The organism is Nocardia sp. FBN12, from assembly GCF_054031145.1.
Window position 1 is genome coordinate 958,977 of sequence record NZ_CM132926.1, and the last position, 57,671, is coordinate 1,016,647.

General features: G+C 67.0%; 45 protein-coding genes, 3 rRNA genes, 1 pseudogene and 1 riboswitch (2 of these 50 cut by a window edge). Of the genes and pseudogenes, 29 read left to right on the forward strand and 20 right to left on the reverse strand.

The features are described 5' to 3' along the window. From ACWZHB_RS04835 to ACWZHB_RS04845, 3 genes are all read left to right on the forward strand, one after another. Nucleotides 1–328: the 3' portion of an NADPH-dependent F420 reductase gene (locus ACWZHB_RS04835; protein WP_427906718.1), read on the forward strand. Its footprint begins 296 nt before the window's first position; the window shows 328 of its 624 coding nt (coding positions 297–624); its start codon lies beyond the left edge, outside the window; its stop codon occupies nt 326–328. Between the two features lie 94 nt (nt 329–422). Beyond that, nucleotides 423–1,358 carry an SDR family oxidoreductase gene (locus tag ACWZHB_RS04840; protein ID WP_427906719.1) on the forward strand — a complete coding sequence of 312 codons (936 nt, stop codon included), beginning with the start codon at nt 423–425 and terminating at the stop codon, nt 1,356–1,358. A gap of 90 nt (nt 1,359–1,448) precedes the next feature. Next, nucleotides 1,449–2,426 carry an NAD(P)-dependent alcohol dehydrogenase gene (locus ACWZHB_RS04845; RefSeq protein WP_427906720.1) on the forward strand — a complete coding sequence of 326 codons (978 nt, stop codon included), beginning with the start codon at nt 1,449–1,451 and terminating at the stop codon, nt 2,424–2,426. Nucleotides 2,427–2,540: 114 nt separating this feature from the next. On the opposite strand, the gene ACWZHB_RS04850 is transcribed toward ACWZHB_RS04845, so the two are convergent. From ACWZHB_RS04850 to ACWZHB_RS04885, 8 genes are all read right to left on the reverse strand, one after another. Continuing rightward, nucleotides 2,541–3,224 carry an LON peptidase substrate-binding domain-containing protein gene (locus tag ACWZHB_RS04850; protein ID WP_427906721.1) on the reverse strand — a complete coding sequence of 228 codons (684 nt, stop codon included), beginning with the start codon at nt 3,222–3,224 and terminating at the stop codon, nt 2,541–2,543. 111 nt (nt 3,225–3,335) lie between these two features. Continuing rightward, nucleotides 3,336–5,240 (reverse strand): acetate--CoA ligase, encoded by a 1,905-nt coding sequence (gene acs / locus ACWZHB_RS04855; RefSeq protein WP_427906722.1) that lies wholly within the window; start codon nt 5,238–5,240, stop codon nt 3,336–3,338. A 76-nt stretch (nt 5,241–5,316) separates the two neighbouring features. After that, entirely contained in the window at nt 5,317–6,954 is a 1,638-nt protein-coding gene (locus ACWZHB_RS04860) for a solute symporter family protein (RefSeq protein WP_427906723.1), read from the reverse strand. Then, entirely contained in the window at nt 6,951–7,304 is a 354-nt protein-coding gene (locus ACWZHB_RS04865; protein ID WP_427906724.1) for a DUF485 domain-containing protein, read from the reverse strand. The genes ACWZHB_RS04860 and ACWZHB_RS04865 overlap by 4 nt, the downstream gene beginning before the upstream one ends. 152 nt (nt 7,305–7,456) lie before the next feature. Beyond that, nucleotides 7,457–9,211 carry a sodium/solute symporter gene (locus ACWZHB_RS04870; RefSeq protein WP_427906725.1) on the reverse strand — a complete coding sequence of 585 codons (1,755 nt, stop codon included), beginning with the start codon at nt 9,209–9,211 and terminating at the stop codon, nt 7,457–7,459. A gap of 29 nt (nt 9,212–9,240) precedes the next feature. After that, nucleotides 9,241–9,606: a hypothetical protein gene (locus tag ACWZHB_RS04875; protein WP_427906726.1), complete on the reverse strand. Its 366-nt coding sequence runs from the start codon at nt 9,604–9,606 to the stop codon at nt 9,241–9,243. Beyond that, complete coding sequence (locus ACWZHB_RS04880) at nt 9,603–10,400, reverse strand: LytR/AlgR family response regulator transcription factor (protein WP_427906727.1); 798 nt, start codon at nt 10,398–10,400, stop codon at nt 9,603–9,605. The genes ACWZHB_RS04875 and ACWZHB_RS04880 overlap by 4 nt, the downstream gene beginning before the upstream one ends. Before the next feature lie 61 nt (nt 10,401–10,461). Further along, nucleotides 10,462–11,640 carry a sensor histidine kinase gene (locus tag ACWZHB_RS04885; protein ID WP_427906728.1) on the reverse strand — a complete coding sequence of 393 codons (1,179 nt, stop codon included), beginning with the start codon at nt 11,638–11,640 and terminating at the stop codon, nt 10,462–10,464. Between the two features lie 210 nt (nt 11,641–11,850). Between ACWZHB_RS04885 and dnaE the strand changes: the two genes are divergently transcribed. Further along, a complete protein-coding gene (gene dnaE, locus ACWZHB_RS04890; RefSeq protein WP_427906729.1) occupies nt 11,851–15,414 on the forward strand; it encodes a DNA polymerase III subunit alpha in 3,564 nt (1,187 codons plus the stop codon). Between the two features lie 16 nt (nt 15,415–15,430). On the opposite strand, the gene ACWZHB_RS04895 is transcribed toward dnaE, so the two are convergent. Then, nucleotides 15,431–16,627: a Cmx/CmrA family chloramphenicol efflux MFS transporter gene (locus tag ACWZHB_RS04895; protein WP_427906730.1), complete on the reverse strand. Its 1,197-nt coding sequence runs from the start codon at nt 16,625–16,627 to the stop codon at nt 15,431–15,433. A 76-nt stretch (nt 16,628–16,703) separates the two neighbouring features. Continuing rightward, nucleotides 16,704–17,276, reverse strand: coding sequence for a TetR/AcrR family transcriptional regulator (locus tag ACWZHB_RS04900; protein ID WP_427906731.1), 573 nt, complete (start codon nt 17,274–17,276; stop codon nt 16,704–16,706). A 129-nt stretch (nt 17,277–17,405) separates the two neighbouring features. On the opposite strand from ACWZHB_RS04900, the gene ACWZHB_RS04905 reads away from it, so the two are divergent. From ACWZHB_RS04905 to ACWZHB_RS04915, 3 genes are all read left to right on the forward strand, one after another. Next, nucleotides 17,406–19,268, forward strand: coding sequence for a hypothetical protein (locus tag ACWZHB_RS04905; RefSeq protein ID WP_427906732.1), 1,863 nt, complete (start codon nt 17,406–17,408; stop codon nt 19,266–19,268). A 45-nt stretch (nt 19,269–19,313) separates the two neighbouring features. Beyond that, a complete protein-coding gene (gene treZ, locus ACWZHB_RS04910; RefSeq protein ID WP_427906733.1) occupies nt 19,314–21,065 on the forward strand; it encodes a malto-oligosyltrehalose trehalohydrolase in 1,752 nt (583 codons plus the stop codon). Nucleotides 21,066–21,141: 76 nt separating this feature from the next. Beyond that, entirely contained in the window at nt 21,142–22,392 is a 1,251-nt protein-coding gene (locus ACWZHB_RS04915) for a serine hydrolase domain-containing protein (protein WP_427906734.1), read from the forward strand. Between the two features lie 16 nt (nt 22,393–22,408). Here the strand turns inward: ACWZHB_RS04915 and ilvA are convergent, their stop codons facing one another. Continuing rightward, the gene (gene ilvA / locus ACWZHB_RS04920) at nt 22,409–23,761 is read right to left on the reverse strand and encodes a threonine ammonia-lyase IlvA (RefSeq protein WP_427906735.1); all 1,353 of its coding nucleotides are present in this window, start codon (nt 23,759–23,761) and stop codon (nt 22,409–22,411) included. An 89-nt stretch (nt 23,762–23,850) separates the two neighbouring features. Then, nucleotides 23,851–24,285: a nitroreductase family deazaflavin-dependent oxidoreductase gene (locus tag ACWZHB_RS04925; protein WP_427906736.1), complete on the reverse strand. Its 435-nt coding sequence runs from the start codon at nt 24,283–24,285 to the stop codon at nt 23,851–23,853. A 97-nt stretch (nt 24,286–24,382) separates the two neighbouring features. On the opposite strand from ACWZHB_RS04925, the gene ACWZHB_RS04930 reads away from it, so the two are divergent. Further along, a complete protein-coding gene (locus ACWZHB_RS04930) occupies nt 24,383–24,598 on the forward strand; it encodes a hypothetical protein (RefSeq protein ID WP_427906737.1) in 216 nt (71 codons plus the stop codon). A 37-nt stretch (nt 24,599–24,635) separates the two neighbouring features. Here ACWZHB_RS04930 and ACWZHB_RS04935 read toward each other — a convergent pair whose 3' ends face one another. Further along, nucleotides 24,636–27,467 (reverse strand): helix-turn-helix transcriptional regulator, encoded by a 2,832-nt coding sequence (locus ACWZHB_RS04935; RefSeq protein ID WP_427906738.1) that lies wholly within the window; start codon nt 27,465–27,467, stop codon nt 24,636–24,638. A 158-nt stretch (nt 27,468–27,625) separates the two neighbouring features. Between ACWZHB_RS04935 and ACWZHB_RS04940 the strand changes: the two genes are divergently transcribed. Further along, a complete protein-coding gene (locus ACWZHB_RS04940) occupies nt 27,626–27,982 on the forward strand; it encodes a nuclear transport factor 2 family protein (protein WP_266299647.1) in 357 nt (118 codons plus the stop codon). Nucleotides 27,983–28,008: 26 nt separating this feature from the next. Further along, nucleotides 28,009–28,425, forward strand: a complete 417-nt coding sequence (locus ACWZHB_RS04945; RefSeq protein ID WP_427906739.1) for a hypothetical protein — start codon at nt 28,009–28,011, stop codon at nt 28,423–28,425. 77 nt (nt 28,426–28,502) lie between these two features. Here the strand turns inward: ACWZHB_RS04945 and treY are convergent, their stop codons facing one another. The 3 genes from treY to ACWZHB_RS04960 all read right to left on the reverse strand — a co-directional run bounded on the left by treY (nt 28,503) and on the right by ACWZHB_RS04960 (nt 33,654). After that, nucleotides 28,503–30,890 (reverse strand): malto-oligosyltrehalose synthase, encoded by a 2,388-nt coding sequence (gene treY / locus ACWZHB_RS04950; protein WP_427909085.1) that lies wholly within the window; start codon nt 30,888–30,890, stop codon nt 28,503–28,505. Between the two features lie 48 nt (nt 30,891–30,938). Then, on the reverse strand, nt 30,939–33,041 hold the full coding sequence (glgX, locus tag ACWZHB_RS04955) for a glycogen debranching protein GlgX (protein WP_427906740.1): 2,103 nt from the start codon (nt 33,039–33,041) through the stop codon (nt 30,939–30,941). A 67-nt stretch (nt 33,042–33,108) separates the two neighbouring features. Next, complete coding sequence (locus ACWZHB_RS04960; protein ID WP_427906741.1) at nt 33,109–33,654, reverse strand: cupin domain-containing protein; 546 nt, start codon at nt 33,652–33,654, stop codon at nt 33,109–33,111. A 35-nt stretch (nt 33,655–33,689) separates the two neighbouring features. On the opposite strand from ACWZHB_RS04960, the gene ACWZHB_RS04965 reads away from it, so the two are divergent. The 12 genes from ACWZHB_RS04965 to ACWZHB_RS05020 all read left to right on the forward strand — a co-directional run bounded on the left by ACWZHB_RS04965 (nt 33,690) and on the right by ACWZHB_RS05020 (nt 47,979). Next, nucleotides 33,690–34,130, forward strand: coding sequence for a MarR family winged helix-turn-helix transcriptional regulator (locus ACWZHB_RS04965; RefSeq protein ID WP_427906742.1), 441 nt, complete (start codon nt 33,690–33,692; stop codon nt 34,128–34,130). Between the two features lie 81 nt (nt 34,131–34,211). Then, nucleotides 34,212–35,489 carry an adenosylmethionine--8-amino-7-oxononanoate transaminase gene (locus ACWZHB_RS04970; protein ID WP_427906743.1) on the forward strand — a complete coding sequence of 426 codons (1,278 nt, stop codon included), beginning with the start codon at nt 34,212–34,214 and terminating at the stop codon, nt 35,487–35,489. Then, entirely contained in the window at nt 35,486–36,685 is a 1,200-nt protein-coding gene (locus tag ACWZHB_RS04975; protein ID WP_427906744.1) for an 8-amino-7-oxononanoate synthase, read from the forward strand. Before ACWZHB_RS04970 ends, ACWZHB_RS04975 begins: the two co-directional genes overlap by 4 nt. After that, the gene (gene bioD / locus ACWZHB_RS04980; protein WP_427906745.1) at nt 36,682–37,362 is read left to right on the forward strand and encodes a dethiobiotin synthase; all 681 of its coding nucleotides are present in this window, start codon (nt 36,682–36,684) and stop codon (nt 37,360–37,362) included. Before ACWZHB_RS04975 ends, bioD begins: the two co-directional genes overlap by 4 nt. Nucleotides 37,363–37,798: 436 nt before the next feature. Beyond that, nucleotides 37,799–39,315: ribosomal RNA gene (locus ACWZHB_RS04985) — 16S ribosomal RNA — on the forward strand. 326 nt (nt 39,316–39,641) lie between these two features. Beyond that, nucleotides 39,642–42,776: ribosomal RNA gene (locus ACWZHB_RS04990) — 23S ribosomal RNA — on the forward strand. A 111-nt stretch (nt 42,777–42,887) separates the two neighbouring features. Beyond that, a 5S ribosomal RNA gene (gene rrf / locus ACWZHB_RS04995) occupies nt 42,888–43,004 on the forward strand. Together the 16S, 23S and 5S rRNA genes form the textbook arrangement of a ribosomal RNA operon. 149 nt (nt 43,005–43,153) lie before the next feature. Further along, nucleotides 43,154–44,236, forward strand: a complete 1,083-nt coding sequence (locus ACWZHB_RS05000) for a sugar ABC transporter substrate-binding protein (protein WP_427906746.1) — start codon at nt 43,154–43,156, stop codon at nt 44,234–44,236. Beyond that, nucleotides 44,236–45,000 carry an ATP-binding cassette domain-containing protein gene (locus ACWZHB_RS05005; RefSeq protein ID WP_427906747.1) on the forward strand — a complete coding sequence of 255 codons (765 nt, stop codon included), beginning with the start codon at nt 44,236–44,238 and terminating at the stop codon, nt 44,998–45,000. The genes ACWZHB_RS05000 and ACWZHB_RS05005 overlap by 1 nt, the downstream gene beginning before the upstream one ends. Further along, nucleotides 44,997–46,238 (forward strand): sugar ABC transporter permease, encoded by a 1,242-nt coding sequence (locus ACWZHB_RS05010; RefSeq protein WP_427906748.1) that lies wholly within the window; start codon nt 44,997–44,999, stop codon nt 46,236–46,238. The genes ACWZHB_RS05005 and ACWZHB_RS05010 overlap by 4 nt, the downstream gene beginning before the upstream one ends. A gap of 25 nt (nt 46,239–46,263) precedes the next feature. Then, a complete protein-coding gene (locus tag ACWZHB_RS05015) occupies nt 46,264–47,460 on the forward strand; it encodes an ROK family protein (protein WP_427906749.1) in 1,197 nt (398 codons plus the stop codon). Nucleotides 47,461–47,496: 36 nt separating this feature from the next. Next, nucleotides 47,497–47,979 (forward strand): SRPBCC domain-containing protein, encoded by a 483-nt coding sequence (locus ACWZHB_RS05020; protein ID WP_427906750.1) that lies wholly within the window; start codon nt 47,497–47,499, stop codon nt 47,977–47,979. 53 nt (nt 47,980–48,032) lie between these two features. Here the strand turns inward: ACWZHB_RS05020 and ACWZHB_RS05025 are convergent, their stop codons facing one another. The 3 genes and pseudogenes from ACWZHB_RS05025 to ACWZHB_RS05035 all read right to left on the reverse strand — a co-directional run bounded on the left by ACWZHB_RS05025 (nt 48,033) and on the right by ACWZHB_RS05035 (nt 51,069). Continuing rightward, complete coding sequence (locus ACWZHB_RS05025) at nt 48,033–49,064, reverse strand: ABC transporter substrate-binding protein (protein ID WP_427909086.1); 1,032 nt, start codon at nt 49,062–49,064, stop codon at nt 48,033–48,035. Then, nucleotides 49,064–49,771 (reverse strand): annotated as a pseudogene (locus ACWZHB_RS05030) (ABC transporter ATP-binding protein); the annotation flags it as partial. The gene ACWZHB_RS05025 and the pseudogene ACWZHB_RS05030, both read right to left, overlap by 1 nt. 266 nt (nt 49,772–50,037) lie before the next feature. After that, on the reverse strand, nt 50,038–51,069 hold the full coding sequence (locus ACWZHB_RS05035; RefSeq protein WP_427906751.1) for a FecCD family ABC transporter permease: 1,032 nt from the start codon (nt 51,067–51,069) through the stop codon (nt 50,038–50,040). A 17-nt stretch (nt 51,070–51,086) separates the two neighbouring features. Continuing rightward, nucleotides 51,087–51,233: riboswitch (cobalamin riboswitch) on the reverse strand. A 98-nt stretch (nt 51,234–51,331) separates the two neighbouring features. Between ACWZHB_RS05035 and ACWZHB_RS05040 the strand changes: the two genes are divergently transcribed. Genes ACWZHB_RS05040 through ACWZHB_RS05060 form a run of 5 tightly spaced genes read left to right on the forward strand, consistent with a single transcriptional unit; the run spans nt 51,332 to nt 56,624 of the window. After that, the gene (locus ACWZHB_RS05040; protein ID WP_427906752.1) at nt 51,332–52,423 is read left to right on the forward strand and encodes an ABC transporter substrate-binding protein; all 1,092 of its coding nucleotides are present in this window, start codon (nt 51,332–51,334) and stop codon (nt 52,421–52,423) included. Further along, the gene (locus ACWZHB_RS05045) at nt 52,423–53,283 is read left to right on the forward strand and encodes an ABC transporter permease (RefSeq protein ID WP_427906753.1); all 861 of its coding nucleotides are present in this window, start codon (nt 52,423–52,425) and stop codon (nt 53,281–53,283) included. The genes ACWZHB_RS05040 and ACWZHB_RS05045 overlap by 1 nt, the downstream gene beginning before the upstream one ends. After that, complete coding sequence (locus ACWZHB_RS05050) at nt 53,259–54,023, forward strand: ABC transporter ATP-binding protein (RefSeq protein ID WP_427906754.1); 765 nt, start codon at nt 53,259–53,261, stop codon at nt 54,021–54,023. Before ACWZHB_RS05045 ends, ACWZHB_RS05050 begins: the two co-directional genes overlap by 25 nt. Continuing rightward, entirely contained in the window at nt 54,020–55,369 is a 1,350-nt protein-coding gene (locus ACWZHB_RS05055; RefSeq protein WP_427906755.1) for an LLM class flavin-dependent oxidoreductase, read from the forward strand. Before ACWZHB_RS05050 ends, ACWZHB_RS05055 begins: the two co-directional genes overlap by 4 nt. A 55-nt stretch (nt 55,370–55,424) precedes the next feature. Then, nucleotides 55,425–56,624 carry an MFS transporter gene (locus ACWZHB_RS05060; protein WP_427906756.1) on the forward strand — a complete coding sequence of 400 codons (1,200 nt, stop codon included), beginning with the start codon at nt 55,425–55,427 and terminating at the stop codon, nt 56,622–56,624. Between the two features lie 55 nt (nt 56,625–56,679). On the opposite strand, the gene ACWZHB_RS05065 is transcribed toward ACWZHB_RS05060, so the two are convergent. Next, nucleotides 56,680–56,937, reverse strand: a complete 258-nt coding sequence (locus ACWZHB_RS05065) for a DinB family protein (RefSeq protein WP_427906757.1) — start codon at nt 56,935–56,937, stop codon at nt 56,680–56,682. Between the two features lie 41 nt (nt 56,938–56,978). Here ACWZHB_RS05065 and ACWZHB_RS05070 point away from each other — a divergent pair, with 41 nt between their 5' ends. Both ACWZHB_RS05070 and ACWZHB_RS05075 read left to right on the forward strand, forming a co-directional pair. Continuing rightward, nucleotides 56,979–57,155 (forward strand): helix-turn-helix domain-containing protein, encoded by a 177-nt coding sequence (locus ACWZHB_RS05070; RefSeq protein WP_427906758.1) that lies wholly within the window; start codon nt 56,979–56,981, stop codon nt 57,153–57,155. A gap of 82 nt (nt 57,156–57,237) precedes the next feature. Further along, nucleotides 57,238–57,671: the 5' end (the start) of an alpha/beta fold hydrolase gene (locus ACWZHB_RS05075; protein ID WP_427906759.1), read on the forward strand. Its footprint extends 712 nt past the window's final position; the window shows 434 of its 1,146 coding nt (coding positions 1–434); the start codon lies at nt 57,238–57,240; its stop codon lies off the right edge, out of view.

A 57,671-nucleotide genomic window follows, 5' to 3' on the forward strand; every position in this document is an offset into this window, starting at 1 on the left:
GGGGCTGGTCACCCCTGACGGCACTTCCGGCGCGCAGGAGATCGCCGATGCGGTCCCGGCGAGCGCGAATGTCGTGAAGGCGTTCAACACCGTCTTCGGCCACATCCTGGCCCAGGGCGGCCCGCTGGACGTGCTCTTCGCCGGCGACGACGCGCGGGCGAAGGCGAGCGTGTCGGCGTTCATCGAGAGCCTCGGCTTGCGCCCGCTGGATGTCGGCGGCCTGGAGATGGCGCGCTGGCTGGAAGGGGTGGGTGTGCTGATGATCAGCCTGGCCCGTAATGGCGTGGGGGACTTCAACTTCTCTCTCGGCGTCAACCTTCGCGGCTGAGCGCACCCGCACCACCACTTCTCGCGTGCCATCACGTCAGTCGATCTACGGCACGAGAAATGCCGCCCGCCACCATCCTCAGAAGGACAGCAGCATGCGCGTTTTCGTCACCGGCGGGACCGGCCACTCCGGTTCGTACATCATCCCCGAGCTCATCACCGCCGGGCACGAGGTCACCGGCCTGGCCCGGTCGGACATGGCCGCGGCGGCCTTGTCCGCGCTCGGCGCGAAGGTGCGTCGCGGCGACCTCGAGGATCTCGACGGGCTCGCGAAGGCAGCCGCAGACTCCGACGGCGTCATCCACGTCGCGCACAGGCAAGACCTGCTTCCGGTCGGCGGGATCGACGCCGTGGCCGCCGCGGAACTCCCGATCGTCCTCGCGTACGGCGAGGCACTCGCGGGGACCGGAAAGCCGCTGGTCGCAGCGGGGAGCATCGGCTCAGCCGGGAGCCTGGGCCGGCCGGCCACCGAGGAGGACCCGGCCCTTCCCGGCGGCGATGAGTACAAGGGCACCCTGCGGGTTCGCAATGTCGTGGAAACCGCCGTAGTCGGCCTCGCCGAGCGGGGAGTGCGGTCTTCGGTCGTGCGGTTCGCCAACATCGCACACAGCACGACCGATCCTGCAGGCTTCCTCGTGCAGCTGATCGCGCTCGCGAAGGAGAAGGGCTTCGTCGGCTACCCCGGAGACGGCGCGAACCTGTGGAACGCCGTGCACGTCCGCGATGTCGCCTCCGTGTTCCGCTTGGCCCTGGAGAAGGGGCAGGCCGGCAAATATTGGCACGCGGTGGGGGACGGGGCCATCCCACTCCGCGAGATCGCCGAGGCCATCGGCAGCCGTCTCGGCCTGCCCGCAGTGAGCATTCCCGCGGACGAACTGATGGTGCCGGGATACTTCGGTTTCCTCGCGAACATCGTCACGCAGAGCTACCCGGCGTCCAACCTCATCACTCGCCGAACCCTCGGCTGGGAACCCACTCAGCCCGGCCTGCTCGCCGATCTGGACAACGGCCATTACTTCTCCGCCGGCTGATCGAAACGAACCGCGACGGGCTGAATCTCCGCCGAGCATCGGGGGATTCCCTGATGTGGGCGGGTGGTCGGGGCGCCTAGCGTTGTCGGTGTGAGGGCGATTGTGCAGCAGGTTTACGGGTCATCGGCGATGTTGTCGGTGGCGGAGGTCGAGCGGCCGCGGGCGGGAGCGGGGGAGGTGCTGGTTCGGGTGCACGCCGCGTCGGTGAATGCGCGGGATTGGCATGTGATGCGGGGCGATCCGAAGATCGCGCGGTGGATGGATCGGTCGGTCTTCGGCCGGCGGGGACCGGCGAACCCGGTGCCGGGCGGTGATTTCGCGGGGACGGTCGAGGAGGTGGGGGACGGCGTCAACGATCTGGCTGCCGGTGACGAGGTTTTCGGGGAGGCGGTCAGCGGCGCGTTCGCGGAGTACCTCGCGGTGCCGCGGGCATTGCTCGACCGGAAGCCGGCGAATCTGAGTTTCGAGGAAGCGGCGGCGGTGCCGTTGGCCGCCAATACCGCCCTCACCTGTCTGCGTGATGTCGGTGAGCGGGTGCTGATCATCGGTGCCTCCGGCGGGGTCGGCACCTTCGCGGTCCAGATCGCTTGGGCCGAGGGCGCGCAAGTCAGCGCGGTGTGCAGTACCCGCAACGTCGAGGCGGCCAGGTCGCTCGGCGCGGAGCACGTCTTCGACTACACCCGCGATACCGTGACCGGCCGCTACGACACCGTCCTCGACCTCGCCGGAACCCGGACCCTGCGCGCACTGCTTCGCCTCGTCGAACCCACCGGGACGCTGGTCATGTCCGGCGGCGGCAACTTCGACGGTGGCAGCTGGTTCGGCCCGGTCGGCTTGCTCGCGCGCGGGCAGCTGGCCCGTCCGTTCGTGAAACCGGCCATCCGTGCTCCCCTCGCGGAGCAGACTCCGGAGTCCCTGACCGAGCTCCGCGGACTGATCGAATCGGGCAAGCTCCGCCCGGCCGTCGACCGGACCTATCCGCTCGCCGAAACGCCTGCCGCTATCGAGTACATGGAGACCGAACATGCTCGGGCCAAGATCGTGATCACCATCGCCGCACCGGACTGACCGGAGAGTCGCCGATCTGCGATCATCGCCGAATCTGCTGCGGCCCTTCGCTTATCAGTCCTCGGCCCTGGACTCGCGTGGTGCATTTCCGGTGCGGCTTCGCGTCGGACTACATCACAGCAGGCGGAACTCCATCATCGCGATCGCGTCGTCGACCGCGGTGGACAGCGCCACGAGCCGACTGTGGGGGTCCGGGGCGGACAGCGCCGCCTGGCGGTCGGTCGGGCCGATCGGCAGGCGAGCGGCGAGCTCGTAGGAGCGAGTGGTCGGATCGTCGGACAGCTCGTCGAGCGAGGCCGACGGCGGCGGGCGACGGATGCCGTTGCGGCGGGCGAACTGTGCGGTCAGCGCGTGCAGGCGGGCCGCGCGCTCGCGGAGACCAGACAGCAACTCGCCGTCGCCGTCGGTGGGCCCGTCGGGCCAGACCTGCGCCAGAGCCTGGGGATAGGGCGCGTCATCGAGCCACTGCTCGATACGGAGACGCTCGGTTCCCTTGCAGCGCAGCCGGTACCGAGACCCGGGCAGCTCGATCACCTCAGTGATCCGGGCGACGGTGCCCACCTCCGTGCGCACCTCACCACCACCCACCTCGTGCCCACGCGCGATCAGCACGACACCGAATTCCGGCTCTCGCCGACCGTCCATGCAGTCCTCGACCAGCGCCACGTACCGCGGCTCGAAGATCTGTAATGACAGCGATTCGCCGGGTAGCAGCACCGCACCCAGCGGGAACATTGGTATCTCCACCGTCCCAGCATGCCCGGTACCGCGCGGGCTACGTCCATCCGGCGCGCTCACGCTGTGTCCTTTCGGCGGATTCGGGTCCGCGCGCCCGCGCCGCGGGACGGCCGGTCCCGCGCCATCGGACGTCCGTCGTGACGCGGGCCGCTACGTCGCGGCACCGATCCGTCACGCAGTGGCGATCGACTCGAACACCGTCGGGTCGACCAGTGTCGAGGTGTCGCCGAGTTCGCGGCCCTCGGCGACATCGCGCAGCAGTCGGCGCATGATCTTGCCGCTGCGTGTCTTGGGCAGCTCGGGCACGATGTGGATCTCGCGCGGCCGCGCGATCGGGCTGATCTCCAGCGAGACCGCCGCCTTCAGCTCGGCGACGAGCTCCTCGGCCGCGGCGGCCGAGCCCGTGAGGATGACGAACGCGACGATCCCCTGACCGGTGGTCTCGTCCGACGCGCCGACCACGGCGGCCTCCGCGACAGCGGGATGCCCGACGAGCGCGGATTCCACCTCGGCGGTGGAGATGCGGTGCCCGGACACATTCATCACGTCGTCGACGCGCCCCAGGATCCACAGATCGCCGTCGGCATCGAGCTTGGCCCCGTCGCCGGCGAAGTACCAGCCTTCGGAAGCGAAACGCTGCCAATAGGTTTCGCGGTAGCGGTCCATGTCGTTCCAGATGCCGCGCAGCATCGACGGCCACGGTTGATCGAGGACGAGCAGCCCGGATTCGTCGGAAGCCAGCGGCGTGCCCTCGTCATCGACGACCTTGGCGGAGATCCCCGGCAGGGGGCCCATCGCGGCGCCGGGCTTGGTGGCGGTGACGCCCGGCAGCGGCGCGATCATGATGGCGCCGGTCTCGGTCTGCCACCAGGTGTCGACGATCGGAGTCGCGTTTGCGCCGAACACTTCTCGGTACCAGCGCCAGGCTTCGGGGTTGATCGGTTCGCCGACGGAGCCGAGCAGCCGCAGGGTGCTCAGGTCGTGGGCGTCGGGGATCTCGCGGCCCCATTTCATGAAGGTCCGAATCAGCGTGGGCGCGGTGTAATAGATAGTGACGCCGTACTTCTCGATGATCTCGAAATGACGATTCTCGTCGGGGAAGTTCGGAGTGCCCTCGTACACCACCTGAGTCGCGCGGTTGGCGAGCGGCCCGTAGACGATGTAGCTGTGCCCGGTCACCCAGCCGATATCGGCGGTGCACCAGTACACGTCCTGTCCCGCTTTGTGATCGAAGACGTTGTGATGGGTGTAGGCGGTCTGGGTGAGGTATCCACCGGTCGTGTGCAGAATCCCCTTGGGCTTTCCGGTGGTGCCGGAGGTGTAGAGGATGAACAGCGGGTGCTCGGCGGGGAAGGCCTGTGCCTCGTGCGAAGGCGAAGCGACAGCGACGGTTTCGTCCCACCACAGATCGCGCACCTCGGTCCACGGGACGTCGAGGCCGACCCGGCGCACCACCAGCACGTGCTCGACGCTGGACGGATCCGAACCCAGCGCCTCGTCGACGGCGTACTTCAGCGCGGCGGGCTTCCCGCGCCGCCACTGCCCGTCGGTGGTCACGATCAGCCGGGCTTCGGCGTCGTCGACCCGCTGACGCAAGGCGGTGGGGGAGAACCCGGCGAACACCACCGAGTGGGTGAGCCCGAGCCGCGCGCACGCCAGCATCGTCACAATGGCTTCGGGCACCATCGGCATGTAGATCGCGACCCGATCACCGGCGACGAGGCCGAGCGTAGTGAAAGTATTTGCCGCCCTGCACACTTCATCGAGCAGTTCCGAGTAGGTGATGGCCCGGGAATCGCCAGGCTCGCCCTCCCAGTGGATGGCCACCTGGTCGCCGTGCCCGTCGAGCACGTGGCGGTCGAGGCAGTTGTAGGCGACGTTGAGTTCGCCGTCGCCGAACCAGCGCGCGACCGGCGCGTCGGACCAGTCGAGCACCTCGGTGAAGGGCTTGTGCCAGTGCAACCGGTTGGCCTGCTCGGCCCAGAAACCGTCGCGATCGGTGCGCGCCTGCTCGTACAGCGCGGCATCGGCATTGGCCTGCTCGACGAAACCCTGGGCGGGCGGGTAACTGGTCACAAGAAACTCTCCTTCGAAAACGTGGGGGAACAACCCGTGCCGGTGGGGCGAACCACCGGCACGGGCAGGGGTGGCGCTAGTGCGAGATCGCCTTCTCCGCACCGACGCCGGTCAGGGACCGGACTTCCATCTCCGCGGCCTTGGCCTGATCGACCTGCTCGCCACGGCCACCCAGGTAGGTGCCGAGCACGCCGAGTGCGAACGCCAGCGGAATGGACACAATGCCCGGGTTGGCCAGGGGGAAGTAGTCGAAATCGGCACCCTTGATCATCGCGGTCTTGTTGCCCGACACCGCGGGCGAGAACACGATGAGCACGATGGTCGAGATCAGGCCGCCGTACATCGACCACAGCGCGCCGGTGGTGTTGAAGCGCTTCCAGAACAGCGAGTACAGGATCGTCGGCAGGTTCGCCGCCGCCGCCACCGCGAAGGCGAGCGCCACCAGGAACGCGATGTTCTGGCCGTTGGCGAGGATGCCGAGACCGATCGCGAGCACGCCGATCACCACCGCGGTGATCCGCGAGACCCGCACCTGCTTGACCTCGTCGACGTTGCCCTTCTTGAGCACGCTGGCGTAGATGTCGTGCGCGAACGAGGCCGAGGCGGTGATGGTGAGTCCGGCTACGACCGCGAGGATCGTCGCGAACGCGACCGCCGAGATCACCCCGAGCAGGATCACGCCACCCAGTTCGAACGCCAGCAGCGGCGCCGCCGAGTTCTGGCCACCCGCCGCGGCGAGGATCTTGTCCGGGCCGACGATGGCCGCCGCGCCGTAACCGAGCACCAGGGTGAACAGGTAGAAGGCACCGATCAGGCCGATCGCCCACACCACCGAGCGCCGAGCCTCTTTCGCGGTCGGCACCGTGTAGAAGCGCATCAGCACGTGCGGCAGACCCGCGGTGCCGAGTACCAGTGCCAGGCCGAGCGACAGGAAGTTCAGCTTGGACATCTCACTGCCGCCGTACTGCGCGCCGGGCGCGAGCACATCGCGGGCGGCGACCGCCTTGCTGGTGGACTCGCTCACCGATTCCTGTGCGGCACCGAGGATGTCGGAGAAGTTGAAGCCGAACTTGGCCAGCACCATCACCGTCATCAGCGCGGCGCCCGCGATCAGCAGCACCGCCTTGATGATCTGCACCCATGTGGTGCCCTTCATGCCGCCGACCAGCACGTACACGATCATCAGCACGCCAACGGCGGCGATCACGACGGATTGTCCCGCGCGACTGGAGATATCGAGCAGCAGCGCGACCAGGCCGCCGGCGCCCGCCATCTGCGCGAGCAGATAGAACAGCGACACGGTGAGGGTGGTCAGCGCGGCCGCGGTGCGCACCGGGCCTTCCTTGAGCCGGAAGCTGAGCACATCGGCCATGGTGAATTTGCCGGTGTTGCGCAGCATCTCGGCCACCAGCAGCAGCGCGACGAGCCAGGCGACGAGGAACCCGATCGAATACAGGAACCCGTCGTAGCCGTAGACGGCGATCGCGCCCGCGATGCCGAGGAAGCTCGCGGCCGACAGGTAGTCACCGGCGATGGCGACGCCGTTCTGCGGACCGGAGAAGCCGCGCCCGCCGGTGAAATAGTCCGCGGCACTGGCGTTGTTGCGGCTGGCCCGGATCACCACGACCATGGTGACCGCGACGAACAGCAGGAAGATGGCGATATTGGCGATGGGATTGCCCACCGTCGAAGACGCGGCAAGGGTGACGCTCATGCCTGGCCCCCTTCGAGTTCTTCGCGGATGGCCGCGGCACGCGGGTCCAGTTCACGGTTGGCGAAACGGACGTAGAGCCCGGTGATGAGGAATGTGGAGACGAACTGCCCGAGTCCGAGCAGCAGGCCCACATTGATGTTGCCGAAGACCTTCTGTGCCATGAAGTCGTGCGCGTAGGCGCCGAGCAACACGTAGCTCAGGTACCACACCAGAAACAGCGCGGTCATCGGGAAGATGAAGCGGCGCAGACGGTTTCGCAGCTCTTGGAACTGCGGACTCGCCTGTACCGCGAGCCATTCGTCGGCACTCGGCGTGCGCGGATCTGGCGCCTCGGTGTCGGTTTGGGTCATGCCGGTCGTCCTAGCGTGAAGGGGGGTCGTGCGTGGAGATGACGGTAGGTCCCCGGAGGCGGGTGCATGATGGTGTGGCGTGGGTCACTCGGTGAAGGTGGCCGCCCGTGCGGTGAGCGGTCGATGTGGTGCGACGAACGGTCGGCCCGAGATCACCGGTGAGTGGCGTTTTCGGGGTCGCGATCGGCGCTCATCCCGAGTCGTTCGGGCGCGTGCATGCGCAGGAAGACCCCGGCGACCGTCCGCGGATCCTGGCCGGTGGTGGCGAGGCTGACCAGGATGGTGACGGCGAAGGCCAGTGGCACGCTGACCGCGCCCGGATAGTCGACGATCGCGGCGGGCCAGCCGTTCGCCAGGTCGGGGGAGACGCCACCGAGCACTGCCAGCACGGTCGCGCCGCCCGCGGTGATGCCGCCGGTGAGCATGCCAGCGGCCGCGCCGGTCGCGGTGAGTCCGCGCCACCAGATGCCGAGCACGAGCAGCGGACACAGCGTCGACGCGGCCACCGAGAAGGCGAGGGCGACGGTGCGCGACAGATCGAGGGACGCGACGGTCACCGCGAGCGTCAGCGGGACCAGGCCCGCGACCAGGGCGGCGAGCCGGAAGTCCCGGATCCGCCCGCGCAGCACGTCGGTACTGAGCACGCCCGCCAGACTGACCAGCAGCCCCGACGAGGTGGACAGGAACGCCGCGATCGCCCCGGCCGCCGCCAACGCGGCCAGCAGTTGTCCGCCGAGGCCGCCGAGAACCGCGCCGGGCAGCAGTACGACCGCCGCGTCGGAGGCGCCGGTGATCAGCAGTTGCGGCACGTAGAGCCGGGCGAAGACGCCGAGCAGGATCGGGAACAGGTAGAAGACGCCGACCAGCCCGATCACGGTCAGCGCGGTCCGGCGCGCCGACGGTCCGTCGCGGTTGGTGTAGAAGCGCACGAGCACGTGTGGCAGTCCCATGGTGCCGAGGAAGGTCGCCACGATCAGCGAGAACACCTGGTACTGGGGATGTTCCCCGCCGAAGCCGCCGCCGGGAGCCACCCAGCTCGCGCCGTCGGCCGGTGCGCCGGCCACCACCGGGACGGCCGAACCCGGCGCGAGGATCAATTCGGTGCCCGAGGCGAGGGTGTGATCGCCCGGTGTCAGCACGACCGGCCCCTCGACCGCGTGCCCGTCGAGCGTCCCGGTGATCGTGACCCGCTGTGAAACATCCAGGTGCACCACCACATCGGTGGAGATATCGACGGCGGTTCGTTCGTCGACGGTCGGTGGCACGGGCGTGGCGACCGGTCGTTCATCGGCCAGGAAATGCATCCCGAGCACCAGCGCGGGCACCGCCACCGCGGTCAATTTCAGCCAGTATTGGAATGCCTGCACCAGCGTCACCGACCGCATACCGCCGCCGATCACATTCACCAAGACGATCGCGCCGACGGCGACCGCACCCACCCACGCAGGCACCCCGAGCAGAATGTGCAGGGTCAGTCCGGCGCCCTGGAACTGGGGGATCAGATAGACCGCGCACACCAGTACAACGAGACCAGCCGCCATGCGCCGCAACCGAATAGATCCCAATCGGAATTCGGCGAAGTCCGGCACGGTGTACGCGCCGGATCGGCGCAGCGGCGCCGCCACGAACATCAGCAGACCCAGATAGCCCGCGGTGAAACCCACCGGATACCACAGGGCGTCCGCGCCGTACTTGGCGATCAATCCGGCGACGCCGAGAAAAGAAGCGGCGGAGAGGTATTCACCGGAGATCGCGGCCGCGTTCCACCGCGAACCCACTGTGCGTGAGGCGACCAGGAAGTCGGAAGTCGTGCGGGACAGGCGCACTCCATAGAATCCGATGCCGACAGTGGCAAGCGCCGCCAGCAGCAGGGCGGCGACCGTGAGCGCGGGATTGTCGGGGCTCATGGGGTCGGCGTCTGGTCGCAGGGCATGTGTCAGTCCCCGGCCAGTTCCAGGAAGTCGTCCTCGTTGCGTTGGGCGAGGCGAACATAGGACCACCCCACCGCGTAGAGCACCGGGAACGCGACCACGCCGAGGATCAGCCACGGCAGGCGGATCCCGAGCACCGCGGCCTCGGCGATCGTGTCGATGCCGAACAGCACCGGCAGCGCGCCGAACCCGACCGCCACCACCAGCCCCAGGCGCAATGCCAGACCCAGCTGCGCCCGGATCAGCCCACCGATCAACGCCGCGCCCAGATCGGTCTGCTCGACCACCTCTGTGCGAGTGCGCACCTGACGCGCACCCCGCCGCTGCGCCAGCACCACGCGTTCGCGCGGCGGTCGCTGCGGACCCGTCACCGCTGCGACCAATTCTGCCGGGGCCCGTGCACCAGCCGCTGCTTGAGTTCACGCACCTGCCGCCTGCTCACCGGTAACTCCACCGCCCCGGCCGCCCCCTCTGCCCGCAGACACACCACCGTCCCGTTACCGGAACTGCGCAACCCGGTGACCAATCGCAATGCCACCAGATACGACCGATGCACCCGCAGAAAACCCGCGTCCTCCCATCGTGATTCCAACGCCGACAACGGAATCCGCACCAAATGCGATCCACTCCCGGTATGCAACCGCGCGTAGTCACCATCCGCCTCGACCCACGCCACATCGGCCCGATTCACCAAGGTGGTCACCCCGCCGAGCTCCACCGGAATCACCTCACTGGGATGCGCGGACTCGGCCACCACCGCCGCGGGCACCGAAACCCGCCCCGCCAGAATCCGCCGCACCGCCTCACCCAACCGAGCGCCCCGCAACGGTTTCAGCAGATAGTCGACTGCCCCCAAATCGAATGCGGCCACCGCGTGGTCATCGTGCGCGGTGACGAAAACCACCGCGGGTGGCTCCGCGAATTCCGACAGAATCCCGGCCAATTCCATTCCCGTGAGCCCTGGCATATCGATATCGAGGAACACCGCGTCGATCGGATGCGCCCGCAGCAACCGCAGCGCACCCGTTGCCTCACCCGCCCGATGAATCTCCCCGACCCCGGCCTGCGTGCTCAGCAGATACACGAGCTCATCCAGCGCCGGTTTCTCATCGTCGACGGCGAGCACCCGCAGGGCGGTCGAGGGTTCTTCGGTGTTCCAAGTCACAACCCATCCATGGTAACCGGCACCCGTGACGGTGGTGTCGAACGCTGCCGTTCGAGGCGCATCAGGCGCGGATACCGGCGCGGAACTTCGGCACGCGCATGCTGACCTTCGTGCCGGCGCCGGGTGCGGTTTCCACGACAAGGCCGTAGTCGTTGCCGAAGGCGGCGCGCAGGCGGTCGTCGACGTTGGCGAGGCCGACGTGGGCCGCCTCGCCGGTGCGGGCCGGGCCGGAGCCGGTGTCGACGGCGTCGAGCGCGCCTGAGCGCAGGAGGTCGGGGTCCATGCCGATGCCGTCGTCTTCGACGCTGATCAGGCAGTCGGTGCCCGCGTCGCTGGCGACGATGCTGAGCTGGCCGCCCCGCCCGCCCCCGGCGAGGCCGTGCCGGACCGCGTTCTCGACGAGCGGTTGCAAGGCGAGGAAGGGCAGGACGACGCCGAGGACTTCCGGTGCGATGCGCAGGCGCACGTCGAGCGCATCGCCGAAGCGGGCCTGTTCCAGCGCCAGGTATCGCTCGATATTGCGGAGTTCGTCGGCGAGCACGGTGAATTCGCCCGCGGCGCGGAAGGAGTAGCGGGTGAAGTCGGCGAATTCGAGAATCAGTTCGCGGGCCCGATCCGGGTCGGTGCGGACGAACGAGGCGATCGTGTTGAGCGCGTTGTAGATGAAGTGCGGGCTGATCTGAGCCCGCAGCGCACGCAATTCGGCCCGGTCGACGCGAGCGCGCGAGGCATCCAGCTCGGCGAGCTCCAACTGCCCACAGGCGTACCGCGCCACCTCCGCCGCCGCCCCGAGCATCCCCGGCCCCGGTGTGCCGGTCGTCACCATTCCGAGCGCGCCGACCGCCGCGCCCCCGTCGATCGACAACGGCTGCGCGATCAACGTGTGCTCGTCACCGGCCACCAGCACCGGCCGCTCGTCCGCGACAGCCCGGCGGCCCGCGTCAGCGAACAGCGCGAGCATCCCCGCATGCGGACCATCCCAGGCCAGCAGTGTCCCCTCCGCATCAGCTATCCCGAGCGCTTCGGCGCCCGCGAGCGCGCGCAGGTGCGGCGCCGCCTCGTTCGCGGACTCCTCGGTCAGCCCGCGCCGCAACGGCACGGCGGCCAGCGACGCGGTGTGCAGCGCTTGGTGGACGGCGCGCTGTGCGGGGGTGGTGACAACCCGCTGCGTACGTCGCCACACCAGCAAGGCCACGACCAGCAGGGCGACGACCGCGGCGGCGACGATGAAAGGGGTCATCGAGTCGGCCGATTGGAGTGCACGGATCGATTATGTCGGTGTGGGCACCGGAATCGGACCAGGTCGACTTCTTCGCGAGCTCGAGCGCCCGTCGTGACGTTCACCACGATACGCCGCCCCACACGAGGTGCGGTTCGTGGCGCGCGCGCCGAGTGCGAAATGTGTCGGACCCCCGTGCATAGAATGCCAAGGCCAACCCCCGCCGACTCTATGGGAGGAAGGACCGTCTTGGCTCCGTCCGGATCGTTCGTTCACCTGCACAACCACACCGAGTACTCGATGCTCGATGGCGCGGCGAAGATCTCGCCGCTGTTCGCGGAGGCGGATCGGTTGGGCATGACCGCGGTCGGCATGACCGACCACGGCAACATGTACGGCGCCTCGGAGTTCTACAACTCGGCCAAGAAGGCGGGCATCAAGCCGATCATCGGCATCGAGGCCTACATCGCGCCCGGCTCGCGCTTCGACACCAAGCGCGTGAAGTGGGGCGACCCCGGCCAGAAGGGCGACGACGTCTCCGGCTCGGGTGCCTACACCCACATGACGATGGTGGCCGAGAACGCGACCGGTCTGCGCAACCTGTTCAAGCTGTCGAGCCTGGCCTCGATCGAGGGTCAGCTGGGCAAGTGGGCGCGGATGGACGAGGAGATCATCGCCCAGCACGCCGAGGGCATCATCGCGACCACTGGCTGCCCGTCGGGTGAGGTGCAGACGCGCCTGCGCCTCGGCCACGATCGCGAAGCGCTCGAAGCCGCCGCGAAGTGGCAGGAGATCTTCGGCGCCGACAACTTCTTCCTCGAGGTGATGGACCACGGTCTGTCCATCGAGCGCCGGGTCCGCGAGGGCCTGATCGACATCAGCAAGCAGCTCGGCATCCCGCCGATCGCCACCAACGACTGCCATTACGTCACCAAGGACCAGTCGGTCAACCACGAAGCGCTGCTGTGCATTCAGACCGGCAAGACGCTCTCGGACCCGACCCGTTTCAAGTTCGACGGTGACGGCTACTACCTCAAGTCCGCCGCGGAGATGCGCGCGATCTGGGATGCCGAGGTCCCCGGCGCGTGTGACAACACCGAGCTCATCGGTGAGCGGGTCCAGTCCTACGACGACGTGTGGGCCCATCGCGACCGGATGCCGGTCTTCCCGGTGCCCGAGGGCCACGACCAGGCCAGCTGGTTGCGCAAGGAAGTCCTCGATGGTCTCGATCGTCGCTTCCCGGACGGTCCCTCGCGCGAATACCTCGACCGCGCCGACTTCGAACTCAAAGTCATCTGCGAGATGGGTTTCCCGGCCTACTTCCTCGTCGTCGGCGACCTGATCAAGCACGCGCTGGAAGTCGGCATCCGCGTCGGTCCCGGCCGTGGTTCGGCGGCCGGTTCGCTGGTCGCCTACGCGATGGGCATCACCAATATCGACCCCATCCCGCACGGTCTGCTGTTCGAGCGATTCCTCAACCCCGAGCGCGTGTCGATGCCCGATATCGATATCGACTTCGATGATCGCCGCCGCGGTGAGATGGTCCGCTACGCCACCGAGAAGTGGGGCAGCGACCGGGTCGCCCAGGTGATCACCTTCGGCACCATCAAGACCAAGGCCGCGATCAAGGACTCCGCGCGAGTCCTGTTCGGCCAGCCCGGTTTCGCCATCGCCGACCAGATCTCCAAGGCGCTGCCGCCGCCGATCATGGCCAAGGACATCTCGGTCTCGGGCATCACCGATCCCGATCACGAGCGGTACAAGGAAGCCGCCGAGGTGCGTGAGCTCATCGGCTCCAACCCCGATATCGCCAAGATCTACGAGACCGCGAAAGGCCTGGAAGGCCTGATCCGCAACGCGGGTGTGCACGCCTGCGCGGTCATCATGTCCTCAGAGCCGCTCACCGACGCGATCCCGGTGTGGAAGCGCGCGCAGGACGGCGCGATCATCACCGGTTGGGACTACCCGTCGTGCGAGGCCATCGGCCTGCTGAAGATGGACTTCCTCGGTCTGCGCAACCTCACCGTCATCGGTGACGCCCTGGAGAACATCAAGGCCAACCGCGGCATCGATCTCGACATGGACAACCTGCCGCTCGACGACCCGGCCACCTACGAATTGCTCGCCCGCGGCGACACTCTCGGTGTTTTCCAGCTCGACGGCAGTGCCATGCGCGACCTGCTGCGCCGCATGCAGCCCACCGGCTTCGGCGATATCGTCGCCGTCCTCGCGCTGTACCGACCCGGCCCGATGGGCATGAACGCCCACAACGACTACGCCGACCGCAAGAACAACCGGCAAGAAGTCAAACCGATCCACCCCGAACTCGAAGAGCCACTGAAGGACATCCTGGCCGACACCTTCGGCCTGATCGTCTATCAGGAACAGATCATGCAGATCGCGCAGAAGGTGGCCGGGTACTCGCTCGGCCAAGCCGACATCCTGCGCCGCGCCATGGGTAAGAAGAAGCTCTCCGTCCTGGAAGAGGCCTACGCCGGCTTCCGCGACGGCATGCTCGCCAATGATTTCTCCGAGCCCGCCATCAAGGCACTGTGGGACACGATTCTCCCGTTCGCCGGGTACGCGTTCAACAAATCGCACGCCGCCGGCTACGGCCTCGTCTCCTTCTGGACCGCCTACCTCAAGGCCAACTATCCGGCCGAGTACATGGCGGGTCTGCTCACCTCCGTCGGTGACGACAAGGACAAAGCCGCGATCTACCTGTCGGATTGCCGCAAGATGGGCATCACGGTGCTGCCGCCCGATGTCAACGAATCGGAGCTGAACTTCGCCTCCGTCGGCACCGACATCCGGTTCGGCCTCGGCGCGGTCCGCAACGTCGGCACCAACGTGGTCGGCTCGATCATCAACGCTCGCAGGGAGAAGTCGAAGTTCACCGACTTCTCCGACTATCTGAACAAGATCGACGCGATCGCCTGTTCCAAGAAGGTCACCGAATCCCTCATCAAGGCAGGCGGATTCGACTCGCTCGGGCACCCACGCAAGGGCCTGCTGCTGATTCACTCCGATGCGATCGACGCGGTGATGTCGACCAAGAAGGCCGAGGCGATCGGCCAGTTCGACCTGTTCGGTGGCCTCGGCGACGGCGACGACTCGATGGCGTCGGTATTCAACGTCAAAGTGCCGGAAGACGAATGGGAGACCAAGCACAAGCTCGCTCTCGAACGTGAGATGCTGGGCCTCTACGTATCCGGGCACCCGCTCAACGGTGTCGAACACGTACTGGCCGCCCAGGTCGACACCCCCATCCCGGCGATCCTGGAAGGCGACGTCAAGGACGGCGCGCAGGTGACCATCGGCGGCATCCTCGCCTCGGTGAACCGCCGCATCAACAAGAACGGATTGGCCTGGGCCTCGGCGCAATTGGAAGATCTCACCGGTGGTGTGGAGGTGCTGTTCTTCCCGCAGTCGTACTCGGTCTACGGCATGGACGTGGTCGAAGACGCCGTGGTGCTGGTGAAGGCCAGGGTCTCCGTGCGCGACGACCGCATCTCGCTGATCGCCAACGACCTTGTCGTCCCCGATCTTTCGGCCATCGGTGTCGCCAAGCCGGTGGCGGTGGTGATGACGACCCGGATGTGTACGCCCGACAAGCTCGGTGAACTCAAGAAGGTCCTCACCCGTCACCAGGGCACCTCGGATGTCTTCATCCGCCACGTCGGCGCTCGCGAGAAGACCACCATGCTCAAACTCGACGACGCCTGGCGGGTCTCCCCGTCCTCGGCGCTGATGGGTGACCTGAAAGCGCTGCTCGGCCCCGGCTGCCTGGGCTGAGGAAGCCGGAAACGAACTACGGGTGGATCAACGCGGGTACACGCGGCTCGGAGGTAGCAGCGGCCGTTCGGGGCCGACGTTCCAGCCGGTGGGACAGGGCGACGGTGACGAGCATGGCCAGCCCGAGTCCGGCGCCGATCCAGCCGACCGAGGTGAAGCCGAGCCCGGCGCCGATGGCCAGTCCACCCAGCCACGGACCGACGGTGATCCCGACGTTGAACGCCGAGTAGTTGGTCGCCGCGGCCAGCGTCGGGGCCCCGTCCGCCAGCGTGAAGACGCGAGTGTTCAACGCCGGATTGGTCGCGAAACCGAAAGCGCCGAGCAGTAGGACGAGAACGATCATCGGGGCGGGGGAGTACGCGGTCACGGCGATCGCGGCCGCGACCACCGTCATTCCCACGGCCCCCACGTACAGTGTGCGGAACGGGTGCGCGTCGGCGAATCGACCGCCGATCGTGATGCCGATCAACCCGCCGACGCCGTACAGGCCGAGCACCGCGGGAACCCACGCCACCGAGATGCCGGTGGTGTCGGCCAGCATCGCGCCGAGGTAGGCGAAGGTGACGAACGCCGAACCCGTCGACAGCGCGGTGGCGCCATAGGACACCCACAGTCGCGGGTTCGCCATCACCCGCAGTTCGCTGCGCAGCACCGGGACCGTGGCGGGTCGACCGCCGGGAATCTTCGCGAACACACCGATCATCGTCAGCGCGGACAGCACGGCGACCGCCCAGAAGGCCGCGCGCCAGCCCAGATTCTGGCCGATGACCGTGCCCGCGGGCACCCCGAAGATCGTGGCGATGGTGAGCCCACCCGCGACGATGCTCATCGCCCGCCCGCGCAACTGGGGCGCCACCAGGCTCACCGCGGTCGCCGCCGCCAGCGCCCAGAACCCCGCGTAGACGAAGGCGCTCACCACTCGGGTCCCGAAGATCACCCAGTAGTCGCCGCTCAGCGCGCCGACGACGTGGGCGGCGACGAAGATCGCGAGGAAGGCCAGCAGGGCGTCACGGCGCGGCCAGCGCAGGGTCACCACGGCCAGCAGCGGCGCGCCGACCAGCATGCCCAGCGCGAAGGCCGAGATGAGCAGTCCCGCACTGGGAATGGAGACACCAAGGTCGGCGGCCATTTCCGGGAGGAGGCCGGCCAGCATCAGCTCGGAGGTGCCCTGGGCGAAGATGGACAGGCCCAGGATGTACACAGCGGTCGGCATGACAACCTTTCGTTCTATTTTGGATCAATTGGTTCAAAACTGGGGCATGGTGAAAGTCGGGTCGGGCCGCTGGATCTCAGAGGCAGTGCATCGCGGTTTCGGCGATCGCGGTGAGGGTGGCATGATCCGCCCCGCCGCGCGCCGCGACGCGCATGCCGCTGATGGTGGCGGTCAGGAACTGGGCGATGGCGCGCGCGTCGCGGTCGGTCGCGAATTCGCCTGCGCGCTGGCCACTTTCGATCGTCGCGGTGAGTGCGTCGAGGCGGCGCTCCTCGTCGGCGCGCAGGGTGGCCCGTGCGGCGGCATCGTGGGGGGCGAGTTCGACGATCGAGTTGACCACGAGACAGCCCGCGGGTTCGCTGTCGGGCGCCTGCGCGGTCCGGCGCAGAATGGTGCCGATCCGCTCCCTGGCCGGTGCGTCGCTGTCGAGGATGTCGAACAGGGGTGCGTTCTTCGTGGTGATGTAGTGGCGCAGTGCGCGATCGAACAGGTCGCGTTTGCTGGTGAAGGTGTTGTAGATGCTGCTGCGGCCCAAACCTGTCGCGGCGCAGAGGTCCTGGGTGGAGGTCGCCTCGTAACCGGCGGACCAGAACGCCCGCATGGCGGCGTCCACCGCGCGATGCTCGTCGAATTCCTTGGGTCGGGCCATTCGACGACCGTAGCACGTTTTGAACAGATCAGTACAAAATGAACATGTGGGCGAACACAGACCATCGGTGCCACCCCTGTGGTGGGTCGTGATGGCCGCCCCGCGAACCAGGAGCTAGCGTCGAGAGGCGTGACGTCAGTGCCGCTGCTCGACTCGCCGCCCCACTCCCGGGACCGATCGCGGCCGGTGCCGTGGCGGATGTCCGGCCGCGCGGTGTTGCTCGTCGCGGCGATGATGATCCTGGCGCAGCTGGTCCTGCGCGGCTGGGTGGCCGCCTCGGGATTCTTCTACTGGGACGATTTCCTGCTGATCGGCCGGGTGAGCAGTCAGCCGGTGTTGTCGACGGAATTGCTGTTCACCAGTCACGACGGGCACGTGATGCCGTTGGCGTTCGTGCTGACCTGGCTGGTCACCGAGGTGGCGCCGTTGAATTGGGCAGTCGCCGTCGTGGTGCTGACCGGATTGCAACTGCTCGTTTCGCTGGCGGTGCTGCGACTGTTGATCGTGCTGCTCGGGCTTCGCGCCCGCATGCTCGGACCCCTGGCGTTCTACCTGTTCGTCCCGTTGACGGTGCCCGCGTTCGCCTGGTGGTCGGCGGCGGTGAACGCGCTGCCGTTGCAGATCGCGCTGGCGTGGGTGAGCGCGGACGCGGTGCGGTTGGTGCGCACCGGGCAGCGCAGGTACGCGGTGTCGGGCGCGGCGGTGTTCGCGGTGGCGTTGCTGTTCTTCGAGAAATCGGTGGTCGTGCTGCCGGTGGCTTTCGCGGTGGCGGTGCTGGCCGCCCACGTGACGGGGGGATCTGTGCGGTCGGCCGCTCGGCGTGGGGGCGCGCTGTGGACGGCGGCCGGTGCGGTGCTGCTGGCGTGGTCGGCGTGTTTTCTGCTTGTCATCCAACGTCCGAGGGGACTCTCGGCACCCGAACATCCCGGCGCCCTGTGGAGCCGCGCGCTGTCCGACGGATTGGTGCCCGCGCTGTTCGGCGGCCCATGGCACTGGGAACGCTGGCAACCCGCCACCCCGTGGGCGGATTCGCCGAGCTTGCTGGTCGCGCTGAGCTGGCTGTCACTGATTCTGTTCGCGGCGTGGACGATTCGCACCCGCTGCCGAGTCGCCGCGATCTGGGTGTGCGCCGCCGGATACGCGGTCCTGACAATCGCCCCCGTCGTCCTCCTCCGTGACGGGCCGAGTACCGCGGGTCTGCTCCTGCAGTCGGTGCGCTATTTCGCCGATTTCGCCGTCATCGCCACCGCCGCGCTCGCGTTGATCGCGCTGGCGCCCCGCCGCCACCGGTCGAGTTCGAGCACCGTCAGTGGATCGGCCGCGGTCGAGGTGAGACGCGACGGTCGGGCTCGGCGGACAGTGGGTATCGCGGCGATCATCGTGTTCCTCGCGAGCAGTGTGTACTCGACGATCACCTTCACCAGGTCATGGGAGCCGAGCCCGGCCCGTACCTACGTCACCGGCGTGCGTGCCGCTCTTCCCGGCGCCGCCGACGCGCCGCTGCTGCCGCAAGAAGTTCCGTGGAATGTCTTGAACCCGTTGGCTTTCCCCGAGAACATGACCGACCGCGTCTTCGCCCCGATCGCGACCCCCACCACCTTCGCCCTCTCGACCCCACGCTTGCGGATGATCACCGACGAAGGCGCCATCGTCGACGCGCAGGTCTGGTGGAACCGCGCCATCGTCGAGGGCCCCGAACCCCGCTGCGGGTACCGCGTGCCCGGCACCACCGGCACCAAGCTCCCACTCGACGGCCCGATGCAGATTCGCGACTGGACCGCCCAGGTGAACTACAACGCCGAACGGGACGGCCGGATCGCCCTGTCCTTCGAGGGCGAGACCGAGACGATCGCCGACGTGCGCGCGGGCTTGAACACCGTGTACGTCCGGCTCCTCGGTGGTGGCGACACCTTGCGGATCAGGTCCCTCGACGAGCGGCAGTCGCTGTGCATCGGCGCCGGACCGGTCGGGGTCGCCGCACACGCGCGGTGAATCGTTGATCGAGCATGCCGGCGCGGGGCATGCGATGCTGGGCCGATGAGGCAGTTTCGGGTGTGGGCTCCGGCGGCGGGAGCGGTGCGGCTGCGACTGGACGGGGTCGAGTACCCGATGCGAAGAAACGGCGGCGGCAACTGGTCGGTGCGTGTCGACGCAGGTCAGGGGGCGCGATACGGGTTTCTCATCGACGACGACCCGACGGTCCTGCCCGACCCGCGCTCGGCCCGCCAACCCGACGGCGTGCACGCGAGCTCCGCCGTTCACGACCTCGACCAAACAGCCTGGACCGACCAGAACTGGACAGGCAGACCACTTGCCGGCTCGGTCTTCTACGAGCTTCACATCGGCACTTTCACCCCCGACGGCACCTTCGACGCGGCGATCGAGCACCTCGACCACCTCGTCACCCTCGGCGTCACCACCGTCGAACTCATGCCGGTCAACGCCTTCGACGGCGCCCACAACTGGGGCTACGACGGCGTCGGATGGTACGCGGTGCAGGAAAGCTACGGCGGCCCCGACGGCCTGCAACGCTTCGTCGACGCCTGCCACGCCCGCGGCCTCGCGGTCTGCCTCGACGTGGTCTACAACCATCTCGGCCCCTGCGGCAACTATCTGCCACGCTTCGGCCCCTATCTCACCACCGGCCGCAACACCTGGGGACAGACTCTCAACCTCGACGGTCCCGGCTCGGACGCGGTCCGCGCCTACATCATCGACAACGCCCTGCGCTGGCTCCGCGAATTCCACGTCGACGCACTGCGCATCGACGCCGTGCACGCGCTGGTCGACCGCACCGCCACCCACCTGCTCGACGAGCTCACCGTCGAAACCACCGCACTGGCAGCACATCTGGGCCGACCGCTCAGCTTGATCGCCGAGAGCGACCTCAACGACCCTCGCCTGATCACCCCACGCGCGGCAGGCGGCTACGGGCTCACCGGCCAGTGGAACGACGACCTGCACCACGCCGTCCACACGGCTGTCTCCGGCGAAAGGCAGGGCTACTACGCCGATTTCGGTTCACTGGCCTGCCTCACGCAGACACTCACCCACGGGTTCTTCCACGCCGCGACCTATTCCAGCTTCCGTGGCCGCAGCCACGGTGCTCCGCTGCGGCGCGACCTCGTCCCCGGCAGCGCGCTGCTCGGTTACACCTGTAACCACGATCAGATCGGCAATCGCGCGATCGGTGATCGCCCCAGCGCCTACCTCACACCCGGCCAGCTCGCGGTGAAGGCGGCGCTGGTGCTGCTCTCGGCGAGCACCCCGATGCTGTTCATGGGCGAGGAGTGGGGTGCGCGGACCCCGTTCCAATTCTTCACCTCCCACACCGACCCGGTCGTCGCCGCGGCTACCGCCAGCGGGCGCCGCGCCGAATTCGCCGAGCACGGCTGGTCCACCGAGGAGGTGCCCGACCCGCAGGACCCGGCCACCTTCGCCCGGTCCAAGCTCGACTGGACCGAGGTCGGTCGCGAACCGCACGCCCGGTTGCTCGCCTGCTATCGCGGCCTGCTGGCCTTGCGTAAATCCCGGCCCGAGTTCACCGATCCATGGCTGGAACGCGTGTGGGCCGACTATGACGAAGCACAACGTTGGTTCATCCTGCGTCGTGGCCGAATATCAGTGGTGTGCAACCTCGCCGAGGACGAAGTGGTGATCCCGGTGCACGGTCGCGTGCTGCTCGCCTGGTCGCCCGCCACCGAAAGTGGTGCGGGAACACTTGTTTCGGGTCACAGTTTCGCCGTGCTAGAGGAAGGTGACGGCGCGGGCACGGTGGTCACCGAGTGATTTCGCCCGGCTACGGGTCGGCCACAGGTCCGAAACGCGCCATTGCCGAATAGACATAACACCGTATAGTCGGATGATGAGCAACGACGCTTACGGGCAGGAAAGCACTGCCCTCCCGGCCGGTGTCGGGGGTTACGCCCCGGCTGGATTCGGCCCGCTGGTGCGCGCTTTCGCCACCTTGATCGGCCATCGCCGCGACGCGGGCGGGGCACTCGCGGTTTATCGCCACGGTGAACCTCTCGCCCATTTCTGGGCCGGTAGCGCGGGTGATCGGCCGTGGACCGCGGACACCGGGGCGATCGTGTTCTCCGCGACCAAGGGCGTCACCGCCACCGTCATCCACCGGCTCGCCGATCGCGGGCTGATCGACTACCAGGCGCCGATCGCCGAGTACTGGCCGCGCTTCGCCGCGCACGGGAAGGGTTCGATCACCGTCGCCGACGTGCTCACCCACCGCGCCGGACTCTCGTCGCTGTCCATGGTCGCCGGCACCGCCGCGGAAGCCCTCGATCACGAACTGATGGAGGATCGCCTCGCGCTGGCCACTCCCGACCGGATGCTCGGCACCCCCACCTACCACGCACTGACCTACGGCTGGCTACTCGCGGGCCTGGCCAGGGGCGTGACCGGCCGGAGTATGAGCGAGCTGATCCGCAGCGAGGTCACCGATCCGCTCGGTATCGATGGCATCCACCTCGGGCGTCCCGCCGCGGACTCGTCGACCGAGTACGCCCGGCTGGTCGGCGCGCACATGAGCTTCGCCGCGCACCCGCTCGCCGCGGGCTTCCTCGCCAAGGTCGGGTTCCGGCTGCCCGGACCGCTCGGTGCGGCGGCTCGGTGCCTGTTCGTGCCCGGCCTCGACGGCATTCTCGACGGTGACGACCCCACGATCCTGAACACCGAGATGCCCGCGGGCAACGGTGTCGCGACCGCCGCCGGGCTGGCGAGGATGTATGCCGCGCTGGCCGACGGCGTCAGCGTCGACGGTACGCCGTATCTGCGGCCGAGCACGCACACCGCGATCCGCCGGGTCCAGACGTATCGGCTCGACCACGCGCTGTTCTATCTTCCGATGATGTGGCACCTGGGCTACCACTCGTTGCCCGTCCCCGGCGCACGGCACGGTTTCGGCCACATCGGACTCGGCGGTTCGTTCGGCTGGGTCGACCCGCAGTCGGGACTCTCGGTGGCCTACGTCCACAACCGTCTCGACCAGATACTGCTGCCCTACGACCAGCTCGCCATGGGCTGGCTGCTGCCGCTGGTCGTGTCGAGCGTGCGCGCGAGTCGCGCGTCCGGACATCGCGAGGACCGCGCGGCGGCGTGACCGCCGCGCGGCGCTCCTACGTCAGATAACGGTAGGCGGGGGAACCCGGTTCCAGGCGTTCGGCCTGGATCGGGGACTCCTCGATGCGGTGCATGAGCGAGGCCAGGTCGTCGGTGGCGCCGAGTTCGATGCCGACCAGCGCGGCCCCGGTATCCCGGTTGTTGCGCTTGACGTACTCGAACATGGTGATGTCGTCGTCCGGGCCGAGGACGTCGTCGAGGAAGCGGCGCAGCGCACCGGGTTCCTGGGGGAAATCGACCAGGAAGTAGTGCTTGAGACCGCGGTGCACGAGCGAGCGTTCGATGATCTCGCCGTAGCGCGAGACGTCGTTGTTACCGCCCGAGACCAGCACCACGACCGTGCTGCCCGGTTCGATGTCGATCTCGGCCAACGCCGCGGTGGCCAGTGCGCCCGCGGGCTCGGCGATGATGCCTTCGCTCTGATAGAGGTCGAGCATCGCGGTGCAGATGGCGCCCTCGTCGACCAGCATCACCCGGAAAGGCGCTGTGCCGGAGGAGGATTCGGGCGTGGTGAGCAGTGGCAGCGAAGCGTGCGAGACCATCCGGCCGCCGAACGATGCCGCCGCCCGGTAGGGCAGTTCGCCGATGCGGCGCACGGCCGCACCGTCGACGAACGGGTCGATCTCGGGCAGCGTCACCGGCGCACCGGCGACCAGCGCGGCGGTGAGCGAGGCAGCGCCCGCGGGCTCGACCGCCAGCAGGCCGCTCTGCGGTGCTCGTTCGCGCAGGTAGGTGCCGATGCCGGCGAGGCAGCCGCCGCCACCGACCGGGACGATCACCAGGTCGGGTGCGGTGCCGAGCTGCTCGAGGAATTCCGCGGCGATGGTGCCCTGACCCGCGGCGGTGCGGGCGTCATCGAACGGCGGCACCATGGTGGCGCCGGTGCGGGCGACATCGTCGGCGGCGGCCGCGGCGGCCGCGTCATAGGTCTCGCCGACCGCGATCAGCTCGACGAACTCACCGCCGTGCACGCGGATGCGGTCACGCTTCTGCTTGGGGGTGGTGGTCGGCACGTAGATGCGCCCGCGCACACCCATCGCCTGACAGGCGAAGGCCACGCCCTGCGCGTGGTTGCCCGCGCTGGCAGTCACCACACCGGCCGCGCGCTCGGCGGCGGTGAGCTGCACCATCAGGTTGTAGGCGCCGCGCAGCTTGTAGGAGCGGACCGCGGTGAGGTCCTCGCGCTTGAGGTAGACCTGCGCCCCAGTGCTCGCCGACAGCCGCGCACTGTACTGCAGCGGTGTCGGCTCGATGATGTCGGAAATTCGCTTGGCGGCGGCGTCGATCTCGTCCGCGGACAGCGGCGGACGGGTTACGGACACTTCGGCGACGTCAGCGATGGGGGACACCCGCACAATGCTACCGAGGCGCCCCGCGCGCGTGACGATGGGAACCACCCGCCGTGGTGATCACGGCGGGTGGGCTCGGACCTGCGGATTCAGCGTGGGGTGAGGACGAAGACCGGGATCACGCGATCGGTCTTCTTCGTGTACTCGTCGTAGTCGGGCCACGCGGCGACCGCGCGCTCCCACCACCGCGCCCGCTCCTCGCCGACTACCTCGCGCGCGGTGTAGTCCTTGGTGGTGGTGCCATCACGCAGTTCGACATGCGGATCGGCCTTGATGTTGTAGTACCAGACGGGGTTCTTCGGCGCCCCGCCCAGCGACGCCACGACGGCGTACTCACCCTCGTGCTCGACGCGCATCAGCGGCGTCTTGCGCAGCTTGCCGGTCTTGGCGCCCTTGGTGGTGAGCAGGATGACGGGCTTGCCTTGCAGCGAGGTGCCCTCGGCGCCGCCGGAGTTCTCGTAGGTCTCGGCCTGTTCGCGTGCCCAGTCCGAAGTGCTCGGTGCGTACTCTCCTGTGAGTGGCATGACCTGCACAACGATTCATCGGTATGTGATGTTCCCGATGGGGTGATTCGAATAAGTTCGGTGGCCCGAACTTCGATGTGCGTCTATCCTGGTCTGCATGGCAGTGCTCACCTCACCGGCAGCATCCGCGACCGTCGACATCGCGGGTAGCGCTTGGCCGGTCTACAAGCTCGAGGCGCTCGTCGGCGCGCTCGTGGTCGGTGCGCTGTTGCTCCTGATCGTCGGGTCGCCGCAGGTCGCGGTGCTGGCCGCGGCCGCGGTCGCCGCCGTCCGCTGGACCATCGGCGCCACCCGCACCGCGTCGCGCAGCTGATTCGGCGCTTCCGAGCTCATCGTCTGCCCGCCGCGGATCACTCGTCCAGATCGAGCGCGCTCAGCTCACCGCGCGACAGCACGCCCAGCTTCGGATAGGCCTTGTACAGGTGATGGCCGACTGTGCGGTGGCTCAGGAACAGCCGGGCCGCGATCTCCCTGTTCGACAGGCCCTGTGCCGCCAGCCGGACGATTTGTGACTCCTGCGGAGTGAGCACGTTCAGCGGGCCGCCGCTCGCGCGCGCACCGGTTCCGACACCGAGCGCGCCCAGCTCGGTGCGGGCGCGTTCGCTCCACAGCGCCGCGTCGAGCCGATCGAACAGCGCCATCGCTTGCTCGAGCTGAGTGCGCGCGTCGACCTTGCGTTTGTCGCGGCGCAGCCATTCGCCGTAGAGCAGCCGGGTGCGGGCTTCGTCGAACGGCCGGTTCGCGGTGAGTGCGGACTGGAAGTGCTGCTCGGCGTCCGATCCATCGGCCAGCAGCGCACGTCCGCGGGCCGCCAGCGCCGCGATCCACTCCTGCCCGGCCCGCTGCGACCAGGTGGTCAGCCGGTCCAGTGCCTCGGTCGCGTGTTCGGTCGCGCCGAGCCGGACCGCCACCTCGATCTGATCCGGCAGCGTGCGCAGCCCTATGACGTGATGGCGAGCTGGTTCGACCGTCATATGCGCGAGCTCGGTCCGCGCCTGCTCCAGCCTGCCTTCCCCGAGCGCCAGCAGCGCCATGGCCGCATGCGCCCACGACGCACCGACCGCGCCCGCCCCACCGAATTCCTCGGCTACGGCACGGTCGGCGTGGTCGCGGCACCGTGTCGAATCACCTTGTAGCGCGGCGAGATACGCCAGATACGCGTGGATCTGACTGACCCATTGCACCTGTCCGATGTCCTGTGCGATCCGCAACCCCTCCTCGGCCGCGATCCGGCTCTCCCTCGGTCGCCCACCGAACAACAACCCCTCGGATCGGAAGAACAACAGCGGCGCCAGCAAGGCGATCCGCCCCTGCTCCCTGCATTCCCTGATCAAGTCGCCGGCCAGCTCCTCGACCTGCTCGTCCTGCCCGACGACCAAGCCGCTGCCACACAACTGCACGAGGTCGGCGGGACTGTCCGCTCCGCCCGCCCGGGCCGCGGCCGCCGCGTCCCGCAGGTCGGCGACCCGCTGACCCGTCACCGACCCGGTCAGATACCGCGCGATCGGCGTCGCGGGATCTTCGTCCACCAGCCGCAGTGTCGCCAGGACATCGGCGACCTCGTCGAGCTCGTCGGGTCCGAGGTACCACGCGGTGTGTACGGCCTTGGTCAGAATCCGGGCCGCACCACGGGGATCCGACTCGCGCACCGCGACGGCCGCCGACATCAACCGCCGATGCGCGGAACCCGGTTTGCCGCCCGCGAATTCGGCCTGCGCCCGTACCAGGTCCAGCCGCAGTTCGAACTCGGCATCACTTACCTCGGCCGCGATGACCTGCTCGCCACGCCCGCCGACTGCCCCCGCGGAACTCAAAGGCTCTCGTTCGCCAGGCCGCGCTGCCTGCCCGGTCGCGCCGCCGGTTGCTCGGCCGTCGGGGGTCTCGCGTGCCGGCTCCCGGACCTCGCTCGACAGCGACGCGGCTCGCTCGGCGAGTCGCTCCGCGCGGTCGGTGAGGCCTGCCTCCGTCGCGGACTCGGCGGCGAGGACGAGTCTGCGTACGCGGGCGCTCGTGTCGATGCTCAGCGCGGCCGCGCGATCGTAGGCGGTCACGGCGGCATGGAGGCCGTGGCGGCGCCGGGCACGGTCGGCTGTGTGCTCGAGTGCGGTCGCGGTGTCCTCGTCGGGACCTGTTGCGGCACTGGCGAGATGCCATGCGCGCAAGTCCGCGGCGTCGTCGCCGCTCAGTGCGTCGGCGAGGGCGCGATGGGCGGCGAGGCGGTCGGTGAGCGCGGCACCTTGGTACACCGCCGACCGCATCAGTGGGTGGTGCCAGGTCAGCACCTGACCGTCGGTGCCGATCATGCCCGCGTCCTGGGCGGGTTGCAGATCCCGCAGTGACGCACCGAGACCGGCCGAGGCACGCAGGATCGGTGCCAGGTCCGCGGCACCGGCCACCGCCGCGACCAGCAGTACGGTCCGGGTGGCCGCGGGCAAGCGGGCGACGCGGCCGTGGAAGGCCAGCTGCAACCGCTGCGTCAACGGCAGGGGATTCGCGTCATCGACACTGCCGTCGCCGACCACGGACGGAAGTTCCAGCAGGGCAAGCGGATTGCCGCCCGCCTCGGCGAGCAGTCGATACCGCACGGCCGGACTCAGCGGGATGGGACCGGCATCGAGTAGTGCCGCCGACGCCTCGGGCCGCAAGCCCGGCAGTGCGAGTTCGGGCAGCCCGGGAGCGGGAAAATCCTGCGGCCCCGAGCGCGTCGCGAACAGCATCACCACCCCCTCGGCCTCGAGCCTGCGCGCCGCGAACAGCAGTGCCTCCGCGCTGGCCTGGTCGAGCCACTGCGCGTCGTCGATCACACACAGCAGCGGTCCCTGCGCTGCCTCCTCGGCAAGCAGGGTCAGCACCGCCAGCCCGATCAGCATCCGATCGGCGGGTGCGCCCTCGCCGAGCCCGAACGCCGCCTCGAGCGCGTCACGCTGCCGCGACGGCAGTTGGCGCACCAGCTCCATACCCGGCCTGACCAGCAGATGCAGTGCCGCGAAGGGCAATTCGGCCTCGGACTCGATCCCCGCGCTACGCGCTGTCGGAACACCTTGCGCTGCTGCGTAATCCAGTAGCGCGGTCTTCCCGATCCCGGCCTCACCGCGCACCACCAGGGCCCCGCTACGTCCTGCGCGCGCCGCGCTGATCAGGTCGTCGATCCTGGCCTGTTCGGCATCGCGTCCGTGCAGCATGGGCTCCACCGTATCGCCGTACCGGTACCGCCCGTAGTCGCGACGGGAAAAGTACCTATAGGCGACTGATTCGACCGACCCCCCGCGCGCCATAACGTTGTACCCATCGCAGGAACAACCAGCGAAACACCAGCTCAAAGCCTATTTCGGAGGTCGAGATGAACACCGTCGTCGCACAGTACCTGGAAGCGTGGAACACCCGCGAGCCCGCCGCCCGCCGCTCCGCCGTCGCCCGCCTGTTCACCCCGGACGCCCGCTACGTCGACCCGCTGGTCGCGGTCACCGGCCACGCCGAACTCGAGGCCGCCATCGCCGGCGTCCAGGCCCAGTTCCCCGACTGGACTTTCACCCTGGCCGGTCCCGTCGACGCCCACCACGACCAGGTCCGCTTCACCTGGGGCCTCGGCCCGGCCGACGCTCCCGCCGTCGTGATCGGCTTCGATGTCGCCGTCCTCACCGACGGCCGAATCGACAGCGTCTACGGGTTCCTCGACCAGGTCCCCGCCACCAACTGACCCCTTCGCAGCCAAGGAAATCCGCCATGACCGCCACCGCCCCGTCCCGCCTGTCCGCGTTGTTCACCTCCGGCGAGAGCCTGCTGCTGGCGCTTCGTCTCGACGCCGTTGTCACCACCGCCAACGGCCTGGCCTATCTGGCACTGGCGCATCCGCTGGAACGGCTACTGGGACTCGATGCCGGCGTCAGCATCGTGATCGGCGCTTTCCTCACCGCCTACGGCCTCGCCGTCGCGGTCGTCGGCCGCTCGGCGCCGGTCAACCGGGCCGCGGCATCGGCGGTGGCGATCGGCAACGCCGCCTGGGTCGTGGCCAGTCTCGTCGCGCTGTCGACCGGCGCGCTCGGTCTCACCACAGTGGGCGCGGTGTGGGCAGTCATGCAGTCGGTGACTGTCGGCGGTTTCGCGGCCCTGCAGTATCTGGGCCTACGTCGCAGCCACTGAGCTGGACACGAGGGACCGACGCACCCTGCGTCGGTCCCTCGCTTGTGCTCGCTCAGCCCGGCGCGTGCTTCGAGCAGTCAGCGCACCAGCAGCGCGACAGGCAGCCGGGCGAAGAGTTTGTCCAGCTTGGCGCTGCCCGAGAAGGTGTTGCCGGTCAATCGATCAGTCCAATTGCCCTGGGGCAGTGGCAACGTGGTGTCGAGCCAGCCCGTCGCCGCGAGCCCGACCGAATGCCGGGTCACCGCCACGATCACCTCCGGCGCCTCACCGGCGGGCCCTCGCCCGTAGGCGACGAACCGATGCGCGTGCTCGCCGACGGCGTACAGCGGTCGGTACATCCCGCCGACGAAGCACTCCGGCCGCTCCCGCCGCAACCACAACGCGTACGCGACCACCCACATCTTCGCCGCGCCGGTGGTATCCAGGGTCGGTGTGTCGGTGAGCGATTGGAGCATCCCGACCCGGGTGGCGAAGTTGACCGGCCGCCGATTGTCGGGGTCGACGAGGGAGTCCTCCCACAACTCGGTGCCCTGATAGATATCGGGAATCCCGGGCGCGCACAGCTGTAAGAGCTTCTGCGCCACCGCGTCCGACCATGCGTGCGGCGCGAGCTCATGTGCCAGATCGCCGATGCCGGTGCCGACCGGACCGTCGATCACCGCGTCGAGCCAACCGTGCACGGCCGATTCGAACTCCGCGTCGGGCTCTTCCCACGATGTCTTGGTGCCGGCCTCGCGAATCGACTTCTCCGCGAACATGTGCAGGCGATCCCGCAGGCCCGGCACCGACGAGGCAGGTCGCCCGTCGGCGGGCCACACCCCGAACATGTTCTGCAACAAGAACAATGCCGTCGCCCCGTCGGGCGCGGGGGTGGTTTCCAGCCAGCCACGAACCCGCTGCGACCAGACGTCGGCCATCTGCGACAGCACCCCGATCCGGGCGCGCACATCCTCACCGCGCTTGGTGTCGTGGGTCGAGATCGTGGTCATGGTCGCGGGCCAGCGCTGCGCGCGTTCGCTGTTGGACAGGTGGAAGTCGTTGACGGTGTGCCCGAATCGCGCCGGATTGCCGCCCACCTCCTGGAGCGACACCAACCGCGCACCCTGATAGAACATCGTGTCCTCGACCGACTTGGCGGTGATCGCCCCGCACACCTGCGAGAACCTCGTCGCCGCTTCACCTCCCACCGACAGCGCGGTCACCAGCACCGACAGCGGCGCCGTCAGTTCGGCGTTGCGTTTCTCCACCTCCGCCACGACGGCGGCCGTCATCCCGGCCAGCGGCGCGTAATCCACCCGGTACACCGGCATGAAAGCCAGCACCTCGATGGTCGCGTTGCTCACCGCGAGGGTGTCGAAACTGCCCGCGTTGCCGTCGCGTTTGATCGCGGCGACCAATCGCCGGATCTCCGGCGCCAGAATGGTTTCCGCGACGGCCCGTTTGATCCGATGCTCGGTCTCGCCGAACCACGACCGGTCGCTCCCGTGTCCGGCGACGTGCTGGGACAGTTCGGTCAGCGTCGTCTCGCCCGCGGGATCGATCAGCACCCCACCGAGATCGGCGAGCGCGTCATAGCCGGTGGTTCCGTCGACCGGCAGCGTCGCGTCCAACGGCTCGCGATTGGCGAGGATCTTCTCGATCAGCAACAGCCGCTGCGGACCGATCAGCCTGCGTAGCCGGGTGAGATAGGCACTCGGATAAGACAATCCGTCCGGATGGTCCACCCGGACACCATCGATCAGATCGTGTTCGCACCAGGCCGCCAGCTCCCGGTGCGTCGCCTCGAACACCTCAGGGTCTTCCTGCCGGAGGGCGGCCAGACTGCTCACCGCGAAGAACCGCCGATACGTGCACACCCCCGCCTTCCAGCTGACGAGCCGGTAGTGCTGGCGGTCGTGGATGCGCAGCGCGTTGTCGCCGTCGGTGCCCGCCGCGATCGGGAAGCGCAGATCGTGCAGTGCCAGCATCGGTTCCGGCCCGGACCGGTCGACGGTCAGCGCCGCCGGGTCGTTCTCGTTCTGCAGGACCGGTAGCGCCAGCCGCCCGCCCGCGCCGTTGCCCGAGCTCCAGTCGATGTCGAAGTACTTGGCGTACTGCGACTTCTGGCCGTTGCGCAGCACATCCCACCACCACGAATTCTGCCGCGGATCGGCGACCCCCACATGGTTGGGCACCATGTCGACGATCAATCCCATTCCGCGACTGCGCACTTCGTCCGACAGTGCCTTGAGCCCCGTCGGCCCGCCGAGGGCGGCGGAGACCGAGGTCGGATCGGTGATGTCGTACCCGTGCGTCGACCCGTGCGCCGCGGTCAGGATCGGCGACAGATACAGGTGCGAGATGCCGAGCTGCTGCAGGTATTCGGCGATGGCGCGGGCATCGGCGAAGGTGAGCGCGTCGGGGCGCAACTGCAACCGGTAGGTGCTACGCACCGTGCCTGCCCGCACGGGCGCACGATGGAGCATGGTCTGGGGATCGGTCACATAGGTCTCGGTCATGGTCTCGCTCGGCGGCTAGGCGGTTCGGCGCAATACGAGCAGGCAGCGGCTGGCCACCGGCAGCGTCGCCGCGGCCGTGTGTACCGCGTCGGCCGCGCCGGTGGGGGTCGAACAATCCAGGGCGAGCGACCATCGCGCACCGAACTCCGGGCCCGGCAGCACGAAATCGATCGCTTCGTCGTGCGCATTGAAGCACAGCAGGAACGAGTCGTCGCTGATGCGCTCACCTCGCGGACCAGGTTCGGCGATCCCGTCGCCGTCGAGCAGCACGGCCAGTGACTTGCCGAAGCCGCTGTCCCAGTCGTCGTTGGTCATCTCGGTGCCCGCGGGCGCGAACCAGGCGATCTCGCGCCGATGGCCGTTGTCGTCGCTCGGACCGGCGGCCAGGAAACGGCGGCGCCGGAAGATCGGATGTTCGGTGCGCAAGGCGATCACCGTCCGGGTGAATTCGAGCAGGTCGGCGTTCGACTCGGCCAGCGACCAGTCCATCCACGCCAGCGGCGAATCCTGGCAGTACACATTGTTGTTGCCGAGCTGAGTGCGCCCGATCTCGTCACCGTGGGCGAGCATCGGCGTGCCCTGACTCAGGATCAGCGTGGCCAGCAGATTGCGCTGCTGACGCGCACGCAGCGCGAGAACCCGCGGATCGTCGGTCTCGCCTTCGACACCACAGTTCCACGACCGGTTGTGGCTCTCGCCGTCCCGATTGCCCTCACCGTTGGCATCGTTGTGTTTCTCGTTGTAGGACACCAGATCTCGCAGCGTGAACCCGTCGTGCGCGGTGACGAAGTTGATGCTGGCGCCCGGCCGCCGGCCCGTCGACTCGTACAGATCCGACGATCCGGTGAGCCGGGAGGCGAACTCGCCCAGCGTCGCAGGCTCCCCACGCCAGTAGTCACGCACGGTGTCGCGGTATTTGCCGTTCCACTCGGTCCACAGGCTGGGGAAGTTGCCGACCTGGTAGCCGCCCTCGCCGACGTCCCACGGTTCGGCGATGAGCTTGACCTGACTCACCACCGGATCCTGGTGGACGAGGTCGAAGAACGCGGAAAGCCGGTCCACATCATGCAATTCGCGTGCCAGCGTGGCGGCGAGGTCGAAGCGGAACCCGTCGACGTGCATGTCCAGAATCCAGTACCGCAGCGAGTCCATGATCAGCTGCAGGGTGTGCGGATGGCGGACATTGAGGCTGTTGCCGGTGCCGGTGTAGTCCTTGTAGTGCTCGGGGTCGTCCTCTTCGAGCCGGTAGTAGGCGGCGTTGTCGATGCCGCGCAAGCTCAGTGTCGGTCCGTTGTGGTTGCCCTCGCCGGTGTGGTTGTAGACGACATCGAGAATCACCTCGATGCCCTCGGCGTGCATCGCGCGCACCATCGCCTTGAACTCCGCGACCGCGCCGTCACCCCGTGGCCGCGCCGAATACTGGTTGTGCGGCGCGAGATAGCCGATGCTGTTGTAGCCCCAGTAGTTTCGCAGTCCCTGATCGGTGAGCACGTGGTCGTGGAAGAACTGGTGCACCGGCATGAGCTCGATCGCGGTGACGCCCAGCGACTTCAGATGCCCGATGACGGCCGGATGCGCCAGGCCCGCATAGGTGCCACGCAGATCTTCCGGGATGTCCGGGTGCGTCATCGTCAGGCCCTTGACGTGCGCCTCGTAGATCACCGTCTCGTGATAGGGCCGGTTCGGCGGCCGGTCGGGACCCCAGTCGAAGAACGGGTTGATCACCACCCCGGTCATCGTGTGGCCCAGCGAGTCCAGCCCGTAGGTGTAGAGCGAGGGATCGTTGACGAACTCCCCGTCGAACGCCTTCCCGTACGGGTCGAGCAGCAGTTTGCTGGGGTCGCACCGCAATCCGAGCTCCGGATCGTACGGGCCGTGGATACGAAAGCCGTAGCGCTGACCCGGCGTGACGGACGGGAGATAGGCGTGCCGGACATAACCGTCGACTTCATCGAGGTCGACGCGGGTCTCAGAGCCGTCCTTGGCGATCAGGCAGAGCTCCACCTTCGTGGCGACTTCGGAGAACACCGAGAAATTCGTGCCGCCGCCGTCGTAGGTCGCGCCCAGTGGATACGCGGTGCCCGGCCACACCTCGGGTCGGTCGTTCGGGCTCGACATGCTACGACAGTAATGGACCTGCGGGCCCCACCGCGCACGATGTGACCGTCCGCTCGCTGACCGCCACTCAGGCCGATGTGGTCGCGAGCAACCGCCGGGCGTAGCCCGTGCGCCGCGCGAGCCCGGCCAATCCGCCGAAGATCAGCCGCTGCAGGAAAGCGGGCGGACCGGCGAGATAGCCGTCCTGGTACTCCCACAGCAGACCGAGGGCGAGCGGATTGCGGGGGAGCTTGCTCGTGGTCGTCTTGTTCGCGTTGTCGAGGCCGCTCCAGAACGCGAACATCTCCCAGTGTTGCAGCGGCGGACGGATCACATGGTCCAGCACGGTGTCCTCGGCTTCGTTCCAGAACTCGTGCACGACGCGCGCAGGAGCGGTCACCGTATCGCCCGGCTGTGCGACGATCTCCGCTCCGCCGATCCGAAACCGCACCTGACCGGTGCGGATGGTCCAGGTCTCGCTGATCTCGGGATGCCAGTGCGGGCCCGCCTCCCGGCCGATGTGCGGCAGCACGTGTTCGAGGCGCAGGTAGGCGCCCTGTGCGTCGGCGCCGCGTTCGACGAGCGTGACCCTGTGCCCGTTGCGGAAGGTGAGGACGGAACCGATGTCAGCCATCACCCAGATATAAAGGTAACCTTCCTATTATGTCAATGGCTGAACGCTCCTCATTGCTGAAACTGCTGGTCCAGGCGGCCGACGCCTACGAGCGTGCGCTGAACCCCGAGCTGCGCGCGGGGCTCGGAGCCGACCTGCGCCCCGCGCACTACGCGGTATTCCGGTACCTGGCGCCGGGCGGATCCCGGGTGACCGCGCTGGCCGAGGCCGCCGGGATGACCCAGCAGTCGATGGGGGAGTTGGTCACGCACCTGGAAAAGAACGGATACGTGGAGCGCGCACCCGACCCCGCCGACCGGCGCGCGCGGCTGATCGTCCTCACGGCGGCGGGGCACGGGGCGGTGGCGCTGGCCGGGCAGCACATCCAGCGGATCGAGCAGGCGATCGCCGCCGAACTCGGCGCGCACTCGCTCGCCGTGGTCAGGGACGCACTCGCTCGGATGCCCGCCGCGATCGCGAATCACGCGGACACCTGATCTCCCGACGACGGCAAGTGATAACTTGAACAGCGTTCAAGGCTGTCGTCTCGGCAGCACCGGGCGACGACGAGGAAACCTGTGAACCTGAGCCCCGAGCAGATCACCGCCCTCGATGCCGAACACGTGTGGCATCCCTACGGCGGATTCCCCGCGACCACCGAGCCGCTGGTCGTGGCGAGTGCGGCCGGAACGCGCCTCACCCTCGCCGACGGTCGCGAACTCGTCGACGGGATGAGCTCGTGGTGGGCCGCGGTCCACGGCTACTGCCACCCCGTTCTCGACGCTGCCCTGTTCGCGCAATCGCAGCGCATGAGTCACGTGATGTTCGGCGGCCTCACCCACGAGCCGGCCACCCGCCTGACCCAATTGCTGGTCGAGCTCACGCCCGCCGGCCTCGACAAGGTCTTCCTCTGTGACTCCGGCTCGGTCTCGGTCGAGGTCGCGACGAAGATGTGCCTGCAGTACTGGCGCAGCCTCGGTCGCCCGGCGAAGAACCGGCTGCTCACCTGGCGTGGGGGATACCACGGCGACACCTTCACACCCATGAGCGTTTGCGACCCGGACGGCGGCATGCACTCGCTGTGGACCGACGTTCTCACCGAGCAGGTCTTCGTCCCCGCGCCGCCGCGCGACTTCGAGCCCGGCTACGTCGCCGAACTCGAACGCGCGGTCGCCACCCATCGCGACGAACTGGCCGCGGTGATCGTCGAACCGGTCGTGCAGGGCGCGGGCGGCATGCGCTGGCACGACCCGCGCTACCTCACCGAACTGCGCCGGATCTGCGACGACAACGACGTCCTGCTCGTCTTCGACGAGATCGCCACCGGATTCGGCCGCACCGGCGAGCTGTTCGCCGCCGATCACGCTGGCGTCGCGCCGGACGTGATGTGCGTCGGCAAGGCGCTGACCGGCGGCTATCTCACCCTGGCCGCGGCGCTGTGCACCACACGGATCGCCGAGGCGATCAGCGCGGCGCACGGCGGGCTGATGCACGGACCGACCTTCATGGGCAACCCCCTGGCCTGTGCCGTGGCGGTCGCCTCGATCGAGTTGCTGCGCTCACGGGACTGGCGCGGCGAAGTAGCCCGGATCGAGTCCGAACTACGGGCAGGCCTCGCGCCGCTCGCCGAGCTCCCCGGCGTCGCCGAGGTCCGCGTCCTCGGCGCGATCGGTGTCGTGGAACTCGATGAACCTGTCGATATGCGCGCGGCAACCGATGCGGCGGTCGACGCGGGCGCCTGGCTCCGCCCGTTCCGCAATCTCGTCTACACGATGCCCCCGTTCATCAGCACCACCGCCGACATCGCCACTGTCACCGAGGCCGTGCGCGCGGCGGTGAAGGCCTCGGTCGCATGAGCCCGACCGTCCTGAACGGTGTTCAAGTATGCTGTTCAACTGTGAGTACGGATCCGTTGAGCTGGTTGGACGAGCGTGCGGCCGAACGGGTCGACGCCGGGCTACGTCGGCATTTGCGCGAGCGCGTCGCCGAGTCGTCCGCTATCGACCTCGCCTCCAATGACTACTTGGGCCTACACCGGCACCCCGAGGTCGTCGAAGGCGCGATCGCGGCGGTGCGTCGCTGGGGAGCAGGCTCCACGGGCTCGCGCTTGGTCACCGGAACGACCACCGAGCACGCGCTACTCGAACTCGAACTGGCCGAATTCGTCGGCGCCGAAACAGGATTGGTCTTCGCCACCGGGTACGCCGCCAACCTGGGCGTGGTCACCGCGCTGGCCGGACGCGGCACCCTGGTCGTCTCCGATGCGGGCTCGCACGCCTCGCTGGTCGACGCGTGCAGGCTCTCCCGCGCGAGAGTCGCGATCGCACCGCACCGCGATGTCGCCGCGATCGAACGACTGCTCGCCGAGCGCGCCGAGGAACGCGCGCTGGTCCTCACCGATTCGGTCTTCAGCGCCGACGGCGACCTCGCACCGCTGGCCGACCTGCATCGCGTCACCAGGGCGAACGGCGCCATCCTGATCGTCGACGAAGCCCATGGTCTCGGTGTGCGTGGCGAGGGCGGGCGCGGACTCGTCCACGAGTCGGGCTTGGCCGGCGAGCCGGACCTGGTGATCACCGCGACCCTGTCGAAGGCATTCGCGGCCCAGGGCGGAGCGGTCCTGGCGGACGCCAGAATCCGCGCCCACCTCATCGATGCCGCGCGCACCTTCATCTTCGACACCGGCCTTGCGCCCGCCGCGGTCGGTGCGGCCCGCGCCGCCCTCGCGCTTTTGCGCCGCGACCCGTCGATGGCCACCCGCGTTCTCGACCGCGCCGCCGACATCGCCCGGATCGCCGGCGTCGCCGATCCTGATTCCGCGGTTGTCTCCGTCGTCCTCGGCGAAGCCCAAGTCGCGTTCGATGCCGCGCAGGCATGCCGCGCCCGCGGCCTCGATGTCGGCTGCTTCCGCCCGCCCTCGGTCCCCGAAGGCACCTCACGGCTGCGCCTCACCGCCCGCGCCGACCTCACCTCCGCTGAACTCGAGACGATCGCTGAGGTCCTCGGTGACGTCCTCGCGTCCGCCCGCGGCAAGGAAGCGGTGACGGCATGACTGTCCTGCTGATCAGCGGCACCTCGACCGACGTCGGCAAAACCGTCGTCACCGCGGCACTCGCCGCCGCCGCGCAGGCCGCGGGCCGCACCGTCGCGGTCTGCAAACCAGCCCAGACCGGCATCGCCCCCGGCGAACCGGGCGACCTCGCCGAAATCACCCGCCTGACCGGGGTGACCCGCACCCTCGAGCTCGCCCGCTACCCGGAACCGCTCGCTCCCGACACCGCCGCCCGCCGCGCGGCCATGCCGCTACTGACTCTGAGCGACACCGTCGCCGCCGTCGATTCGCTCGCCGGCGCAGACCTGGTGCTGGTCGAGGGTGCGGGCGGGCTGCTGGTGCGGATGGGGGAGTTCACCCTGCTCGACCTCGCCCAGAAGCTCGGAGCCCCGGTGGTTGTTGTCGCCGCCGCCGGCCTCGGCACCCTCAACCACAGTGAACTCACCACCCGCACGCTCGCCGCGGCCGGCGTTGCGTGCGCGGGTTTGGTGATCGGCTCTTGGCCGGCCGACCCCGACCTCGCCTCGCGATGCAATCGCGATGACCTTCCGCGAGTCACCGAGACTCCGCTGGTCGGCATGATCCCCGAAGGTGCGGGACAGTGGGACCGCCATCGCTTCACAGCGGCCGCGGCGAGCTGGTTCACCACCGGCCTGCTGTCTGGAAACCGCCCTTGACCACCCGATTTGACTTCGTGTTGGTCGGTGCGTAACTTTATTCGAGTCAGAGCGACACGGACGCCGACTGAGCCACTGGCTCGGACACGAGGTAGGACGTTGAGCGCCTGACTGATCATGTGTTCAGGGTTACCTCTTCGGGACTTGCTTCCGATGAGCCTTCTGAGCTAAAGTACGAACCCTTGCCTCACCGAAACCCCTCCGAGAAGTCGTGGGTAGAAGTGTGTGCGTGTGTTCTTTGAGAACTCAATAGTGTGTCGATGAATGTCAGTGCCAATAATTATTATTGGTGCCAACTTCTCATGTACCCCCCGGTCATGAGAGTTGGACATTGAAAACAACAGCGAATCTTTTTTGCTGGTGTTTGGCTTTGCTAGGTTTTCGGACTCTAGTTAGATATTTCTGATTTGTGTCTTCGGACATGAGTTAAGAGTCTTCAACGGAGAGTTTGATCCTGGCTCAGGACGAACGCTGGCGGCGTGCTTAACACATGCAAGTCGAGCGGTAAGGCCCTTCGGGGTACACGAGCGGCGAACGGGTGAGTAACACGTGGGTGATCTGCCCTGTACTTCGGGATAAGCCTGGGAAACTGGGTCTAATACCGGATATGACCACCGATCGCATGGTCGGTGGTGGAAAGATTTATCGGTACAGGATGGGCCCGCGGCCTATCAGCTTGTTGGTGGGGTAACGGCCTACCAAGGCGACGACGGGTAGCCGACCTGAGAGGGTGACCGGCCACACTGGGACTGAGACACGGCCCAGACTCCTACGGGAGGCAGCAGTGGGGAATATTGCACAATGGGCGAAAGCCTGATGCAGCGACGCCGCGTGGGGGATGACGGCCTTCGGGTTGTAAACCCCTTTCGACAGGGACGAAGCGTAAGTGACGGTACCTGTAGAAGAAGCACCGGCCAACTACGTGCCAGCAGCCGCGGTAATACGTAGGGTGCGAGCGTTGTCCGGAATTACTGGGCGTAAAGAGCTTGTAGGCGGTCTGTCGCGTCTTCTGTGAAAACTTGGGGCTCAACCTTAAGCTTGCAGGGGATACGGGCAGACTAGAGTACTTCAGGGGAGACTGGAATTCCTGGTGTAGCGGTGAAATGCGCAGATATCAGGAGGAACACCGGTGGCGAAGGCGGGTCTCTGGGAAGTAACTGACGCTGAGAAGCGAAAGCATGGGTAGCAAACAGGATTAGATACCCTGGTAGTCCATGCCGTAAACGGTGGGTACTAGGTGTGGGTTTCCTTCCACGGGATCCGTGCCGTAGCTAACGCATTAAGTACCCCGCCTGGGGAGTACGGCCGCAAGGCTAAAACTCAAAGGAATTGACGGGGGCCCGCACAAGCGGCGGAGCATGTGGATTAATTCGATGCAACGCGAAGAACCTTACCTGGGTTTGACATACACCGGAAACCTGCAGAGATGTAGGCCCCCTTGTGGTCGGTGTACAGGTGGTGCATGGCTGTCGTCAGCTCGTGTCGTGAGATGTTGGGTTAAGTCCCGCAACGAGCGCAACCCTTATCTTATGTTGCCAGCGCGTAATGGCGGGGACTCGTGAGAGACTGCCGGGGTCAACTCGGAGGAAGGTGGGGACGACGTCAAGTCATCATGCCCCTTATGTCCAGGGCTTCACACATGCTACAATGGCCGGTACAGAGGGCTGCGATACCGCGAGGTGGAGCGAATCCCTTAAAGCCGGTCTCAGTTCGGATCGGGGTCTGCAACTCGACCCCGTGAAGTTGGAGTCGCTAGTAATCGCAGATCAGCAACGCTGCGGTGAATACGTTCCCGGGCCTTGTACACACCGCCCGTCACGTCATGAAAGTCGGTAACACCCGAAGCCGGTGGCCTAACCCTTGTGGAGGGAGCCGTCGAAGGTGGGATCGGCGATTGGGACGAAGTCGTAACAAGGTAGCCGTACCGGAAGGTGCGGCTGGATCACCTCCTTTCTAAGGAGCACATCTACACAAACTCTCCACACAGGTGGATGAGGTTGTGTCAGAGACCGTTTAGATCTCATTCGTAGGTCTGCGGACGCTCATGGGTGGAACACTGACAAACTCATCGCACTAGGTGGAAGCAATGTCTTCGGCCGTGGTGATATACCGACACACTATTGGGTCCTGAAAGAACACGCGAGTGTCTTTCAAGGCAAAACAAACGATCCGCTCGGATCTTCGAGATACTGCCGGCCTTCGGGTCGAGTCAGTCCCGGAACATGGTTGCGAGTGGGTGTGTTGTTTGAGAACTGCACAGTGGACGCGAGCATCTTTGTTAGTAAGTGTTTAAGAGCGTACGGTGGATGCCTTGGCACCAGGAGCCGATGAAGGACGTAGGAGGCTGCGATAAGCCTCGGGGAGCTGTCAACCGAGCTGAGATCCGAGGATTTCCGAATGGGGAAACCCAGCACGAGTGATGTCGTGTTACCCGCATCTGAATATATAGGGTGTGTGGAGGGAACGTGGGGAAGTGAAACATCTCAGTACCCACAGGAAGAGAAAACAACAGTGATTCCGTGAGTAGTGGCGAGCGAAAGCGGATGAGGCTAAACCAATCAGATGTGATAGACGGCAGTCGTTGTCTGGTTGGGGTAGTGGGAACATTCTTCTCGACTCTGCCGAGTCGAGCAACAGTAAGAAACCAAGTTGTTAGTTGAAGTGGTCTGGAACGGCCTGCCATAGACGGTGATAGTCCGGTAAACGAAAACTTCTTGGCTGTTGTGGATGTCTCCCGAGTAGCAGCGGGCCCGTGAAATCTGCTGTGAATCTGCCGGGACCACCCGGTAAGCCTGAATACTCCCTGGTGACCGATAGCGGACTAGTACCGTGAGGGAAAGGTGAAAAGTACCCCGGGAGGGGAGTGAAATAGTACCTGAAACCGTGCGCTTACAATCCGTCAAAGCCCTCCACTTTCGAGTGTGTGGGGTGATGGCGTGCCTTTTGAAGAATGAGCCTGCGAGTCATCGGTGTGTGGCGAGGTTAACCCGTTGAGGGGTAGCCGTAGCGAAAGCGAGTCTGAATAGGGCGAAATTCAGTCGCACATTATGGACCCGAAGCGGAGTGATCTACCCATGGCCAGGGTGAAGCGACGGTAAGACGTCGTGGAGGCCCGAACCCACTTAGGTTGAAAACTGAGGGGATGAGCTGTGGGTAGGGGTGAAAGGCCAATCAAACTCCGTGATAGCTGGTTCTCCCCGAAATGCATTTAGGTGCAGCGTCACGTGTTTCACATCGGAGGTAGAGCTACTGGATGGCCTAGGGGGCCTACAAGCTTACCGAAGTCAGCCAAACTCCGAATGCCGGTGTGTGAGAGCGTGGCAGTGAGACTGCGGGGGATAAGCTTCGTAGTCGAGAGGGAAACAGCCCAGATCGCCGGCTAAGGCCCCTAAGCGTGTACTAAGTGGAAAAGGATGTGGGGTCGCTTAGACAACCAGGAGGTTGGCTTAGAAGCAGCCACCCTTGAAAGAGTGCGTAATAGCTCACTGGTCAAGTGATCCTGCGCCGACAATGTAGCGGGGCTCAAGTACACCGCCGAAGCCGCGGCATTCACACAATAACCCGTCCTGCATTCGTGCAGGGCCAGGTGTGTGGATGGGTAGGGGAGCGTCCTGTGGCCGTGGAAGCAGCAGTGTGAACTAGCTGTGGAGGCCACGGGAGTGAGAATGCAGGCATGAGTAGCGAAAGACGAGTGAGAAACTCGTCCGCCGAATGACCAAGGGTTCCTGGGCCAGGTTAATCCGCCCAGGGTGAGTCGGGACCTAAGGCGAGGCCGACAGGCGTAGTCGATGGACAACGGGTTGATATTCCCGTACCCGTGTATCCGCGCCCAATGCTGAATCAGTTGTGCTAACTGTCCAAATGTTGTCTTATCGAGCCTTCGGGTGAGAGGGATGATTGCTGCACAGGACCCCGGTTGTAGTAGGTAAGCGATGGGGTGACGCAGGAAGGTAGCTGGGCCAGGTGATGGAATACCTGGTGTAAGCGTGTAGGGAGTGTGATAGGCAAATCCGTCACACACATATCCTGAGACGTGATGCGTACCCGTTGAGGGGAATTCAGTGATCCTATGCTGCCGAGAAAAGCCTCTAGCGAGCTGGTACACGGCCCGTACCCCAAACCGACACAGGTGGTCAGGTAGAGAATACTAAGGCGATCGAGAGAACTGTGGTTAAGGAACTCGGCAAAATGCCCCCGTAACTTCGGGAGAAGGGGGACCTGCCCTGGTGACGAGTCTTGCACTCAGAGCTGGGGAAGGTCGCAGAGACCAGAGAGAAGCGACTGTTTACTAAAAACACAGGTCCGTGCGAAGTCGTAAGACGATGTATACGGACTGACGCCTGCCCGGTGCCGGAAGGTTAAGAGGACCGGTTAGCGGACTTTGTCCGCGAAGCTGAGAATTTAAGCCCCGGTAAACGGCGGTGGTAACTATAACCATCCTAAGGTAGCGAAATTCCTTGTCGGGTAAGTTCCGACCTGCACGAATGGCGTAACGACTTCTCTGCTGTCTCAACCACAGACTCGGCGAAATTGCATTACGAGTAAAGATGCTCGTTACGCGCGGCAGGACGAAAAGACCCCGGGACCTTCACTATAGCTTGGTATTGGTGTTCGGTACGGTTTGTGTAGGATAGGTGGGAGACTGTGAAAGCGGCACGCTAGTGTTGTGGGAGTCGTCGTTGAAATACCACTCTGATCGTATTGGACTTCTAACCTCGGACCATGATCTGGTTCAGGGACAGTGCCTGGTGGGTAGTTTAACTGGGGCGGTTGCCTCCCAAAATGTAACGGAGGCGCCCAAAGGTTCCCTCAGCCTGGTTGGCAATCAGGTGTTGAGTGCAAGTGCACAAGGGAGCTTGACTGTGAGACTGACAGGTCGAGCAGGGACGAAAGTCGGGACTAGTGATCCGGCACCGGCAAGTGGAAGCGGTGTCGCTCAACGGATAAAAGGTACCCCGGGGATAACAGGCTGATCTTCCCCAAGAGTCCATATCGACGGGATGGTTTGGCACCTCGATGTCGGCTCGTCGCATCCTGGGGCTGGAGTAGGTCCCAAGGGTTGGGCTGTTCGCCCATTAAAGCGGCACGCGAGCTGGGTTTAGAACGTCGTGAGACAGTTCGGTCTCTATCCGCCGCGCGCGTAAGAAACTTGAGGAAGGCTGTCCCTAGTACGAGAGGACCGGGACGGACGAACCTCTGGTGTGCCAGTTGTTCCGCCAGGAGCACTGCTGGTTGGCTACGTTCGGAAGGGATAACCGCTGAAAGCATCTAAGCGGGAAGCCTGTTCCAAGATGAGGTTTCTCTCCCACTTGATGGGTTAAGGCCCCCTACAGACCATGGGGTTGATAGGCCAGAATTGGAAGCCAGGTAACTGGTGTAGGTGACTGGTACTAATAGGCCGAGGGCTTACTACAAAGGTGTTACGCGTCCACTGTGCGGTTTCTGAAACAACAGACACTGCAGCACACTCACACAGACCTTTTTTGGGGTTGTTGTGTGGGGAGCGCTGTCTAGTTTCATAGAGTTACGGTAGTTATAGCGGTGGGGAAACGCCCGGTCCCATTCCGAACCCGGAAGCTAAGGCCACCTGCGCCGATGGTACTGCACTCGACAGGGTGTGGGAGAGTAGGACACTGCCGGAACATCATTGCGAAAGGCCCTCCAACTTCGGTTGGAGGGCCTTTTTGCGTTTCCGTAGTGGGCCGCGTCACTCTGGAGTATGTTGTCGAGAACAACATTCGCTCCAGCTCGACCGCCCACCAGGCGGTGGTTCCACGAAAGGCCCACGCTCATGCGTCAGGGGATCTTCGGCATCGCGGCCGTCTCGATCGCACTTCTCACCTCGGTCACCGCCTGCGGCGACGACACTACGACCTCTTCGGGAGCCGGCGCCAAGATCGGCGTCATCCTGCCCGACAGCAAGACCTCGGCGAGGTGGGAGACGGCCGATCGCAAGTATCTCCAGCAGGCGTTCGACGCCGCGGGGATCAAGGCCGACATCCAGAATGCCCAGGGCGACAAGAACGCCTTCCAGACGATCGCCGATCAGATGATCACCAATGGCGCCTCGGTGCTGATGATCACCAACCTCGACAGCGGCACCGGCAAGGCGGTCATCCAGAAGGCCAAGGCCCAGGGTGTGACGGTGATCGACTACGACCGGCTGACCCTCGGCGGCGGCGCGCCGTACTACGTGTCGTTCGACAATGTGAAGGTCGGACAGCTGATGGGCGACGGCCTCGCGAAGTGCCTGGCCGACAAGCGGGCGGCGAAACCGGTCGTCGCCTACCTCAACGGCGGCCCGACCGACAACAACGCGGCGCTGTTCAAGAGCGGCTACGACGGCGCGCTGAAGCCGAAGTTCGACGCGGGTGAGTACGTGAAGGGCCCGGATCAGGCCGTCCCGGAATGGGATAACACCAAGGCGGGCACCATCTTCGAGCAGATGCTCACCGGGACGCCGAACCTCGGCGGTACCGTCGCGGCCAACGACGGTCTGGCCAACGCCGCCATCGCGGTGCTGAAGAAGCAGAAGCTGAACGGGCAGATCCCGGTGACGGGTCAGGACGCGACGGTGCAGGGCCTGCAGAACGTGCTCGCCGGCGATCAGTGCATGACCGTGTACAAGGCGATCAAGCTCGAGGCCGCCGCCGGTGCGAAGCTCGCGATCGCGCTGGCCAACGGTGAGCAGGGCGAGGCGCCGAGCACCGTCGACGACCCCGAGGCGAAGACCAAGGTGCCCGCGGTGCTGCTCGAGCCGAAGGCGATCTTCAAGAACACTGTGAACGACGTCGTCGCGGACGGATTCGTCGACAAGGCCGAGCTGTGCACCGGTGAATTCGCCAAGCTCTGCGCGGATAACGGCGTCCGCTGATGGCCGACACCCCGCTCATCGAACTACGCGGAGTGGAGAAGAGCTTCGGCCCGGTTCACGTCCTGCACGATATCGACTTCTCCGCCTTCAGCGGTGAGGTGACGGCGCTGGTCGGCGACAACGGCGCGGGCAAGTCCACCCTGGTCAAATGCATCGGCGGCACGCATGCGATCGATGCGGGCGAGGTGCTGTTCGACGGAAAGCCGGTGCAGATCGGCAACCCGAGGGACGCGGCGGAGCTGGGGGTCGAGATCGTGTATCAGGATCTCGCGCTCTGCGACAACCTCGACATCGTGCAGAACATGTTCCTCGGCCGCGAGAAGAAGCACGGCATCGTGCTCGACGAATACGGCATGGAGGAACTGGCGGGCGCGACCCTGGCCGGGCTGTCGGTGCGGACGGTGAAGTCCGTGCGGCAGAAGGTGGCGAGCCTGTCGGGTGGACAACGCCAGACCGTCGCCATCGCCAAGGCCGTGCTGTGGAACAGCAAGGTGGTGATTCTGGACGAGCCGACCGCGGCGCTCGGTGTCGCCCAGACTCAGCAGGTGCTCGAACTGGTGCGCCGCCTGGCCGACAAAGGTCTTGCGGTGGTGCTGATCTCGCACAACATGAACGATGTCTTCGCGGTCTCGGATCGCATCGCGGCGCTGTACCTGGGCCGGATGGCGGCCCAGGTACGGACCGCGGATGTGACCCATTCGCAAGTCGTCGAACTGATCACCTCCGGCCGTAGCGGGAGCCTCGGAATCGGAGTGCAGGCATGAGCACGGTTGTCACGGACAAGGCCGCCGAGCCCGCCGCGCCGGTGACTGAATTGGTCACCGGTTACGTCGCGCGGGTTCGCAGCGGCAATATGGGTGCATTGCCCTCGGTCATCGCGCTGGTCGTGCTGTCGGTCGTGTTCTGGATCGCACGACCGGTGTTCATGACGCAGGGCAATATCGCGAACCTGCTCACCCAGGGCGCCGCCATCGCGGTGATCGCGATGGGTTTGATCTTCGTGCTGCTGCTCGGTGAGATCGACCTGTCGGCCGGCTTCACCAGTGGTGTGTGTGCCGCGGTACTCGCGGTGTTGCTCACCGACAAGGGATGGCCCTGGTACGCAGCGGTTCTCGTGTCACTGCTCGCCGGCGTGGTGATCGGGCTGACTATCGGGGCGATCGTGGTGAAGGTCGGGGTCCCGTCGTTCGTGGTGACATTGGCCGCGTTCCTGGCGCTGCAGGGTGTGGCGCTGAAGATCATGGACAACGGCCGCAATATCTCCATCCACGACGAGACGATCCTGGCGATCGCGAACAAGAACGTGCCGCCACTGCTCGGCTGGGTGATGTATCTGGTGCTGCTCGCCGGGTTCTCGTTCGTGCAGTACCGAAAGTTGCGGGCGCGCACCACCCTCGGGCTGACCGGCGAGACGGCACCGGTGGTCGCGTTGCGGATAGCGACTGTCGCGCTCGTCGCGGGGATCGCGGTGCTGGTGCTCAATGACGAGCGCAGTCGCAACCCGGAGGTCAACTCGCTGCAGGGCATGCCGATCGTGGTGCCGATCATCATCGCGCTGTTGTTGCTGTGGACGTTCGTGCTCGATCGCACCTCGTTCGGTAGGCATGTCTACGCGGTCGGTGGGAGCGTGGAAGCGGCTCGGCGCGCGGGCATTCCGGTCGATCGGATCAAGATCAGTGCCTTCGTGCTGTGCTCGACCATGGCCGCCGTCGGCGGGTTGATCGCGGCCTCGCGGGCCAACTCGGTCGATCCGAACACCGGTGGTTCCGACGTGCTGCTCACCGCGGTCGGTGCGGCGGTGATCGGTGGCACCAGCCTGTTCGGTGGTCGCGGCCGGATGCTGGACGCGGTGCTCGGTGCGGCGGTGGTCGCGGTGATCAACAACGGGATGGGGCTGATGGGCTACAGCGCGGGCACGAAATTCGTTGTGACAGGATTCGTTCTGCTGCTCGCGGCGGGGGTGGACGCGCTGTCCCGCAAGCGTTCGCTGCCAGGAAGTTGACCATCGACCGGGAAGGCTGGGCCGAATGAGGGCTGCACCCGCCCCGGACGAGATCCGAACACGCAATCTCGCCGTGCTGCTGCGCCACGTCCATCTGAGTGGCCCGGTCTCGCGGGCGGAGCTGGCCGAGCGAATGGGCCTGAACCGCAGCACCATTCTGGCGCTGACCGCCGACCTCGCCGCTGCCGGGCTGGTGAGTGAGGAACTGCCACGCCAGACCGGCAAGGCCGGACGGCCGTCGCTGGTGGTGCGGCCGGAGTCGGAGCGGGTGTATGTGCTCGCGTTGGATGTCGGTGCGGACCGGCTCGCGGTGGCGCGGGTCGGTCTGGGCGGTGTGATTCTCGACCAGCGCGAAACTCCGCGCGACAGTACGGCATTCGATCCCGATGAAGTGATCGAATCGCTCGCCGTGATGGCGGAGACGATGATCGGCACGGCGGCGCACGACAGTGTCTGCGTGGGTGTCGGTCTCGCGTTCTGCGGGATGGTGCGCGAGGGCGACGGTGTCGTGCGGTACGGGCCGAACATCGGCTGGGTGGATGTGCCGGTCGGCGCGAAACTGTCGCAGCGGCTGGGGGTTCGGGTCGTCGTCGGCAACAACGCCAACCTGGGTGCGGTCGCCGAGCGCGAGCGCGGTGTCGGGGTGGGGGTGTCGGATCTGATCTACCTGCACGGTGAAGTCGGCATCGGTGGTGGCGTCATCATGGGTGGCGAGTTGCTCGGCGGTGAGGGCGGCTACGGCGGTGAGGTCGGGCACATGATCGTCAACCCGGGTGGGCGGGCGTGCCGATGCGGTTCGCGCGGTTGCCTCGAAGCCGAGGCGGGCGAGCTGGCGTTGATCGCCGCGGCGGGACGTGCTGACCTCACCGGTCGGGCCGCGGTCGAGGCGATCGTGGACGCGGCGAGCCGCGGTGACGCGACCGCCCGCGACGCGCTGCACCAGGTCGGTGACTGGCTCGGCTACGGGGTGGCCAACCTGGTCAACATCTTCAACCCGACAATGGTCGTGTTCGGTGGCGTGCTGCGCGAGATCTATCTGGGCTCCGCCGCCCAGGTCCGGAGCAGGCTGGCCGTGAACGGACTGCTCGCGGTGCGCGAACGGGTCCGGCTACGGACCTCGGCGCTGGCTGACGACGCGCCGCTGATCGGGGCCGCTGAGCTGGCGTTCGCCGATGTGCTGACCGACCCTCTGCAGACATTGGCGCGTAGCTCCGGTGGTTGACCGGTCGGCATCGGCCGGGCGGCTATCGTGAAAGTCATGGCGACGACCAGGATCGGTACGCAGATCAACGCTCCTCGTTCGGCCGTCTACCAGCTACTGGTGGACGGCGACGCGGTGGCTGCCTGGATGATGCCCGACGGGATAGCTGTCGAGGTACATCGCTTCGAGCCGGTGGAGGGCGGATCGTTCTCGATCACCCTCACCTACGACGATCCCACCGACACGGGGCAGCACGACGCGGGGACTGTCCGGCAGCAGCACGATGCCTATTTCGGGACATTTCGCTCGTTGATCGCGGATGAGCAGGTGGTCGAGGTGCTGGAATTCGTCACGGAGAAGCCGGACATGACCGGGGCCCAGACCGTCACCTTCACTCTGACCGACGCTGACGGCGGCACGCACCTCGAGGTACTGCATGAAGGGGTACCGGCCGGGCTCGGTCCCGTCGAGAACGAGATCGGCTGGCAGCTGGCGCTCACGAAACTGGTGGCGCTCGCCGAGCGGGGGACCATCGGCTGAGTGCCGCCGGTGCGCTGATCGCGCTGGTCAGCGCACTGCCCGCACCGAGGGTTTCAACGTACGGCGTCGTCGGCGCGGGGCGTGATCTGCGAGCCGGGGACCAGATTCCACGTTTCGAGCTGCTTGCGGATCTGTTCTGCCGCATCGATATTGAGCGGTCCGCTGGTCCACAGCGCGTAGGGCAGGTTGAAGAACCGGCTGTCGCGGACCGCGCGTAGACCGTTGATGCCCGGCTTGGCACGCAGCAGGTCGACCTTCTGCGCGTAACTCTGGCCGGGGTAGTCGACGAACATGATCGCGTCCGGGTCCGCGGCCGCGAGACGCTCCCAGGAGACCTTGGTCCAGGTGTCGTCGACATCATCGAGGATGTTGCGGGCACCCGCGGCTTCGAGGATCGCCTGCGGCGCACCGAATCTTCCGCTGGAGAAGATGGTGTCGGTGCCGCTGTCGAACAGGAACACGGTCGGGGGTTTCGCCGGCTTCGGTGCGGCGGTCAGGGCGGCGAGCCTGCGGTCGAGGTCGGCGGTGACCTCGGCGGCGCGGTCGGGGTGTCCGGTGATCGTGCCGAGGTCGGTGAGGTCGGTGCGCAACGCGGTCCACGGCTCGACGGTGCCGCGTGCGGCCGCGCCGTCGAGTTGACGACAGCTCTCGGTGAGGACATAGGCGGCGATGCCGTCTTTCTGCAGCGCCGCTGGGGTCAGGTTGCTCGCCTCGTCGTAGCCGTAGCTCCAGCCGGCGACCATGACGTCCGGGCGTTGGGCGAGCACGGTCTCGCGTGAGGGGTATTCGGGTGCAACAGATTTCAGGCCGTCGACGATGTCGGCGCCGTAGTGCGCGCGCAGCGTATCGGCGTCGCGCTGAATGCTCGAGACCGCGGCGACCTGGTCCTGCGCACCGAGGGCGAGCACCATCGAGACGAGATTCCCGTCATTGACGAACAGGCGCTGCGCGGGGGCGGGAAACTGGGATTGCTTGCCGCAGTTGCTGATCGGGACCGTCGTGGCGGACTGCGTGGCGGTGCCGGTGCAGGCCGTCAGAATGGCGGCCATGGCAGTGGTGGCCAGGATTCGGCCGTGGTTGTTCATCATCGCGCCTCTCGCGGGGTGATCAGCAGGTGGTGTTCGCCGGTCGTCGGATGCTGGACGCGCGCGGCATCGACACCGAAGACCTGGGCGACGACATCGGGGGTCAGCGCCTCGCCCGGTGGTGCGGGTGGTCGGGTGGAACCGTTGTGCAGCACGATGATCCGATCGCAGTAGCGATCGGCCAGTGACAGATCGTGCAGGGCCGCGACGACGGTGCGGTTCAGGTTTCGCATCAGGGCGAGCAGCTCCAGCTGATGGGTGACGTCGAGGTGGTTCGTCGGTTCGTCGAGGAGCAGGACGGGGGTGTCTTGGAGCAGGGCCCGGGCGAGTAGTACCCGTTGCCGCTCGCCGCCCGACAGGTGCTGCACCTGTCGGCCCGCGAAACCGGGCATATCGACCGATCCCAGAGCCTGTGCCACCCGTCGCTGTTCGCGCGGGGCGCCCAGACCCCACGGCGGCAGGTAGGGCGTCAACCCGAGGGCGACCACTTCGCCGACGAGCATGTCGGCGGGCGGACTCTCGTCCTGCGACACCAACGCCACCGTCGCGGCACGGTGCCGGGGCCGGAGAGCGTGCAGGTCCTGGCCGTCCACGAGCACCTGGCCGTGTGCCGGTCTGTTGACACCGGCCAGCACCCGCAACAACGTCGACTTGCCGCTGCCGTTGGGCCCGACGATGCCGACGGTCTCGCCGGACTTGATCGAAAAATCAGCGCCGACAACGATATTCCGCCGCCCGATCGCGCAGGTGAGCGCGGCGGCTCGCATTTCGCCTGCTCCCTCCGCCGTGCGCGACCCTTCGGCCCGGCCGCGCGAATCGAGCGAGCCCGCCTCCTCGGCTCGCGAATCGCTGCCGGCCGCAACGCCGCCAGGCGAAGGCCTGCCGAGGTCGTAGGTGGTTTCGTGCTGTGCGAGAGCGTGTGGTGCGTTGTCGGGGCTCGTTGCTCGTCGGCTGAAGACCCGCTGATAGCGGCTCATGACGTGCCGAATTGGTAGCGGCGTCGGCCCATCAGCAAGAGGAAGATGGGTGCGCCGATGAGGCCGGTGAGGACGCCGACGGGTATCTCGGTGGGGCGCACCAGTACTCGGGTGGCGGCATCGGCGACGACCAGGAACAACGCACCGCCGAGCGCGCAGGTGGGCAGCAGGTCGCGGTGGCGTGGGCCGACGATCATCCGCGCGGCGTGCGGGACGACCAGCCCGACGAAACCGATGCCGCCCGACACCGCGACGAGCACCCCGACGAGCACCGCGAGCAGCACGAACAGGCCGATGCGTAGGTGCCGCACCGGAACTCCGACCGACGACGCGGTATCCGCGCCGAGGGTGAGCGCGTCCAGCCAGCCCGCCATCGCCATCAGGATCGCGCCGCACGCCACCACGACCGTGAACGGCAGGGCCAGAGTCGTCCAATCAGCACCGGCGAGACTGCCGAGCAGCCAGAACAGCACCGACTCGGCCGCCGCGGGATCGGTGCTGCGAAACACCAGGAAGCTGCTGAACCCGGCGAACGCCGAACCGAGCACAGTGCCGGTGAGAATTAGCCGCAACGGTGTGAGACCGCCCTGGGCGAACGCGATCAGGAATACCAGGGTCGCGGCGCCGAGCGCGCCGAGCAGCGCACCGCCCGACAGTGCCCAGATGCCCGCACCGGCGAACAGGCCGGAGGTGATGACGGCGGCCGCGCCGACTCCCGCACCGGAGGAGACACCGAGCAGGAACGGATCCGCCAGCGGGTTGCGCACCAATGTCTGCATCGCCGCGCCGGCCAGCGCCAGCCCGGCACCGACGACCGCTGCCAGCAGGGTGCGTGGCACTCGGAGCTGCCAGACGATGGTGTCGATGCCGAGGTCGGTGGGTGTCGTGCCGCTGAGCCGGGCGGTGAGGGTGTCGAGGACCGCGGCGACGGGCACGATCTCCGCACCGAAGCCGGTCGCGCCGATCATGGCCACCAGTAACAGGGCCCCGAGCAGGGGTAACGCGAGCGAGATCCGAGCACGGATCATCGCGAATTCTCCACAGGCAAGGCGCGGCCCTTTCAGAGGGTGTCCCGGCGAGGGAGGTCTGACTTTCGCCGTGAGGCGATCACAGTGGCGCGACCGTCCCGGAATTACACCGGATTCCCGCACCCGCCGGGGAGGACAACGCGACTGTACGCGGCACGCGGTGCCACGTGGCTGGGTGGGTACGGGTGAACGAATCCGGCCCTTCGAATCACCGGAAAGCTAAAGGTGTTCGGCGGCGGGCGCGGTTGCTTGAATTCGGTGTATGTACCGACCGAATACCTCTCGAACCGGCCTGCGTGGCCGCGCCACCGCCGCACTCCTCGCGGTGGCAACCGTTGCGACGCTCGGCCTCACCGGCTGCGCGCAGGGCAATGACGCGCCGGTCGGTACCCCCGACGAACCGCTACCGACCGAGGTGCCGCCGGGGACCACGCTCGTCGTCGCCGATCAGCAGGAACGCCTGCAATCGGCGCTGCGGCTGTCCGGTGAGCTGGACAAGCTGCCGTTCAAGATCGAGTTCGCGAACTTCGTCGGTGGCCCGGCCATCCTCGAGGCGTTCCGGGCGGGCGCGGCCGATGTGGGTCAGGTGGGTGATGTTCCGCCGATCCACGCGCTGGCCGCGGGCCAGGACGTACCGATCATCGGCTCCTATCAAACCAACCCGCAGGCGATGAAACTCGCTGTCGCACCCGGACGTTCGATCGCGAAGCTCGCGGATCTGAAGGGCAGGAAGATCGCGTACGCCGAGGGCACCGCCCAGCAGGCGTCGGTGCTGAAGGCGCTCACCAAGGCGGGTCTGAAGCCCACCGAGGTGGAACTGGTCCGGCTGCAGCTGGCCGAGTTCCCCGACGCGGTGCGCACCGGTCAGGTCGATGTGGCGCCGCTGATCGAACCCAACGTGACCCGGTTCCTGCGCACCCAGGGCGCCTCGCTGATCCCGGATTCGGAGACCACGGGCATCTACAGCGGCCTCGCGTACGTGTACGCGCGCCGGGCGGTGGTCCAGGATCCGGCGAAGGCCGCCGCGACTCGCGCCCTGGTCGGTGCGTTCGTGCGGGCCTGGCAGTGGACCAACACTCATCGCGAGGAATGGGCGAGCCGGTACTACATCGAGAGCCAGAAGGTCAGTGCCGACGACGCCGAGCGGATCGTCGAATCGCTGGGCACCTACACCTTCCCGCACCTGGACCAGCAGCTGATCGCCCGGCAGCAGGCCACCATCGACGCGATCGACGCCGTGGGTGAGCTGCCGAAGAAGATCAAGGCCGCCGACGGGTTCGACCTGCGCTTCGACGCCGCGGTCACCGAGGCCGTCACGGCCAGCGGGGCGGCGTTCGCGCCGGCGGCGAGCTGATGGCCACCCTCGACGTCGGCGTCCTGCGCCGGATCAGGACGAGCGCCGTGCCGGTCGAGGCGCTCGCGCCGCGTGGGCGGGGCAGACGCAGGCTGGGACCAGGCAAACCGATCCCGTTCGGTTTCGCCCTCGGTCCGGCGCTGCTCATCGGCACCTGGGTGATCGGCTCCGCGATCGGCGCCATCGACCCGGAGACGCTGCCCGCACCGTGGACGGTCGCGCAGACCGCCGCAGACCTGATCGCCGACGGCCGGTTGCAGTCCAACCTGCTGACCTCGTTGCAGCGAGCCGTGATCGGCCTGGTCCTCGGTGTGGCGATCGGCGTGGTGCTCGCGCTGATCGCTGGGCTGAGCCGGATCGGCGAAGCGGTAGTCGACGGTCCGGTGCAGATCAAGCGGGCGATCCCGACGCTGGCGCTGATCCCGCTGTTCATCGTCTGGTTCGGGATCGGCGAGCAGATGAAGCTGATCGTGATCACCACCAGCGTGCTCATCCCGATCTACATCAACACCCACGCCTACCTGCGCAGCGTGGACGCGCGCTATGTGGAACTCGCTGAGACGGTGGGCCTTTCGCGGTGGGGGTTTCTGCGGCGGATCGCGCTGCCGGGGTCGCTGCCCGGCTTCTTCCTGGGGTTACGGCTGGCGGTGACCATCTCCTGGTTGGCGCTGGTGGTGGTCGAACAGGTCAACGCGACCAGCGGCATCGGCTACCTGATGACGCAGGCGCGCACCTACGGGCAGATCGATGTGATCGTCGTCGGCCTGGTGATCTACGGGCTACTCGGACTGTTCGGCGACCTCGCCGTGCGGGCAACGGAACGAAAGGTGCTGGCATGGCGACAGACACTGGGCGACTGAGCTCCGACGAGCGGGTCGTCGTAGGTACCCGCGCGCTGACGCGCGGCTTCGGCAGGCGAATCGTGTTGAACGGCATCGATATCGAGATCCGGCGCGGTGAGTTCGTAGCGTTGCTCGGGCGCAGCGGCTCCGGGAAGAGCACGCTGCTGCGAGCGCTCGCCGAACTCGATTCCGAGGTACCCGGTTCGGGCGAGCTGACGGTGCCTGCGCAGCGCGCGGTGGTGTTCCAGGACTCGCGGCTGCTGCCGTGGGCGCGGGTGCTCGACAATGTGGTGCTCGGGTTGACCGGGCGTGATGCCGGGCAACGGGGGCGGTCGGCGCTGGCCGAAGTGGGACTGGCGGGGCGCGAGAAGGCTTGGCCGCGTGAGCTTTCCGGAGGTGAACAGCAGCGGGTGGCGTTGGCCAGGTCGCTGGTGCGCGCACCGGAACTACTGCTGGCCGACGAGCCGTTCGGCGCGCTCGACGCGCTGACCAGGATCCGGATGCATGCCCTGTTGCAGGCGCTGTGCGAGCGGTATCGACCCGCCGTGCTGCTGGTGACCCACGATGTGGACGAGGCTGTGTTGCTTGCCGATCGGGTGCTGGTTCTCGACGAGGGCCGGATCACGATCGATCAGCGGATCGAAACCCCACGCCCGCGCAGGCACGCGCACCCGGAGTTCGTGCGGTTGCGCGAGACGCTGCTGGCCGGACTCGGTGTCGACACCACAGAATTCGAGAAGGTGAAGCAGGCGTCATGAGTGCACCGCGTCAACTGAGTCTCAACGCGTTCATCTACCCGTCCGGGCACCACGAGGCCGCCTGGCGGCATCCCGACAGCAGGCCCGACCGCATCTACGACGTCGCCTACTACCAGGAGATCGGGCGGACCGCGGAGGCGGCGAAGCTCGACGCGGTGTTCTTCGCCGACGGACCCGCCCTGCGCACCGACGTGCGGCACAATGCCGCGCCCGGCCTCGAGCCGATCACTCTGCTCACCGCGATCGCCGCGGCGACAACACATCTGGGCCTGATCGCGACCGCCTCGACCACCTATTACGAGCCTTACAATCTGGCGCGGCTGTTCTCCTCGCTCGACCACATCTCCGGTGGACGTGCGGGCTGGAACATCGTCACCACCGGAACCGATCTGGCCGCGGCGAATTTCGGACTCGAACGCCACCCTGATCACGCCGAACGCTATGCCCGCGCACGGGAATTCGTCGACGCTGTGGTCGGGCTGTGGGACAGCTGGGAGGACGACGCGATCGTGCTCGATCGTGCCGCCGGTATCTACGCCGACCCGGACAAGATCCACCCGATCGACTTCGTCGGCGAACATCTCAGTGTGCGTGGACCGTTCAACTCGGCCCGAACACCACAGGGCCGTCCCGTGCTGGTGCAGGCGGGCGCATCGAACGAGGGGCGCGCCTTCGCCGGCAAGTACGCGGAGGCCATATTCACCGCCCACCAACGACTTTCGGACGCGCAGTCGTTCTATGCCGATATCAAGTCCAAGGCAGCCGAGTTCGGACGCAGCGCCGACGAGGTGAAGATCCTGCCGGGGATCAGCCCGTTCATCGCCGGCACCGAGGCCGCCGCACTGCGTCTGGAACGCGAGTTCAACGAACTGACAGTGCCGGCATACGGAATCAAGCAGCTCGAATCGATCACCGGAACCTCGCTGCGTGGTCTCGTGCTCGACGAGCCGGTACCCGTGGAAGTGTTCGCGGGGGCGGGCGATGTCACCGACAACGCGCAGAGCAGATTGCAGGTCGTCGCGGGGATCGTCGAGCGGGAACGGCCAACGCTGCGAGGGCTACTGCACCGGCTGGCGGGTGCGCGCGGGCACCGGGTGTTCGCGGGAACGCCCGAGCAGGTGGCTGACACCATCGAGGAGTGGTTCACACAGGGTGCGGCGGATGGCTTCAACGTGATGCCGCCGTACTACCCCGGTGGACTCGAGGTCTTCGCCGAAACGGTGGTGCCGATCCTGCAGGAGCGCGGGCTGTTCCGCACCGAATACACCGGGACCACGCTGCGCGACCACTTCGGACTCGCTCGACCGCGCAGTCAGTTCGCGCAGACGCCCGCCGCTGTCGGATGAGCCCTGATTCCGACGGAAGTTGTTGCCCTGGTCGAGGTAGCCGCGGCAGGGCGCGATGAGCGCGGCCGCGCTGGACGCCGAGCCGCTGCGCCTGCGTTCGCTCGTCTGGCCGGTGTTCGCGCCGATGGCGTTGTACGGCACCGGAACCGGTGCCGCCGCACCCATGTACGCCTTGCGCGCACTGGATCTCGGGGCGTCGGCGGGCACGGCCGGGCTGATCGTGGCGCTCGGTGGGCTCGGGATGGTGCTCGCCGATCTTCCCGCGGGCCGGATCGTCGCCCGGATCGGCGAGCGGGCGGCGATCGGGGTCGGCAGTGTGCTCGGCACGGTCGGGGTGCTCGCGGCGATCTTCGCGCCGAATCTCGGAGTACTCGCGCTTGGCCTGCTGCTCAACGGGGCGGCGGGCGCGGTGTGGGGGTTGGCACGGCAGACGTATCTGGTGTCGGTGGTGGCGCCGGAACAGCGTGGGCGGGCGATGTCGACGCTGGCCGGTGCGCACCGGCTCGGCTTCTTCTGCGGGCCGTTTTTCGGTGCGGCACTGGTGCACGGGCTCGGGCCGGTCGGTGCGCTGTGGTTGCAGTTGGTCACCACGGTGGCGGCGTCGGCGGCGATGGTGGCGATCCGTTCCGGTGACCTCGACGATCCGTCGACGCTGCGGCCACTGCACACGGTGCTGTCCGAAAACCGCAGGGCGCTGAGCACGCTCGGGCTCGCCGCGGTAGCGGTCGGCGCGGCGCGGGCATCGCGCACGGCACTGTTGCCGCTGTGGGCGGCCCATCTCGGTATCGACGCCGCGACCACCAGTCTGCTGTTCGGCCTGGCCGGCGCGGTCGACGTCCTCATGTCGTACCCGGCCGGGGTGTGGTTGGACCGCGCGGGCAGCCGGGTGACCGGCATCGCCTGCGGCATCTGCTTCGCCGCCGGTTACGCGGCCCTGCCCTTCACCCACTCCGCGCTCACCATGGGCGCGGCGACCATGCTGCTCGGCCTGGCCAACGGGCTGAGCAACGGCCTCATCATGACCGTCGGCGCTTTCGCCGCACCGGAGGACCGCCGCGCGGAATTCCTCGGCGCCTGGCGCCTGACCCACGACGTGGGAATGTTCGCAGGTCCGGTCGCTGTCGGCCTGGTGGGCGCCGTCGCGGGCTTGGCCGCCGCCGGGGCCCTGCTCGCTGTCGGCGTCGGCCTCGGCACCGTCGCGATCTACCGCTGGTTCCCCGGGCGAGTGCAGCCACGAATGGTCAGCGATGAATGAGACTCTGGCCCAGAGCGTTTCGGCGCACGACCTGGGCCTGCGGTGATGTAGTGGCCTATCGCCACGCGGGATCGCGGCCGGTGAGACTCAGGATTCGGTCGAGGAGGGGCGCACCGGGCGCGACCGGGATCTCGGGTCCGTAGATACCCATCGCACGGCCTTGGTCGGCGGTGGCCATCACTTCGTTGTGGACGTAGCGCAGCAGGTCATCGTCCCAGTACAGGGTGGTGTCGAGGGCGCGGGCGAGATCCCAGCCGTGCACGGTCAGCTCTCCGACAACCATGCCGCCGACCAAGGACGCGGGCAGCTCCATCGGGCCGCCCATTCGGGTGACGCCCCGGGCCGAAGTGGGTGGTGCGGCGCTACCGGCTGCACGAGGTCACCGAGCGTCTCGCCGACGGAGTGGAGATCGACTGGGCCGCGCTTGCCGCCGCGTTGGGCTATGCCGACCAGGCCCATCTGAGTCGCGACTTCCGCACGATTTTCGGGGAACCGCCGACCCGGTACGCGCAGCGCTACGAGCAGGGGTAACGGCTCGCGCGGGCGGAGGCTGCCGTTTCAGATGGCCGGATGGTGACCGGCACGGGCTGACAGCCGCCCCTACAGTGGAGTTATGTCGTCATTCGATCGGCATCCGTCCACCGTCGCGGACTTCGACGATGCGCGTCGGCGGGAACGGTTGCGCGAAACCCGGCTGGGTCACGCGTGGTGCCGCTGGCGCCGGACGAGGTTGGCGGCGCTGCGCATCGGCGGGGTGCTGCTGGTCGCGATGATCGTGTTCGGGCAGTACTGGGTGCATGATGTGGTTCCCGAGCGCGAGCGGCTGGCGCAGACCACGCCGGAGTTGCTGCCTGCGAATCTGCCTGCGGATTCCCGGGATTGGGATACGGCGGTCGTCGATATGGTCGGGCTCGGGGGAGTCAACGCGGTGCCGACCGCCAAGGCATTGCCCGCGCTGAGTCGGCTGGGGGTGGTGTGGGCCGTGCGCTACGACAACGCGGGTATCGACACCAAGGTCATCGCCGAGATGATCGTGCGGGCCGCCAA

Excerpts from the sequence above, each read along its gene's own strand:
- ACWZHB_RS04975 (WP_427906744.1), top strand. The coding sequence starts at position 35,486 with ATGAGCCCGACCGTCCTGAACGGTGTTCAAGTATGCTGTTCAACTGTG.
- ACWZHB_RS04860 (WP_427906723.1), bottom strand. The coding sequence starts at position 6,954 with ATGAGCGTCACCCTTGCCGCGTCTTCGACGGTGGGCAATCCCATCGCC.
- ACWZHB_RS05010 (WP_427906748.1), top strand. The coding sequence starts at position 44,997 with ATGAGCACGGTTGTCACGGACAAGGCCGCCGAGCCCGCCGCGCCGGTG.
- ACWZHB_RS04940 (WP_266299647.1), top strand. The coding sequence starts at position 27,626 with ATGAACACCGTCGTCGCACAGTACCTGGAAGCGTGGAACACCCGCGAG.
- ACWZHB_RS05065 (WP_427906757.1), bottom strand. The coding sequence starts at position 56,937 with ATGGAGCTGCCCGCGTCCTTGGTCGGCGGCATGGTTGTCGGAGAGCTG.
- ACWZHB_RS04870 (WP_427906725.1), bottom strand. The coding sequence starts at position 9,211 with ATGAGCCCCGACAATCCCGCGCTCACGGTCGCCGCCCTGCTGCTGGCG.
- ACWZHB_RS05050 (WP_427906754.1), top strand. The coding sequence starts at position 53,259 with ATGGCGACAGACACTGGGCGACTGAGCTCCGACGAGCGGGTCGTCGTA.
- glgX (WP_427906740.1), bottom strand. The coding sequence starts at position 33,041 with ATGTCGAGCCCGAACGACCGACCCGAGGTGTGGCCGGGCACCGCGTAT.
- ACWZHB_RS05035 (WP_427906751.1), bottom strand. The coding sequence starts at position 51,069 with ATGATCCGTGCTCGGATCTCGCTCGCGTTACCCCTGCTCGGGGCCCTG.
- ACWZHB_RS04930 (WP_427906737.1), top strand. The coding sequence starts at position 24,383 with ATGGCAGTGCTCACCTCACCGGCAGCATCCGCGACCGTCGACATCGCG.
- ACWZHB_RS04865 (WP_427906724.1), bottom strand. The coding sequence starts at position 7,304 with ATGACCCAAACCGACACCGAGGCGCCAGATCCGCGCACGCCGAGTGCC.
- ACWZHB_RS05025 (WP_427909086.1), bottom strand. The coding sequence starts at position 49,064 with ATGAACAACCACGGCCGAATCCTGGCCACCACTGCCATGGCCGCCATT.
- treY (WP_427909085.1), bottom strand. The coding sequence starts at position 30,890 with ATGCTCCATCGTGCGCCCGTGCGGGCAGGCACGGTGCGTAGCACCTAC.
- ACWZHB_RS04915 (WP_427906734.1), top strand. The coding sequence starts at position 21,142 with ATGAGCAACGACGCTTACGGGCAGGAAAGCACTGCCCTCCCGGCCGGT.
- ACWZHB_RS05000 (WP_427906746.1), top strand. The coding sequence starts at position 43,154 with ATGCGTCAGGGGATCTTCGGCATCGCGGCCGTCTCGATCGCACTTCTC.
- ACWZHB_RS04965 (WP_427906742.1), top strand. The coding sequence starts at position 33,690 with ATGGCTGAACGCTCCTCATTGCTGAAACTGCTGGTCCAGGCGGCCGAC.
- bioD (WP_427906745.1), top strand. The coding sequence starts at position 36,682 with ATGACTGTCCTGCTGATCAGCGGCACCTCGACCGACGTCGGCAAAACC.
- ACWZHB_RS05055 (WP_427906755.1), top strand. The coding sequence starts at position 54,020 with ATGAGTGCACCGCGTCAACTGAGTCTCAACGCGTTCATCTACCCGTCC.
- ACWZHB_RS04900 (WP_427906731.1), bottom strand. The coding sequence starts at position 17,276 with ATGGCCCGACCCAAGGAATTCGACGAGCATCGCGCGGTGGACGCCGCC.
- ACWZHB_RS05020 (WP_427906750.1), top strand. The coding sequence starts at position 47,497 with ATGGCGACGACCAGGATCGGTACGCAGATCAACGCTCCTCGTTCGGCC.
- ACWZHB_RS04885 (WP_427906728.1), bottom strand. The coding sequence starts at position 11,640 with ATGACCCCTTTCATCGTCGCCGCCGCGGTCGTCGCCCTGCTGGTCGTG.
- ACWZHB_RS04945 (WP_427906739.1), top strand. The coding sequence starts at position 28,009 with ATGACCGCCACCGCCCCGTCCCGCCTGTCCGCGTTGTTCACCTCCGGC.
- ACWZHB_RS05005 (WP_427906747.1), top strand. The coding sequence starts at position 44,236 with ATGGCCGACACCCCGCTCATCGAACTACGCGGAGTGGAGAAGAGCTTC.
- ACWZHB_RS05040 (WP_427906752.1), top strand. The coding sequence starts at position 51,332 with ATGTACCGACCGAATACCTCTCGAACCGGCCTGCGTGGCCGCGCCACC.
- ACWZHB_RS04960 (WP_427906741.1), bottom strand. The coding sequence starts at position 33,654 with ATGGCTGACATCGGTTCCGTCCTCACCTTCCGCAACGGGCACAGGGTC.
- ACWZHB_RS04840 (WP_427906719.1), top strand. The coding sequence starts at position 423 with ATGCGCGTTTTCGTCACCGGCGGGACCGGCCACTCCGGTTCGTACATC.
- ACWZHB_RS05045 (WP_427906753.1), top strand. The coding sequence starts at position 52,423 with ATGGCCACCCTCGACGTCGGCGTCCTGCGCCGGATCAGGACGAGCGCC.
- dnaE (WP_427906729.1), top strand. The coding sequence starts at position 11,851 with ATGGGAGGAAGGACCGTCTTGGCTCCGTCCGGATCGTTCGTTCACCTG.
- ACWZHB_RS04925 (WP_427906736.1), bottom strand. The coding sequence starts at position 24,285 with ATGCCACTCACAGGAGAGTACGCACCGAGCACTTCGGACTGGGCACGC.
- ACWZHB_RS05015 (WP_427906749.1), top strand. The coding sequence starts at position 46,264 with ATGAGGGCTGCACCCGCCCCGGACGAGATCCGAACACGCAATCTCGCC.
- ACWZHB_RS04895 (WP_427906730.1), bottom strand. The coding sequence starts at position 16,627 with ATGCCGACCGCTGTGTACATCCTGGGCCTGTCCATCTTCGCCCAGGGC.
- treZ (WP_427906733.1), top strand. The coding sequence starts at position 19,314 with ATGAGGCAGTTTCGGGTGTGGGCTCCGGCGGCGGGAGCGGTGCGGCTG.
- ACWZHB_RS05060 (WP_427906756.1), top strand. The coding sequence starts at position 55,425 with ATGAGCGCGGCCGCGCTGGACGCCGAGCCGCTGCGCCTGCGTTCGCTC.
- ACWZHB_RS04935 (WP_427906738.1), bottom strand. The coding sequence starts at position 27,467 with ATGCTGCACGGACGCGATGCCGAACAGGCCAGGATCGACGACCTGATC.